59 protein-coding genes, 5 tRNA genes and 1 pseudogene (1 of these 65 running past the window's edge) are annotated in these 57,517 nt (G+C 52.8%); 31 read left to right on the forward strand and 34 right to left on the reverse strand.

Annotated features, from left to right (window positions below):
• Positions 1-70 precede the first annotated feature (70 nt).
• The gene (locus HV037_RS16500; RefSeq protein ID WP_103283652.1) at positions 71-793 is read left to right on the forward strand and encodes an ATP-binding cassette domain-containing protein; all 723 of its coding nucleotides are present in this window, start codon (positions 71-73) and stop codon (positions 791-793) included.
• On the opposite strand, the gene bioD is transcribed toward HV037_RS16500, so the two are convergent.
• The 4 genes from bioD to bioB are packed head-to-tail and all read right to left on the reverse strand — an operon-like array spanning position 759 to position 4,383.
• Positions 759-1,457, reverse strand: a complete 699-nt coding sequence (bioD, locus tag HV037_RS16505) for a dethiobiotin synthase (RefSeq protein ID WP_016156050.1) — start codon at positions 1,455-1,457, stop codon at positions 759-761. The genes HV037_RS16500 and bioD overlap by 35 nt on opposite strands.
• Positions 1,450-2,205 (reverse strand): malonyl-ACP O-methyltransferase BioC, encoded by a 756-nt coding sequence (gene bioC, locus HV037_RS16510; protein ID WP_016156049.1) that lies wholly within the window; start codon positions 2,203-2,205, stop codon positions 1,450-1,452. The genes bioD and bioC overlap by 8 nt, the downstream gene beginning before the upstream one ends.
• The gene (bioF, locus tag HV037_RS16515) at positions 2,189-3,346 is read right to left on the reverse strand and encodes an 8-amino-7-oxononanoate synthase (RefSeq protein ID WP_016156048.1); all 1,158 of its coding nucleotides are present in this window, start codon (positions 3,344-3,346) and stop codon (positions 2,189-2,191) included. Before bioF ends, bioC begins: the two co-directional genes overlap by 17 nt.
• Positions 3,343-4,383 (reverse strand): biotin synthase BioB, encoded by a 1,041-nt coding sequence (bioB, locus tag HV037_RS16520; protein ID WP_029139462.1) that lies wholly within the window; start codon positions 4,381-4,383, stop codon positions 3,343-3,345. The genes bioF and bioB overlap by 4 nt, the downstream gene beginning before the upstream one ends.
• A 76-nt stretch (positions 4,384-4,459) precedes the next feature.
• On the opposite strand from bioB, the gene bioA reads away from it, so the two are divergent.
• The 6 genes and pseudogenes from bioA (at position 4,460) to HV037_RS16545 (ending at position 7,670) form a co-directional block, all read left to right on the forward strand.
• Positions 4,460-5,749: an adenosylmethionine--8-amino-7-oxononanoate transaminase gene (bioA, locus tag HV037_RS16525; RefSeq protein ID WP_088583128.1), complete on the forward strand. Its 1,290-nt coding sequence runs from the start codon at positions 4,460-4,462 to the stop codon at positions 5,747-5,749.
• Between the two features lie 48 nt (positions 5,750-5,797).
• The gene (locus HV037_RS16530; protein ID WP_155553748.1) at positions 5,798-5,953 is read left to right on the forward strand and encodes a hypothetical protein; all 156 of its coding nucleotides are present in this window, start codon (positions 5,798-5,800) and stop codon (positions 5,951-5,953) included.
• A gap of 154 nt (positions 5,954-6,107) precedes the next feature.
• Positions 6,108-6,542 carry a hypothetical protein gene (locus tag HV037_RS16535; RefSeq protein WP_016156045.1) on the forward strand — a complete coding sequence of 145 codons (435 nt, stop codon included), beginning with the start codon at positions 6,108-6,110 and terminating at the stop codon, positions 6,540-6,542.
• A gap of 171 nt (positions 6,543-6,713) precedes the next feature.
• The gene (locus HV037_RS16540) at positions 6,714-6,974 is read left to right on the forward strand and encodes a hypothetical protein (protein WP_016156044.1); all 261 of its coding nucleotides are present in this window, start codon (positions 6,714-6,716) and stop codon (positions 6,972-6,974) included.
• Positions 6,946-7,094: pseudogene (locus tag HV037_RS24660) on the forward strand (phage tail protein); the annotation flags it as partial. The gene HV037_RS16540 and the pseudogene HV037_RS24660, both read left to right, overlap by 29 nt.
• Positions 7,095-7,193: 99 nt before the next feature.
• Positions 7,194-7,670: a kinase inhibitor gene (locus HV037_RS16545; protein ID WP_016156043.1), complete on the forward strand. Its 477-nt coding sequence runs from the start codon at positions 7,194-7,196 to the stop codon at positions 7,668-7,670.
• A gap of 56 nt (positions 7,671-7,726) precedes the next feature.
• Here the strand turns inward: HV037_RS16545 and hutH are convergent, their stop codons facing one another.
• The 5 genes from hutH to hutI all read right to left on the reverse strand — a co-directional run bounded on the left by hutH (position 7,727) and on the right by hutI (position 14,028).
• Complete coding sequence (gene hutH, locus HV037_RS16550) at positions 7,727-9,247, reverse strand: histidine ammonia-lyase (RefSeq protein ID WP_016156042.1); 1,521 nt, start codon at positions 9,245-9,247, stop codon at positions 7,727-7,729.
• 1 nt (position 9,248) lies between these two features.
• Positions 9,249-10,934 (reverse strand): urocanate hydratase, encoded by a 1,686-nt coding sequence (gene hutU, locus HV037_RS16555; protein WP_016156041.1) that lies wholly within the window; start codon positions 10,932-10,934, stop codon positions 9,249-9,251.
• Between the two features lie 125 nt (positions 10,935-11,059).
• Positions 11,060-11,779: a histidine utilization repressor gene (locus tag HV037_RS16560; RefSeq protein ID WP_016152334.1), complete on the reverse strand. Its 720-nt coding sequence runs from the start codon at positions 11,777-11,779 to the stop codon at positions 11,060-11,062.
• Between the two features lie 87 nt (positions 11,780-11,866).
• Positions 11,867-12,808: a formimidoylglutamase gene (gene hutG, locus HV037_RS16565; protein WP_103283651.1), complete on the reverse strand. Its 942-nt coding sequence runs from the start codon at positions 12,806-12,808 to the stop codon at positions 11,867-11,869.
• Positions 12,805-14,028, reverse strand: coding sequence for an imidazolonepropionase (gene hutI / locus HV037_RS16570; protein ID WP_103283650.1), 1,224 nt, complete (start codon positions 14,026-14,028; stop codon positions 12,805-12,807). Before hutI ends, hutG begins: the two co-directional genes overlap by 4 nt.
• Positions 14,029-14,251: 223 nt before the next feature.
• Here hutI and HV037_RS16575 point away from each other — a divergent pair, with 223 nt between their 5' ends.
• The 3 genes from HV037_RS16575 to HV037_RS16585 all read left to right on the forward strand — a co-directional run bounded on the left by HV037_RS16575 (position 14,252) and on the right by HV037_RS16585 (position 19,082).
• Complete coding sequence (locus HV037_RS16575) at positions 14,252-15,535, forward strand: putative acyl-CoA thioester hydrolase (protein ID WP_103284451.1); 1,284 nt, start codon at positions 14,252-14,254, stop codon at positions 15,533-15,535.
• Positions 15,536-16,097: 562 nt separating this feature from the next.
• Entirely contained in the window at positions 16,098-16,841 is a 744-nt protein-coding gene (locus tag HV037_RS16580; RefSeq protein WP_103283649.1) for a type IV pilus major pilin, read from the forward strand.
• A 75-nt stretch (positions 16,842-16,916) separates the two neighbouring features.
• Entirely contained in the window at positions 16,917-19,082 is a 2,166-nt protein-coding gene (locus HV037_RS16585) for a prepilin-type N-terminal cleavage/methylation domain-containing protein (protein WP_103283648.1), read from the forward strand.
• On the opposite strand, the gene HV037_RS16590 is transcribed toward HV037_RS16585, so the two are convergent.
• A complete protein-coding gene (locus HV037_RS16590; protein ID WP_001254932.1) occupies positions 19,033-20,184 on the reverse strand; it encodes an IS30-like element IS30 family transposase in 1,152 nt (383 codons plus the stop codon). The two genes, HV037_RS16585 and HV037_RS16590, sit on opposite strands and share 50 nt — an antisense overlap.
• A gap of 122 nt (positions 20,185-20,306) precedes the next feature.
• Between HV037_RS16590 and HV037_RS16595 the strand changes: the two genes are divergently transcribed.
• From HV037_RS16595 to HV037_RS16645, 11 genes are all read left to right on the forward strand, one after another.
• Positions 20,307-20,762, forward strand: coding sequence for a TcpQ domain-containing protein (locus HV037_RS16595; protein WP_101699843.1), 456 nt, complete (start codon positions 20,307-20,309; stop codon positions 20,760-20,762).
• Positions 20,763-20,782: 20 nt separating this feature from the next.
• Positions 20,783-22,225: a type II and III secretion system protein gene (locus HV037_RS16600; protein ID WP_103283647.1), complete on the forward strand. Its 1,443-nt coding sequence runs from the start codon at positions 20,783-20,785 to the stop codon at positions 22,223-22,225.
• 7 nt (positions 22,226-22,232) lie between these two features.
• Positions 22,233-22,778: a hypothetical protein gene (locus tag HV037_RS16605; RefSeq protein WP_103283646.1), complete on the forward strand. Its 546-nt coding sequence runs from the start codon at positions 22,233-22,235 to the stop codon at positions 22,776-22,778.
• Between the two features lie 4 nt (positions 22,779-22,782).
• On the forward strand, positions 22,783-23,637 hold the full coding sequence (locus HV037_RS16610; RefSeq protein WP_103283645.1) for a hypothetical protein: 855 nt from the start codon (positions 22,783-22,785) through the stop codon (positions 23,635-23,637).
• Positions 23,619-24,155 carry a hypothetical protein gene (locus HV037_RS16615; RefSeq protein ID WP_103283644.1) on the forward strand — a complete coding sequence of 179 codons (537 nt, stop codon included), beginning with the start codon at positions 23,619-23,621 and terminating at the stop codon, positions 24,153-24,155. Before HV037_RS16610 ends, HV037_RS16615 begins: the two co-directional genes overlap by 19 nt.
• A gap of 143 nt (positions 24,156-24,298) precedes the next feature.
• Positions 24,299-25,681: an ATPase, T2SS/T4P/T4SS family gene (locus HV037_RS16620; protein WP_131341739.1), complete on the forward strand. Its 1,383-nt coding sequence runs from the start codon at positions 24,299-24,301 to the stop codon at positions 25,679-25,681.
• Positions 25,665-26,642, forward strand: coding sequence for a type II secretion system F family protein (locus HV037_RS16625; RefSeq protein ID WP_181500116.1), 978 nt, complete (start codon positions 25,665-25,667; stop codon positions 26,640-26,642). The genes HV037_RS16620 and HV037_RS16625 overlap by 17 nt, the downstream gene beginning before the upstream one ends.
• A 45-nt stretch (positions 26,643-26,687) precedes the next feature.
• Positions 26,688-27,668: an IS5-like element ISKpn26 family transposase gene (locus tag HV037_RS16630; protein ID WP_000019445.1), complete on the forward strand. Its 981-nt coding sequence runs from the start codon at positions 26,688-26,690 to the stop codon at positions 27,666-27,668.
• A gap of 246 nt (positions 27,669-27,914) precedes the next feature.
• Positions 27,915-28,712: an A24 family peptidase gene (locus HV037_RS24780; protein ID WP_103283642.1), complete on the forward strand. Its 798-nt coding sequence runs from the start codon at positions 27,915-27,917 to the stop codon at positions 28,710-28,712.
• A 12-nt stretch (positions 28,713-28,724) separates the two neighbouring features.
• Positions 28,725-29,501 carry a M23 family metallopeptidase gene (locus HV037_RS16640; protein WP_233896706.1) on the forward strand — a complete coding sequence of 259 codons (777 nt, stop codon included), beginning with the start codon at positions 28,725-28,727 and terminating at the stop codon, positions 29,499-29,501.
• Between the two features lie 14 nt (positions 29,502-29,515).
• Complete coding sequence (locus HV037_RS16645; protein ID WP_103283640.1) at positions 29,516-30,625, forward strand: hypothetical protein; 1,110 nt, start codon at positions 29,516-29,518, stop codon at positions 30,623-30,625.
• Positions 30,626-30,706: 81 nt separating this feature from the next.
• Here HV037_RS16645 and pgl read toward each other — a convergent pair whose 3' ends face one another.
• The gene (gene pgl / locus HV037_RS16650) at positions 30,707-31,702 is read right to left on the reverse strand and encodes a 6-phosphogluconolactonase (RefSeq protein WP_103283639.1); all 996 of its coding nucleotides are present in this window, start codon (positions 31,700-31,702) and stop codon (positions 30,707-30,709) included.
• A 165-nt stretch (positions 31,703-31,867) separates the two neighbouring features.
• Here pgl and HV037_RS16655 point away from each other — a divergent pair, with 165 nt between their 5' ends.
• Entirely contained in the window at positions 31,868-32,686 is an 819-nt protein-coding gene (locus HV037_RS16655; protein ID WP_016152329.1) for a pyridoxal phosphatase, read from the forward strand.
• Here the strand turns inward: HV037_RS16655 and modC are convergent, their stop codons facing one another.
• From modC to HV037_RS16675, 4 genes are all read right to left on the reverse strand, one after another.
• Complete coding sequence (gene modC, locus HV037_RS16660) at positions 32,687-33,745, reverse strand: molybdenum ABC transporter ATP-binding protein ModC (RefSeq protein ID WP_016152328.1); 1,059 nt, start codon at positions 33,743-33,745, stop codon at positions 32,687-32,689.
• 2 nt (positions 33,746-33,747) lie between these two features.
• A complete protein-coding gene (modB, locus tag HV037_RS16665) occupies positions 33,748-34,437 on the reverse strand; it encodes a molybdate ABC transporter permease subunit (protein WP_016152327.1) in 690 nt (229 codons plus the stop codon).
• Positions 34,437-35,210, reverse strand: coding sequence for a molybdate ABC transporter substrate-binding protein (gene modA / locus HV037_RS16670; RefSeq protein ID WP_016152326.1), 774 nt, complete (start codon positions 35,208-35,210; stop codon positions 34,437-34,439). Before modA ends, modB begins: the two co-directional genes overlap by 1 nt.
• Positions 35,211-35,411: 201 nt before the next feature.
• Positions 35,412-35,561 (reverse strand): AcrZ family multidrug efflux pump-associated protein, encoded by a 150-nt coding sequence (locus HV037_RS16675; RefSeq protein ID WP_003023026.1) that lies wholly within the window; start codon positions 35,559-35,561, stop codon positions 35,412-35,414.
• A gap of 130 nt (positions 35,562-35,691) precedes the next feature.
• Between HV037_RS16675 and modE the strand changes: the two genes are divergently transcribed.
• The 7 genes from modE (at position 35,692) to gpmA (ending at position 43,481) form a co-directional block, all read left to right on the forward strand.
• Complete coding sequence (modE, locus tag HV037_RS16680; protein WP_016152325.1) at positions 35,692-36,480, forward strand: molybdenum-dependent transcriptional regulator; 789 nt, start codon at positions 35,692-35,694, stop codon at positions 36,478-36,480.
• A gap of 67 nt (positions 36,481-36,547) precedes the next feature.
• Positions 36,548-38,020 (forward strand): molybdate ABC transporter ATP-binding protein ModF, encoded by a 1,473-nt coding sequence (gene modF, locus HV037_RS16685; protein WP_016156022.1) that lies wholly within the window; start codon positions 36,548-36,550, stop codon positions 38,018-38,020.
• 217 nt (positions 38,021-38,237) lie between these two features.
• Positions 38,238-39,254, forward strand: a complete 1,017-nt coding sequence (gene galE, locus HV037_RS16690; protein WP_016152323.1) for a UDP-glucose 4-epimerase GalE — start codon at positions 38,238-38,240, stop codon at positions 39,252-39,254.
• A 9-nt stretch (positions 39,255-39,263) separates the two neighbouring features.
• Entirely contained in the window at positions 39,264-40,310 is a 1,047-nt protein-coding gene (gene galT / locus HV037_RS16695; protein WP_016156021.1) for a galactose-1-phosphate uridylyltransferase, read from the forward strand.
• 3 nt (positions 40,311-40,313) lie between these two features.
• Complete coding sequence (galK, locus tag HV037_RS16700) at positions 40,314-41,462, forward strand: galactokinase (protein WP_047359465.1); 1,149 nt, start codon at positions 40,314-40,316, stop codon at positions 41,460-41,462.
• Positions 41,456-42,496: a galactose-1-epimerase gene (gene galM, locus HV037_RS16705; protein ID WP_019076309.1), complete on the forward strand. Its 1,041-nt coding sequence runs from the start codon at positions 41,456-41,458 to the stop codon at positions 42,494-42,496. The genes galK and galM overlap by 7 nt, the downstream gene beginning before the upstream one ends.
• A 232-nt stretch (positions 42,497-42,728) precedes the next feature.
• The gene (gene gpmA, locus HV037_RS16710) at positions 42,729-43,481 is read left to right on the forward strand and encodes a 2,3-diphosphoglycerate-dependent phosphoglycerate mutase (protein ID WP_003022999.1); all 753 of its coding nucleotides are present in this window, start codon (positions 42,729-42,731) and stop codon (positions 43,479-43,481) included.
• A gap of 154 nt (positions 43,482-43,635) precedes the next feature.
• On the opposite strand, the gene aroG is transcribed toward gpmA, so the two are convergent.
• Positions 43,636-44,688 (reverse strand): 3-deoxy-7-phosphoheptulonate synthase AroG, encoded by a 1,053-nt coding sequence (gene aroG, locus HV037_RS16715; protein WP_016152319.1) that lies wholly within the window; start codon positions 44,686-44,688, stop codon positions 43,636-43,638.
• A gap of 317 nt (positions 44,689-45,005) precedes the next feature.
• Between aroG and HV037_RS16720 the strand changes: the two genes are divergently transcribed.
• Positions 45,006-45,380, forward strand: coding sequence for a YbgS-like family protein (locus HV037_RS16720; protein WP_046275981.1), 375 nt, complete (start codon positions 45,006-45,008; stop codon positions 45,378-45,380).
• Positions 45,381-45,493: 113 nt separating this feature from the next.
• A complete protein-coding gene (gene zitB / locus HV037_RS16725; RefSeq protein ID WP_019076308.1) occupies positions 45,494-46,435 on the forward strand; it encodes a CDF family zinc transporter ZitB in 942 nt (313 codons plus the stop codon).
• On the opposite strand, the gene pnuC is transcribed toward zitB, so the two are convergent.
• From pnuC to cydA, 18 genes are all read right to left on the reverse strand, one after another.
• Positions 46,432-47,151, reverse strand: a complete 720-nt coding sequence (gene pnuC, locus HV037_RS16730) for a nicotinamide riboside transporter PnuC (protein ID WP_016152316.1) — start codon at positions 47,149-47,151, stop codon at positions 46,432-46,434. The two genes, zitB and pnuC, sit on opposite strands and share 4 nt — an antisense overlap.
• 27 nt (positions 47,152-47,178) lie before the next feature.
• The gene (gene nadA / locus HV037_RS16735) at positions 47,179-48,222 is read right to left on the reverse strand and encodes a quinolinate synthase NadA (protein ID WP_103283638.1); all 1,044 of its coding nucleotides are present in this window, start codon (positions 48,220-48,222) and stop codon (positions 47,179-47,181) included.
• Between the two features lie 269 nt (positions 48,223-48,491).
• Positions 48,492-48,567, reverse strand: a tRNA-Lys gene (locus HV037_RS16740).
• A gap of 32 nt (positions 48,568-48,599) precedes the next feature.
• Positions 48,600-48,675, reverse strand: a tRNA-Lys gene (locus HV037_RS16745).
• Positions 48,676-48,824: 149 nt separating this feature from the next.
• Positions 48,825-48,900: transfer RNA gene (locus tag HV037_RS16750), tRNA-Lys, on the reverse strand.
• Between the two features lie 3 nt (positions 48,901-48,903).
• A tRNA-Val gene (locus HV037_RS16755) sits at positions 48,904-48,979 on the reverse strand.
• Positions 48,980-49,005: 26 nt separating this feature from the next.
• A tRNA-Lys gene (locus tag HV037_RS16760) sits at positions 49,006-49,081 on the reverse strand.
• Between the two features lie 165 nt (positions 49,082-49,246).
• Positions 49,247-50,035, reverse strand: a complete 789-nt coding sequence (cpoB, locus tag HV037_RS16765; RefSeq protein ID WP_080859019.1) for a cell division protein CpoB — start codon at positions 50,033-50,035, stop codon at positions 49,247-49,249.
• A gap of 9 nt (positions 50,036-50,044) precedes the next feature.
• A complete protein-coding gene (gene pal, locus HV037_RS16770) occupies positions 50,045-50,563 on the reverse strand; it encodes a peptidoglycan-associated lipoprotein Pal (protein ID WP_003022983.1) in 519 nt (172 codons plus the stop codon).
• 34 nt (positions 50,564-50,597) lie between these two features.
• Positions 50,598-51,890, reverse strand: coding sequence for a Tol-Pal system beta propeller repeat protein TolB (tolB, locus tag HV037_RS16775; RefSeq protein WP_003835409.1), 1,293 nt, complete (start codon positions 51,888-51,890; stop codon positions 50,598-50,600).
• 127 nt (positions 51,891-52,017) lie between these two features.
• A complete protein-coding gene (gene tolA / locus HV037_RS16780; RefSeq protein WP_016152313.1) occupies positions 52,018-53,274 on the reverse strand; it encodes a cell envelope integrity protein TolA in 1,257 nt (418 codons plus the stop codon).
• Positions 53,275-53,338: 64 nt separating this feature from the next.
• A complete protein-coding gene (tolR, locus tag HV037_RS16785) occupies positions 53,339-53,767 on the reverse strand; it encodes a colicin uptake protein TolR (RefSeq protein ID WP_003022978.1) in 429 nt (142 codons plus the stop codon).
• 3 nt (positions 53,768-53,770) lie between these two features.
• Positions 53,771-54,463, reverse strand: a complete 693-nt coding sequence (gene tolQ / locus HV037_RS16790) for a Tol-Pal system protein TolQ (protein ID WP_016152312.1) — start codon at positions 54,461-54,463, stop codon at positions 53,771-53,773.
• Positions 54,460-54,864 (reverse strand): tol-pal system-associated acyl-CoA thioesterase, encoded by a 405-nt coding sequence (gene ybgC / locus HV037_RS16795; RefSeq protein ID WP_003831439.1) that lies wholly within the window; start codon positions 54,862-54,864, stop codon positions 54,460-54,462. Before ybgC ends, tolQ begins: the two co-directional genes overlap by 4 nt.
• A 330-nt stretch (positions 54,865-55,194) precedes the next feature.
• Positions 55,195-55,488, reverse strand: coding sequence for a cyd operon protein YbgE (gene ybgE / locus HV037_RS16800; protein ID WP_016152311.1), 294 nt, complete (start codon positions 55,486-55,488; stop codon positions 55,195-55,197).
• On the reverse strand, positions 55,488-55,601 hold the full coding sequence (gene cydX, locus HV037_RS16805) for a cytochrome bd-I oxidase subunit CydX (protein ID WP_003022970.1): 114 nt from the start codon (positions 55,599-55,601) through the stop codon (positions 55,488-55,490). Before cydX ends, ybgE begins: the two co-directional genes overlap by 1 nt.
• A gap of 14 nt (positions 55,602-55,615) precedes the next feature.
• On the reverse strand, positions 55,616-56,755 hold the full coding sequence (gene cydB / locus HV037_RS16810) for a cytochrome d ubiquinol oxidase subunit II (protein ID WP_016152310.1): 1,140 nt from the start codon (positions 56,753-56,755) through the stop codon (positions 55,616-55,618).
• A 15-nt stretch (positions 56,756-56,770) separates the two neighbouring features.
• A protein-coding gene (gene cydA / locus HV037_RS16815) for a cytochrome ubiquinol oxidase subunit I (protein WP_016152309.1) crosses the window boundary here: on the reverse strand, positions 56,771-57,517 show its end. 822 nt of this gene lie beyond the right edge of the window; the window shows 747 of its 1,569 coding nt (coding positions 823-1,569); the start codon falls outside the window, past its right edge — the gene reads right to left on this strand; it ends in the stop codon at positions 56,771-56,773.

The following is a 57,517-nucleotide window of genomic DNA, read 5'->3' on the forward strand; positions in this document are numbered from 1 at the left end:
TGGCAAGAGAATTGCAATTTTCTTCCGACGACCTGTACGTGGGGCGGATAACATCATGCTGGAGGAATCTATGTTGAGTCTTCGCGCAGTGAATCATTATTACGGTAATCAACACTCCCTATGGGATGTGGATCTCGACCTGCTGCCCGGTAAATGTACCGGTGTGCTGGGGCTTCCAGGAATGGGAAAGACTACGCTGACCAATTGCATTATCGGCAATTTACCGATCGAAAGCGGCACCATGTTCTGGCATCAGGCTGGCGCGCCGCCGCGCGACCTGAGTCCCATTCCGGCGGCAAATCGCATCGCGCTGGGCATTAACTACGTTTCACAAGAGAGACGGATTTTTTCGCAATTGACGGTAGAGGAAAATCTGCATATTGCGCGCCAGGCGGTTGAGGAAAGCGAAACGATGAACAGCAGTGATATTTACCGCCTGTTTCCACAGTTGTTCGTACTGCGTCAGGCCAAAGGGGCGGCATTATCGGAAGATGATCAGCACCAGCTTGCGCTCGCCAGCGCGCTGGTCACACGCCCACGCCTGCTGATCCTCGATGAGCCCACGCGGGGAAGTGGCCAGGCATATATCCACAAGCTGGGGAACCTGGTGGTAAGGTTAAGCCAGGAGCTCGGCATCGCCATAATGCTCGCGGAGCAGAGCCTGCCGTTTATTCGTCGGGTCGCTGACTGCTACTGCCTGTTACACCGCGGGCGCAACGTGGCTCAGGGGCAAATAACACAGCTCAGCAACCCGCTAATCACCGACTGGGTGACGCTACAGACAAAACGCTAAGATCGATATAACGTCCTGTCGATGCCCGCTCCGGCTCTTCTGCCAGCCAGGGAATTTCTCCCAGCAGCGGAGCCGCAAGCACACGCCTGAGCGTTGCCATATATTCAGCATGACGCTTGCCAGGTGGCGTCACATCATTGGCGACCCATCCGGCAAGCGTCAGTCCGGCCTGCTGCACCGCCTGTGCGGTCAGCATAGCGTGGTTGATGCAGCCGAGCTTAACGCCAACCACCAGAATAACCGGCAACTGCTCTGTTTTTACCCAGTCAGCAAAACTCAGCGTTGGCGAAAGCGGCGTAAACCACCCGCCGGCACCTTCCACCAGCACCCAGTCAGCCTGTTGTTCCAGCGCGCGTAAACCCGCAGACATTACAGAGGCCTGAATGGGGCGACCTTCGTCCGCGCTGATGATATGCGGTGAGGTAGGTTCCGCGAAGGTATAGGGGTTGATAGCCGCATAGTCCACCGTCACAACGCTGTTGCGCTGTAATGCCAGGGCATCGCTGTTACGCAGACCTTCAACCGTCATTTCACTGCCCGACGCCACTGGCTTATAGCCGACGGTTCGCAATCCCCTCTGCCCCGCCGCCTGCAGCAACGCGCAGCTGGCGATAGTTTTCCCCACTTCAGTATCCGTCCCGGTGACAAAAAAAGTGTTAGTCACGTTGAATCACTCCCAAAAATAGATGATAGGTCAGCGGATATTTCCCCTGCTGGCAGGGCCAGGCTAGCTGTAGCTGGCGCAACTGTGAGCGGGTGAGGACGCGCGGCTCGCGGCCATCATGCAAATGCGTCGCGCCAATGCCCTTCAGCGAGCGCATGGCGCTCAGCGCATCGTCAAACCACAGCGTGACGGCATGAGACTGGTATTCAACGTCCCACCCATGCAGGGCGTTTTCCAGTTGCTCCACGGGCAAAAAACGATTGGCGTGCTCCCGCTCATCAACCGCTCGCCACGCCTGACGAAGTTCCGGCATTGACCCCTGCGCCAGGGTACTAAACGCCACCGTCCCGCCAGGACGCACCACCCGGTAAAGCTCGCGTAACGCGCCGCGCAGATCGCTGCACCACTGTACGGCCAGATTGCTCCAGGCCAGGTCGAAAGTAGCAGCAGCCTGCGGAATGGCTTCAATATCCGCCAGCAAATAGCGGTGGGCGACATCGTGACGCTGCGCTTCAGTCAGCATTTGCGCCGACAGATCCAGCGCGCAGACCTCGCTCCCCTGCTCCCGCCAGTAACGGCTCATACGCCCGGGTCCGCAGCCCGCATCTAAAACCTGAGAGAATGCCCGACCATCGAGTCGCGCCAGTAACGCATCGGCGCTCTGACGCTGGAGTTCCGCGTGTTGCTCATAGTGAGTAGCTGCGCGACCAAACGCGGCAGCAATCGCCTGCTTATTGACCTGCGCCATGCAGCACCTCCAGTAAGCGATCGATATCCTGGACTTCATGCGCCTGGGTCAGCGTGAGCCGCAGCCTGGCCGTACCAACCGGCACCGTCGGTGGGCGAATAGCCGTCACCCAGCATCCCTGTTGACGCAATGCCTCCGCCAGCTGCAAGGCTTTATGATTGTCGCCCACGATCAGCGGCTGAATGGCGCTGTCTGACTGCGCCAGCGTTAAGTCCGGCATATTCACCCCTGCGCGAAAACGCTGGATCAGCATCGCCAGTTTTTCTCTGCGCTCATCGCCTTCGCGGCTGCGGATCACCTCCAGCGCGGCGCGCAAGGCCTGGGCCTGGGCCGGAGGCATACTGGTGCTGTAGATCAGATGACGGGCAAACTGCAGCAGATAATCGGCCACGCTGTCTGAGCACAAGATTGCCGCGCCGCTGACGCCAAACCCTTTGCCAAACGTCACCACTAACAGCTCGGGTTTCACCTGCTGTCGGGAGCACGAACCGCGCCCTTCCTCTCCGCTGACGCCAATCCCGTGCGCATCATCCACCAGCAACCACGCGCCATGCCGCTCTGCTACCGCGTGAATTTCCGCCAGCGGTGCGCTATCGCCATCCATGCTGAACACACCTTCAGTGACCACGAGTTGTTGCCCCGGACAGGGGGTGGTCAGCAGACGTTCCAGATGTTGCGGATCGTTATGGGTAAAGCGACGTAGCACGGCAGGGCTAAGGCTGGCAGCCTCCAGCAGTGAGGCATGGCTGAGCCGGTCAGCAACAATCCGGTCCTCTTTGCCCATCAGCGCGGCAATGACCGCCTGATTAGCGGCAAAACCGGAGATAAACAACAGCGCCCGTGAATAGCCGAGCCATTGCGCCAGCTCATCTTCCAGCGCCTGATGAGCAACGGAATAACCGCTGACATGACCCGAGCCGCCGCTGCCGACGCCAAAACGCTCAGCGCCTTGCTGCCACGCGCAGATAATATGCGGATGGTGGCTTAAGCCAAGGTAGTCGTTGCTGGAAAAGTTCAGATACTGGCGACCGTCGGCCTGCAGCCAGCGACCGGCGCCCTGCGTCACCGCATAGCGCCGACGCAACGCATCAGCACGACGACGCGCCGTTAACGCATCGTCTATTTTTTGCTGCCAGGTCATACGGTTGCCGCGTTGTAGTATTCGTCGGTATCTGGGGTACGCAGCGCCTGTTCCAGGCGTTGCTGCTGTTCGTTATCGCCCGCCAGCACCGCCGTTTGCTGCGGATTGAGACCCAGCTTGCGAAACAACAGCAAATCCTTATCTTCGTTCGGATTCGGCGTGGTCAGCAGTTTGCAGCCGTAGAAAATCGAGTTAGCCCCGGCCATAAAGCACATCGCCTGGGTTTGTTCGTTCATTTGCTCGCGTCCGGCTGAAAGACGGACATATGAAGTCGGCATCATGATCCGCGCCACGGCGATAGTACGAATAAAATCAAAGGCATCCACATCGTCGTTATCGGCAAGCGGCGTGCCTTTCACTTTCACCAGCATGTTGATCGGCACGCTTTCTGGCGGCGTTGGCAGATTCGCTAATTGCAGCAACAGACCCGCGCGGTCGGTCACCGTTTCCCCCAGTCCCACAATCCCGCCGGAGCAAACTTTAATGCCCGCCTCACGCACTTTATCCAGCGTATCCAGACGCTCCTGGTACGACCGGGTTGTGATGATATTGCCGTAGAATTCCGGCGAGGTGTCGAGGTTATGGTTGTAGTAGTCCAGACCCGCATTGGCCAGCCGCTGGGCCTGATTTTCGTTCAGCGTACCCAGCGTCATACACGCTTCTAGCCCCAGTTCTTTTACGCCCTGAACCATCTGTTCCAGGTAAGGCATGTCGCGTTCGTGTGGATTCTTCCACGCCGCGCCCATGCAAAACCGCGTTGAACCGGCCTGTTTCGCTTTACGCGCAGAGTCCAGTACCTGTTCAACCTCCATCAAACGTTCCGTTTCCAGACCGGTTTTATAGCGGGAGCTTTGTGGGCAGTATTTGCAGTCTTCCGGGCAGGCACCGGTCTTAATCGACAGCAGCGTACTGACCTGAACCTGCCGCGGATCGAAGTGCTGACGGTGAACCTGCTGCGCTTCAAACAGCAGATCCAACAGCGGTTTTTCAAATAATTCGGTGACTTGCGACATTGTCCAGCGAGAAGAATGAGCCATATTGGTATACGTTTCGTTATGAGTTTGGTGTAGACTCGTAAACCTAAATCTTTTTAATTTGGTTTACAAGTCGATTATGACAACGGACGATCTTGCGTTTGACCAACGCCATATCTGGCACCCTTACACCTCCATGACCTCCCCGTTACCGGTTTATCCGGTGGCGCGTGCCGAAGGTTGCGAACTGATTTTAGCCAGCGGTGAGAGGCTGATAGACGGCATGTCGTCCTGGTGGGCGGCGATCCACGGTTACAATCACCCACAGCTGAACGCCGCGATGAAAACGCAGATTGATGCCATGTCACATGTGATGTTTGGCGGCATTACCCATGCCCCGGCCATTGCGCTGTGCCGCCAGTTGGTGGCGATGACGCCAGAGGCGCTGGAGTGCGTTTTTCTCGCGGATTCAGGTTCGGTCGCCGTAGAAGTAGCAATGAAAATGGCGCTGCAATACTGGCAAGCCAAAGGCGAATCCCGTCAGCGTTTCCTGACATTTCGAAACGGTTATCACGGCGATACCTTCGGCGCGATGTCGGTCTGCGATCCCGACAACTCGATGCACAGTCTGTGGAAGGGTTATCTGCCGGAGAACCTGTTTGCGCCCGCCCCGCAAAGCCGCATGGACGGCGAGTGGGACGAACTGGATATGGTGCCTTTTGCCCGCCTGATGGCCGCGCATCGCCACGAGATTGCGGCGGTGATCCTTGAGCCGATTGTGCAGGGCGCTGGTGGCATGCGCATGTATCATCCCGAATGGTTAAAGCGCATCCGTAAGATGTGCGACCGTGAAGGTATCCTGCTGATTGCCGATGAAATCGCCACCGGATTTGGTCGTACAGGCAAGCTTTTTGCCTGTGAACACGCCAACATAACTCCGGACATTTTGTGCCTCGGCAAAGCGTTAACCGGCGGAACGATGACCCTTTCCGCCACCCTGACCACGCGTCAGGTCGCGGAAACCATCAGCAACGGTGAAGCCGGATGCTTCATGCACGGTCCAACCTTTATGGGTAATCCGCTGGCCTGCGCCGTCGCCTCCGCCAGCCTGTCGTTACTCGAAACCGGCGAGTGGCGCTCACAGGTAGCGACTATTGAAGCGCAACTGCGGACAGAACTCGCCCCGGCGGCAGACTCCAGTTGGGTAGCCGACGTGCGCGTACTCGGCGCCATCGGCGTGATCGAAACCACGCATCCGGTGAATATGGCGGCGTTACAGAAGTTCTTTGTTGAACAGGGCGTGTGGGTACGACCGTTTGGCAAACTGATCTATCTGATGCCGCCGTACATTATTCAGCCCGATCAGTTGCGTCGTCTGACCCAGGCCGTAAACGAGGCTGTGCGCAGTGCAACATTTTTTAGCGAGTAATCAGCGCCCGGTCCGGACGTGGAAAAGTGAAACAGCCCGGATTATTCGATGACTGATGAAGTAACAATATTTAGACATGAAGGCCGGATTATTCCGGCCTTTTTTTATTTGCATCAAAGAAATTGCAAATCGTTTTATGTCGATGCTGAGCAAAAATTGACGGGTGTTTTAGTAAGCGATAGCGTGAATTTGTCACGTAAGTGATTAAAGTGAAAGGATTTTATGAGATTTTCCTTAAATGGAGTTTTAAGAAAATGGCTATTCCAGCTTATTTATGGCTCAAAGATGACGGCGGCGCTGATATCAAAGGTTCCGTCGATGTTCATGGACGTGAAGACGGCCCGCTTGAGGTTGTACGATGAAACGGCTCGCATTATTGCTACTACTTCCGTTTATTGTGGCCACTTCAGCAGCTGGCGAAGTGAACTGGCCCGATGCGCTGAAAGGCGTGGCTGCGGGCGATCAAGCGTGGCTGAATAAAACGCCAGAACTCGCGGCTGCGGCAGATGTTAAGCAGGCCATTAAACTGGAAGATGCTTTATCTGCTGCCCTAACAGCAAATACAACCGGCGCTCTTGATGCGCTCAGCGTCATTGACGCGGGAAAATGGCCGCACATGATCGGGACTGATATTGTCTGCGGAGTGCCTGTTGAAGCTCCAGCAACCGTTGAGGATTTTTATCAGCGGACACGTCCTGCGTTGTTAAGCACTGATAAGGGCGCTCGCTGCTTGTGGTTCCTCGAAGCAACATATGAGGAATGGAAAGCAGACAACGCCCGTCAGGTTAAGTAAGATAATTAACCCGGTCAATATGGCCGGGTCCTTTCCTCCGCTTCCCTTTGATTTTTCGTGCCGCAGCCGCTCCCTGAATACTCAACACCACACAATAACCGCTCATGCAGTGGGTTTAACCGACAGCACCGGCACCCCGCACACGTTCCGGCACCCAGTAAGGATTATTTAATGACATTTCCCGTCCCGACCGTTGCGGAAAGTACCGACCGCCAGTTACGCGATATTCAGAACGCGCTACCCGATGAGAACGTCGACACCAGCAGCGACAGCGACTACGCCGTCCGGGCTAATGCTGTATCAGGCGTGGCGGACGGTCTCTACGCCTATCAGGGCTGGATTATTCGCCAGATTTTCCCTGACACCGCCGAGAAGGAGTATCTGGAGTTTACTCGATGCCGAACTGGCTGGACTGGTCACCAGTGCGAATAAAGTACCCGACTTCCCGGAGAGGATAAGGCAGCGCTGGCTGATTTAACTTCTGTTGGTCGTGACATTATCAGCAAGAACGCTATTGCCGACATTCTCACATACCTTGGTTTGCACGAGACCGGATTTGCCCCCCTTGATTGAACGCAAAACAGTCCAGAATATTTCGCCACGCTACATACGGTTCCTGGCTACACTTTTTGGCTAACGAGAGGAGTCAGCATGAAACTAATCAGTAACGATCTGCGCGATGGCGAAAAGCTTGCGCATCGCCACGTCTTTAACGGCATGGGATATGACGGGGATAATATTTCCCCGCATCTGGCGTGGGATGACGTGCCCGCAGGGACTAAAAGCTTTGTCGTGACCTGCTACGATCCTGATGCGCCAACCGGCTCCGGCTGGTGGCACTGGGTGGTGGTAAATCTGCCAGCAGATACCCGCGTACTCACGCAAGGCTTCGGCTCCGGGCTGGTTGCGCTGCCGGATGGGGTGATTCAGACCCGTACGGATTTTGGGAAAGCAGGTTATGGCGGTGCTGCGCCGCCGAAGGGGGAAACCCATCGCTATATCTTTACGGTTCACGCGCTGGATGTGGAGCGTATTGATGTTGATGAGGACGCCAGCGGCGCGATGGTTGGCTTTAACGTTCACTTCCACTCGCTCGCCAGCGCCTCGATTACGGCAATGTTCAGTTAAGCTGTGTTGTGCCGGATGTCGGTTTCGCCGCATCCGGCCTACTAAACAAGGCTTCTCTACAGAAATTCAGGCAACAATTTCAACAACGTCCCCTGGGCTAACAGTTCGGTTGCACATTCAATATCCGGAGCAAAAAAGCGATCCTGCGTATAGTGGGCAACCTGCTCGCGCAGAGCCTGGCGCGCCTGCTCCAGCAGCGGGCTTGAGGTTAACCCTTCACGCAGGTCAATCCCCTGACACGCCGCCAGCCACTCCACGGCAATCACGCCGCGCGTATTCGCCGCCATCTCCCACAACCTGCGGCCCGCTGCCGGCGCCATAGACACATGATCTTCCTGGTTGGCGGAGGTCGGCAAGCTGTCCACGCTGTGCGGATGCGCCAGCGCTTTGTTCTCGCTCGCCAGCGCGGCCGCGGTTACCTGAGCAATCATAAAGCCGGAGTTCACCCCGCCGTTTTTCACCAGGAACGGCGGCAACTGCGACATATGTTTGTCCATCATCAGCGCAATGCGTCGCTCTGATAACGCCCCGATTTCCGCAATCGCCAGCGCCAGATTATCTGCCGCCATCGCCACCGGTTCAGCATGGAAGTTGCCGCCGGAAATGACATCGCCCTCTTCGGCAAACACCAGCGGGTTGTCGGAAACCGCGTTGGCTTCTACCAGCAAGACCTCCATTACCTGACGCATTTGCGTCAGGCACGCCCCCATCACCTGCGGCTGACAGCGCAAAGAATACGGATCCTGCACTTTTTCACAGTTATGATGCGACTGGGAAAGCGCGCTGGTGTCGGTCAACACGTGGCGGTACAGCGTTGCGGCATCAATCTGCCCACGCTGTCCTCGTGCGGCATGAATACGGGCATCAAACGGACGACGAGAGCCTAAAACGGCTTCGGTGGTCAGCGCCCCACACACCGTCGCAGACGCGAACAGCTCCTGGGCTTCAATTAACCCGCGCAGCGCAAAGGCTGTGGAAGCCTGGGTACCGTTGAGCAGCGCCAGCCCTTCTTTCGCCTCCAGCGTAATCGGCTCCAGCCCGGCCTTTTTCAGCGCTTCGGTCGCCGGAAGCCATTCCCCCTGCCAGCGCGCTTTACCTTCGCCCAGCAGCGTCAGAGACATATGCGCCAGCGGTGCCAGGTCGCCCGATGCGCCCACTGACCCTTTCGCCGGGATCAGCGGATACACCTCGGCATTCACCAGCGCAATCAGCGCTTCAATCACGCTGAGACGAATACCCGAAAAACCCCGCGCCAGGCTGTTGATTTTCAGCACCATAATCAGGCGAACCATCGCGTCATCGAGCGCCTCACCAACGCCTGCCGCATGGGAAAGCACCAGCGAACGCTGTAAATTCTGCAAATCTTCCGTGGCGATACGGGTCTGAGCCAGCAGGCCAAAGCCGGTATTAATGCCATACGCCGTACGGCCTTCAGCGACAATATTATTGACGCAGGCGACGCTTGCGTTGATAGCATCAATCGCCCCGGCATCCAGGCTCAGTTTGACCGGCTGCTGCCAGATGTCGCGTAGTTGCGCAAAGCTCAGATGACCCGGCGTTAATGTCATGGTGTTCATATCAGCGTTTCTCCTGCGTCGCCGCGACCATCGGCAAATTCAGCCCTTCTTCGACGGCGCATTCCACCGCAATGTCATACCCGGCGTCGGCGTGGCGCATCACCCCGGTAGCCGGATCGTTATGTAATACCCGGGCGATACGCGCTGCGGCTTCATCAGTGCCATCGCAAACAATCACCATCCCGGCATGCTGGGAGAAGCCCATTCCTACCCCGCCACCGTGATGCAGTGACACCCAGGTTGCACCGCTGGCGGTGTTAAGCAGCGCGTTCAGCAGCGGCCAGTCGGATACTGCATCAGAACCGTCGCGCATGGCTTCGGTTTCGCGGTTCGGGCTGGCGACGGAGCCGGAATCCAGATGGTCACGGCCAATAACAATCGGCGCAGACACTTCGCCGCTGCGCACCATTTCATTAAACGCCAGCCCCAGTTTTTGACGCCATTCCAGACCGACCCAGCAGATACGCGCCGGTAATCCCTGGAAGTTAATCCGCTCACGCGCCATATCCAGCCAGTGGTGCAGATGTTTATCGTCAGCCACGATCTCTTTCACTTTGGCATCCGTTTTATAAATATCCTGCGGATCGCCGGAAAGCGCCACCCAACGGAATGGGCCAATGCCGCGGCAGAACAGGGGGCGAATATAAGCAGGGACGAAACCGGGAAAATCAAAGGCGTTTTCCACGCCCATCTCTTTGGCCATCTGGCGAATGTTGTTGCCGTAATCAAACGTCGGCACGCCCATTTTGCTGAACGCCAGCATTGCCTCGACGTGCGTTGCCATTGAGCGTTTCGCCGCCTGTACCGTGCCCTGCGGATCGGACACCGCTTTCTCCTGATACGCTTCCCAGCTCCAGCCGGACGGCAGATAACCATGCAGCGGATCGTGGGCGCTGGTCTGGTCAGTGACCATATCCGGGCGCACACCGCGCCTCACCAGTTCCGGCACAACGTCGGCGGCGTTAGCGCATAGCGCAATGGAGACCGCTTTACCCTCACGGGTGTACTTTTCGATACGCGCCAGCGCGTCGTCAAGCGATGTCGCCTGCTCATCCACGTAGCGGGTACGCAGACGGAAATCGATCCGGCTTTGCTGGCATTCAATATTCAGCGAGCAAGCACCTGCCAGCGTTGCGGCTAACGGTTGCGCCCCACCCATGCCGCCCAGCCCGGCGGTCAGCACCCAGCGTCCGCTCAGGTTACCCTGATAATGCTGACGCCCGGCCTCAACGAAGGTTTCATAAGTCCCCTGCACGATGCCCTGGCTGCCGATGTAGATCCAGCTCCCGGCGGTCATCTGGCCATACATCGCCAGCCCTTTGGCGTCCAGCTCGTTGAAGTGTTCCCAGGTAGCCCAATGTGGCACCAGGTTGGAGTTGGCAATCAGTACGCGCGGCGCATTGTCATGGGTTTTGAAAACGCCAACCGGTTTACCGGACTGGACCAGCAGGGTCTCATCGGTCTCCAGTTTGGTCAGCGCGTTGACGATGGCGTCATAACATTCCCAGTCCCGCGCGGCGCGACCAATCCCGCCGTATACCACCAGCTCATGCGGATTTTCCGCCACATCGGGATCCAGGTTGTTCATTAACATGCGCAGCGGCGCTTCGGTCAGCCAGCTTTTGGCCGTTAAAGTGGTGCCGCGTGGGGCACGAATATCCTGCTGACGGTACTTGCTATGAGACATGGTAGAGCACTCCTCGCGAACGATCGGACAGATAAGTAACATATACTTGTCTATACAAGCTGTCGCAAGCGTACTTTTAACAAAAAAGATACAATTTTATTATACTGCGGCAGCAATCACGCTTTTCAGGACATAAACCGCCCTTGCAGGCGATAGCGGGAACCCGGGAAGAGCAAACGGGCATGAGAGACAATGGATGACGCAGACCAGGTTTTACGGCGGATCAGCAGACAGGGATCGTGTTCTTTGATATTCAGCAGCGCGCACTCTTCGGCACTGGCGCGGACCGCTTCAACAATATGCTCGCCTTCCGTTAAAGGGGCTATCAGCGACAGATAAGCGTGCGGCGTAGTCTGGCTGTAATCCTGCGCCAGATACGCTGGCACAATTTCGGCATTCACGCAGCGATCTTCAATCTGCACCGGCAGTTCGTTCTCGTAGTGCACCATGACAGAGTGAAAAATGGAGGTGCCTTCTTTGACGTTTAACACCAAAGCCTGCTGCGCGCTTGCCTGGGTTCGTTCCAGCGTGATCACCTCGCAGCGGTGCTGATGCTGACGGGCGTTGATTTCATCCGCGATGCTGCGAATTTCAAACAGCGCAGACTGGCCCTTCGGCTCGGCGACAAACGTCCCTACGCCCTGCAAACGAACCAGTAACCCTTCATCCGTTAACTCACGCAGCGCCCGGTTGATGGTCATGCGGCTGAAACCATACTGCGCCACCAGCTCCGCCTCAGAGGGAATGCGATCGTGAGGTTGCCAGATACCGCTGGCAATCTTTTCGCTGATCTCCTGTTTGACCTTTTCGTAAAAAGGTGCCGGAGCAGAACGGGATGGGAGCATGCGTAAGCCTTCCTTAAGCTGAGAATGTGAGTGGGTACAGTTTACAGACATTACCCGAACCTGATAAGCGCAACGCCATCAGGTATATCAGTGCCACCAGTGCGCGATTTGCCAACCTAATCGCGCCGCAACGCGCGCCGCTCTGCCATCATCGTCAAAGCGTGGATTAAATTCAACCATATCCACCGCCTGCAGTTTACCGCTACGACACAGGGGTTCAATCAGATTCAGCAGCGTCGCCAACGGTACGCCCAGCGCAGCGGGTGCCGACACGCCGGGCATTTCCCACACCGGCAGCACGTCGAGATCGATAGTCAGATAGATAACATCCAGGTTGGCGACAAACTGCGCTAACTGCGCCTGCGCCGTTGCACAGTACAGCTCTTCCACCACGGTCACACCGAGCCGTTGCGCCTCATCCCATAGCGCCTGGGTGTTTGCCGCCCGACTGACGCCGATACAGGCATAGTGAAATTCACGCTGCTGTTCATCGCAAAGCTGCGCCAGTTGGCGAAACGGTGTACCGGAAGTAGCCTGATCGGCATGGCGCAAATCGAGATGCGCATCGAAGTTGACGATCCCCACTTTCGCCTGTGGGAACGCATCCAGCACGCCTGCGCCGTGCGCAAATGCAGTTTCGTGTCCTCCCCCCAGAACGAAGGTACGCATATTCTCCTGCTGACAGCGCTGCACCGCATTGCGTAGCGCCTGCTGCGCGCCCTCAAGATCGGGGGCCTGGGCCACAATATTTCCCAGATCCACCAGCCGATGATGCCCATCGTGGCTGGCTAAATTCGCCAGCGCCTTGCGCAGCACATCAGGCGCTCCGGCGGCTCCCGTCCGGCCCTGATTACGTTTCACGCCTTCGTCGCAGGCAAATCCAAGCAGCGCTATCTTCTCGCGATACATTTCTGGGCTAAATGTCGGGCTCAGCGTGATAGTCTGAAACAGGCGCAGCGCATTCGGCGATTCGGCGCGGTCATCACGTCCCTGCCACAGCGCAGGTGAAACAGGTTGCCAGTGAGTCATACTATTTGTCCTTTGAATACGCGTTGGTAGATCGGGTTACGCCCCGGTTCATACAGGATCTCGACCGGGAGAGTTGCATCCCACACCACAAAATCGGCCACAAACCCGGCCTTCAATTGACCATGAGTGGCATGGCGTCCCAGCGCCCGGGCCGCATGACGGGTGACGCCCGCCCATGCTTCTTCCGGCGTTAAGCCAAACTGAACGCAGGCCATATTCATCGCCCAGTGCAGGCTGATAAACGGGCTGGTACCCGGGTTAAAATCTGTCGCCACCGCCATCGGTACCTGATACTGACGCAGCAACGCCACCGGCGGACGCTGTTGCTCTTTAAGGAAATAGAATGCGCCGGGCAGCAGCACGCCGACCGTACCGCTTTGGCTCATCGCCGCCACGCCCGCTTCATCGAGATATTCAATATGATCGGCGGATAACCCGTGGTAGCGGCTTACCAGCTGTGCGCCACCCAGCAATGACAGCTGTTCAACATGGCCTTTAATCGGGATGCCCAACGCCTGCGCGGCCTGAAACACTCGCTCGCTCTGCGCCAACGAAAAACCCACGCTTTCACAAAACAGATCGACGGTCTCGAACAGCCCTTGTTCCCACAGCTGCGGCAAAATGGTCTCGCACACCAGCGTAATATAGCCGTCAGGATCATCCCGATATTCTGCTGGAGTCGCATGGGCAGCCAACAGCGTGGGGCTTATTTCAATGATATTCTCCGCCGCCAGCGCCGCTGCCACGCGCAATATTTTCTCTTCTGTCTGCAAATCCAGGCCGTAACCGGATTTTATTTCCAGCAACGTAACGCCTTCTTTGATCAGCTGTTCCATACGCTGATGCGCTAGATGTAAGAGTTGTTCATCACTGGCGCTGCGGGTCGCTGATACCGTGGCATTGATACCCCCACCCTGGGCGCTTATCTGCTGGTAGGAGACACCGTTTAGCCGCTGCTCCCATTCACCTGCGCGGTTTCCACCAAAGACCAGATGCGTATGACAGTCAATCAGGCCAGGTGTAATTAGCCTGCCCTGCATATCAAAGGTATTGTCATGTGTGAGATAGAGCGATGACTCCGGGACGATATCGCGAATCTTCCCCTCGCGGACGATCAGCGCATGCCCCTCCACTAGCCCATACGGGGTGTTACGTTCGGGATCCATGGTCGCCAGACGAACATTGCGCCAGATAACATCATCAGGGAAGAATTGCTGCATTCGACTCACCACTTGTCATAGGTTGTATAGACATTTATTTTTGATTATACGGATGTTGTCAACCTGAAGGACCGTAATTGTTATGTATTTGTGATATAAGGACTCTCCGCGCCGGGCATTACGGCGATAAAAACAACTTTTTACCTTTTAACCTTCCCGTTTCGCTCAACTTAGTATAAAAAAGCAGGCTTCAATGGATAACTTTCAAAGCCCGGAGCAACCTGTGAACATATCATCAGTTTCCCGTCTGGCGCTGGCAATGGCTTTTGGCGTGACGCTGACCGCCTGTAGCTCTACGCCGCCCGATCAAATTCCTTCCGATCAGACCGCGCCAGGTACCTCTTCGCGCCCGATCTTGTCGGCCAATGAAGCGAAAAACTTCGTTGCTGCGCACTATTTTTCCGCGCTGACGCCAAACACCGCGCCGTGGAGCCCTTCTGCTATTTCTCTGCCTGCACAGCCTGACTTCGTGGTTGGCCCGGCTGGGACTCAGGGCGTCACCCATACCAGCATTCAGGCTGCGGTTGATGCGGCAATCATCAAGCGTACTAACAAACGTCAGTACATCGCGATTATGCCGGGCGAGTATCAGGGCACGGTATATATCCCGGCAGCAACGGGAAGTCTGACGCTGTACGGCATGGGCGAAAAACCGCTGGATGTAAAAATTGGCCAGGCTATTGATGGTGACATGAGCACCGCAGACTGGCGTCGTACGGTGAACCCGGGCGGTAAATATATGCCGGGTAAACCGGCGTGGTATATGTTTGATAATTGCCAGAACAAGCGCGGCACAAATATTGGCGTGATGTGTTCTGCCGTCGTCTGGTCGCAAAATAATGGTCTGCAATTGCAGAACCTGACCATCGAAAACAATCTGGGTGACAGCGTTGATGCGGGTAATCACCCGGCCGTTGCGCTACGTACCGATGGCGATAAAGTTCAGATCAATAAGGTCAACATCCTCGGTCGCCAGAATACGTTTTTCGTGACTAACAGCGGCGTACAAAACCGTCTGGAAAACGATCGTCAACCGCGTACTTTGGTAACCAACAGCTACATTGAAGGCGATGTGGATATTGTTTCCGGTCGCGGCGCCGTGGTGTTCGATAACACCGATTTCCGCGTTGTGAACTCCCGTACGCAGCAGGAAGCCTATGTGTTTGCACCAGCGACGCTGTCAAACATCTACTACGGCTTCCTCGCCACAAATAGCCGCTTCACGGCGAGTGGTGATGGCGTGGCACAGTTGGGCCGCTCGCTGGATGTCGATTCAAACACTAACGGTCAGGTCGTTATCCGCGACAGCGTGATCAACGAAGGCTTTAACATGGCAAAACCATGGGCTGACAGCGTTATCTCGAAGCGTCCTTTTGCCGGTAATACCGGTGCAGAAGATGACAAAGGTGAAATCCAGCGCAACCTGAACGACACCAACTTCAACCGAATGTGGGAATACAACAACCGCGGTATCGGTAGCAAAGTGATTGCCGAACCGAAGCAGTAATCACAGCCATCAAACCGCTGGCGGGAACACTCCCGCCAGCCCCCTTCACCGCTTTCAACGTCTTTTCTTCACACAGGTCATATTTTCACCAACGCAGGTTTGAAATCGATCGCGTGAATCAATCTATTTATAGCCAAAATAATTCGAGTTGTATGAAGGCAAGCCCAGGCGCATACATAAGTAAGTTACAGAAACGATTAACTTGATAAATATCATTCTGCCGCTAAACTCAATTTTTAACCCAAAATAGATAAAAGCCAATCCATATTAATTTTAATATATTAACCCCATCAATATATATCACTCTCCGGAAAAGGAAAATTACCGTAACGTAATCTAAAAATAACTCAAAAAAAAAACCTTATGATATTTGTTATATATAAAATACATAAATGGGAAAATGATTCAAAAAACAACTCATCTGACCAGTCACCTTTTTTCCTAATTATCCCGTCACAACCTTTAGCTTCTGGTGCTTTACGAAAAATGCCGCATATAATATTTTGGCACAGTGAGTGCAGGGTTAATTTTTACAGCAACTAATATCTAAGGATTTATGGATATGAAAAGCATGATTCATTCATGGAAAAAAAAGGCGGCTCAGTATCGTGAGCTGAAAAAACAGAAAGGCGTGACGCTACTTGAAATTATTATCGTTCTGGGCATTATCGGTATTATTGCTGCGGGCGTGGTAATTTTGGCACAGCGTGCGTTTGCTTCTCAGGACATGACCGATGTTGTTGATAATAGCAACACTATCCGCGTAGCAATGACTGAAGTATATCGTGATGCGAACGGTTATCCAGGTTCTACAAGCCTGGCAGGCATCACTAAAGCTCAACTGGATGCAGATAAAGCAGCGACCAGTCCTTCATACCCTGGACCAGTTCTGACCATGTTGAAGATGGGTAAACTGACCAGCAGTGAGGCTTTTAATAACTTCTCCAATGAACCATTTGAAATTGGTCCTGCAGGCATTGGTGCAACAGCGGATAAACCAAAAGGTTTCTATATTGCTGTTAATGGCTTAAGTCAGGAAGAATGTCGTAATCTTATTTCTCAGACGGGTAGCGAGTGGGATTATGTAGAGACTCAGGTCGTTGCTGCTGGAGCGAATACCAGTTATCTTGTTGCTCCTGCGATTTCACCAGCGGTTGCTGTACCAACACTGGTGATGGGCGTAGATCCTTCTGGATCAATCGTTAAGACGCTGAAAAAAGATACTTTGACTCCGGATATCATCACTGGGTCGACTGTCTGTACTGACCAGGGTTCTGCTAACGCGGTAATTCTCGGCAGCCGTTAATTTATAACGTTATTTTCTGATAATCTGATAAATTGCCCCCATAATGGGGGCAATATTTATCCCACGGACGGAAAAATGTCGTACAAATACCTCAAAAAAAACGTTCGCCCGCAGGCAGGTGTTACCCTTCTTGAAATGATTATTGTGCTTGCCATTATCGGCATGTGTCTGATGACTTATGCAAATTATAAACGAAAAGAAGCCCAGCAAAGTCACCAGCTTATTGTCGCTGATATGATCGTCCGTGATATTTCTGGCGTAATGCGCTTTATTGCGCAAAATAAACTGAATGTTCTGGGGGGCGGTGAAGAAGCCAACCCACTATTCGGGACGAAAAATACTAACGTCACCGTCGCGAATTATGATAATCGCGTATCTAATAAAACCTTACAGGATCAACCTTATCCTAATACGGATACAGACAAATTTTATTCCGGCTGGTCTGTTGGTGTGTCAACACAAGCCCAGGTATCGCCCACTCGAGGTTCTCGCTATCTGTTTCTGGGTAGTGAATGTAAAAATGGCAATAACCCGAAAGGGAAACTGCCCTTCGCCCTTGCGGAGTCTATGCTGCCGTGTGAACTGCGCCCTGGCGCCGAATCGCTGGAGCTGATGCTGGAACGCGTGGACTTCGTCAACAACATTCGGCAAGCCGGCACCAGCGGGCCAGGTATTGAACGTGTCGACTTCTACATCACCTACCAGACAGATGCCGAGAACGAAGGCCTCCATTTTGCCGGATTTATTAAGCCGCTGGAAAAAGCGCTGAAAGGCGTCGATCTCAGCTATCTGCAGGCGGTGGTGTTTGAAATCGAGGGTAACGGTAATTTTAAACTGGTAACCTCGGCCTCAGGCCAGCCGCTGCAGATGGGGGACGTTCCCAATCATATGGACAGGCTCAATGCGAATAAACGTTACGGCATTCGCTTAAGCTTAGACAAAAGCAGTGAAGATATTGCAGCCGATGGTTCCGTTCCAACGGCCAAACTATGCTGGAACGATGCCAAAGACGAAGCCGGACCGTGTATTACGGCGATTGATGAAGACCGCCTGCTGATTACCAGCAGCGATGCAACGGGCAAAGATAAAAACGAACCGGCGATGTGCTGGAGCAGAGAGCAAAACAAGAGCACGCTGTGCCTGGCGGCAATGAATAGCAACGGAGTCAATCCTGGCACGGATAACCCGGACGATCGCATTCTGCATCTGCGTACCAGCGCGGATAAAACAGACGGTAGCGAGGCGGAAGCTGCTTCGCCGAGTTCACTCAAAGGCACCACCGGCACGCTGTACGCCAATATCGTGATGGAAAATACCTCGCGCAAGCATCCGGAAAAATGGCATGTGGCTTACGATCAAGTAGAGGCAAACGCGCTTAAGGATGGTCAGCAGAATAATGATGATACCACACGTGTATTTTCTGATGCCTTCAGTGGTCAGTATGAGCTGGTGACGCCCACCACCACTTTTTATCAGTCATTTAAAAACGATTACCCGCAGGGTAAAGGTCCGACAGGGGCTGATGCTATTTATACAGCCGCAAATGATAGTACAAATTACGATGGTCTCTTAAGTGAGCCTGGCGTGATTCGTTTACCGTTGCAAACGTGTCCTAAAGTAACCGGTATCGATAAAGACGGTAACACCACGCTGCGAAGCCTCTATCCCCGCCTGTCGGTCGCCATATCATCGGTCGCGGCAGATGAGAATGCTGAAACAGACACTGGTTATACTGACTACACCCAGCAGGGGGCAACGCGTTTGAATACCGTTAAAACCCGCAACAAAGTGGGGGCGGTAGCGGGTGTTGCGATCCAGGCCAATATAGTGGTTAACAAAGATACAGCAGCCTCTGCCAACGATCCGGTGAAAAGGGACAAAAACGGAACCTTTGAGGACTGGATCGCGGAAGACTGGTTCAAAGGTGCAGGTACCAGGGACGACCCCGCCCCCTTCTGGTTAATCAGTGCCACCTCAGCAATGATTAATCCCGATGGTGATGGTATCAATAAAATGAATCCGCAGTCTCTTTCAGTGGTGATTAACCAGTGGTGCAGCACGATCCCGCAAGGGGGAATGATTTCATCCGAAGGTTACGCCTGGAAGACGGCGATGCCGAATAAGTATGTGCTCCATTCTCTTGTTGCGGAAGATAACGATCTTAAGTTTTATAAAGAAGACGGTTGTAGATTCAATCTGTCAATGCAACACCCCTTTCAATTATCTCTTTCGGTGTTTTGAACTTCAGTGTCTTTCTCGGTCTGTTGTTTAGCTGAGCAGCAACCAGATCTAGTTCATGTTGAGTATATTGGGCAAGACATGTCTTTTTAGGAAAGTACTGCCGAATTAGCCCATTTGTGTTCTCATTTGTTCCCCGCTGCCAAGGACTCTGAGGATCGCAGAAGTAAACTTTAACGCCGGTGCTGACAGTAAATTCTAGATGTCTGGCCAGTTCCATTCCTCTGTCCCATGTCAGTGATTTTCTGAGTTCTGACGGTAAACTCAGGAATTTGTCGGTAAGAGCCTGATTTACTGAGACAGAATCTTTGCCCCTGAGTCTAAGGATGATCGTATAACGTGATTTTCGGTCTACAAGTGTGGCTATATGAGAGTTTTTTGTACCTGAGACTAAATCGCCCTCCCAATGCCCCAGAGAGCGTCTGTTATCGATATTTCGGGAACGTTCGTGAATTGGTGTTCCGTTCACTATGTTAATCGTACCTCTTTCGCCTTTGCGGGTATGACGCCTGCCATGGCGAAGGCTATGCGACCGTCGCAGATGCTGTATATTCAGGTGGTGTAGCGCTTCACGGCTACGAAAGTACAGCGTTTTATAAATTGTCTCAGGTGATATTCGCAGCGTTTTTTGACGTGGTTTTGTTCGCCTTAACCATCCTGATATTTGCTCTGGAGACCATTTCATCTCCAGCTTTTCCAGAACAAGCTTTCGCAATGGTAAATTTTGATCCAGTAAGCACGGTTTTGGCCTTTTCGCCATTCTGTTGGCTCGGTTATTAGCATCAACAGCTTTGTAATAGCGTCTGCCCCGATTACGCTGAACTTCACGTGAGATCGTCGAAGGACTGCGATTCAGCGCAGTAGCTATCGCACGAATGCTCATTTTGGCTGACAAACCAGCTCGTATCTCCTCGCGCTCAGACAGTGTCAGGTGAGCTACAGCCCGCTTACGCTCATGGGGTTTTATGCCGCCAGTATCCCTTAACATAGTGAAGATCGTTCCGGGTTTTGAACCCAGGATATTCGCTATTTCACTGAAGCCTGTTCCGTTCTTCCATAGTTCAAAAACAGAGGCTTTTTCCTCTGCTGTAAATGTTCGTCTCATTCAAAAAACCTCCGCAACCCCATGTTTTCACATAACTGTTGCGTTGACCAATTGAATCTACAACAATGAACTTGATATTCCGGACCATGAAAGAATCACCTATTAATCATTGGAAGAGTAAGATGAAAAAAACATGGATAATTGGGGCTGCCGTGTCCGCATTATTAGGCAGCCAGGGAAGTTTTGCCGCCAGCGCACCAGCCGGGCAAAAAATTGACGCAGGGATGTTAACCACCACGCCAGTGAAAGAAAGTACAACCACGCCGCGAAATCCCTTTTCCGGGGATGATACGGTGAAAAGCGTCGCACCTGTCAGTGCGCCAGTAGTGGAAATAAAAATTGATTTACTGGAAGAGGAGTTATTAAGCCAGCAGCTCACAAAATGGGCGCAGCAAAATGGCTATAAGCTGCTCTGGAACAGCTCAACTGATTTTGTTATTTACAAGGCAATTCATTTGCAGGGTAAATCAATACAGGATGTGCTGGTTAAACTTGGACAAGTATTTACGTCAGAAAACTACGGGCTGGTGATTAAAGACTACCAGGCGAATAACGTACTGATCATTGATGAGCAGTAATTAAGCAAGGGAATAATGCTATGAAAATTAAAGTTTCGCTTCTGGCGTTGACGCTGGCTCTTCAGGGTTGTACGTCTATTGATACCAAGTACGATAAAAGTATTGTCCAGCAGGAAACCGGCAACCCGACCACTCCGGATGAGATGAAAACGACCGGTTATATGAAATATAATGAGCCTTATCTGGGCAAAAAGGTTGAATATAACTCCCGTAAACAGGCGCTGCTGCGTAAGCAGGTGAGTATTCAGTCTTACGAGCCTACCGATCTGGCGACAATCCTTGAGGCGGTAACCGCGCAAACCGGTATTAGCTACCGTATTAATACTTCCGTTCCCGGTGGAAAATCGGATGCGGGGGAACCGGAGTTCCGCAGCGTTAAGTTCAACGGAACGTTTGAGGAATTTACCCGCTATATTTCCGCGCTGTATGACGTGAATCCACTGCTGGATAACAACGGCGTGCTGGTCGTCTCTTATTTCCAGAACTATGTGCTGAAGCTGGATTTTTACGGCGAAGACAACAAGTTTGAGACCAGTCTCGACCTGTCCGGTAATGAAGCCACTACCGGCGGCGGTCTGAAAGGCAAAGCCGAAACCAAATTTGAATCCAGCTTCTGGGACGACGTTGAGGATATGGCGGAAAAATTCGTCTCCAGCGGCGTTTACAGCATTTTTAAAGACGCCTCGATTCTGACGATCACCGCGCGTCCTTCGGAGTATCACGCGCTGAATGAGTCGCTGAAGAAATTCCAGGCGGATAATACCCGTCAGTTTGTCGTGACTTACAAAATATTTACCCTTGATAAGCGCAAAACGAAAGAGCTGGGCGGTGGGGTCAATATGACCTTCAACGACGGGACCTCCTCTTTTGGTATCGACAGCTCAGAAATGCTGATGAAGCTCTCCGGCGGCTTAACCGCAGGCTGGACCAATCAGCATATGAATATCAGCTCTCAACTGGATGCCCTGTACGAACTCACCGGCAGTAAGGTGATCCAGAGCGGTTCGTTTATTACCCGTAATAACATCCCTATTCCACTCAACATGACCACGTCGCAATATTATGTCTCCAGCCGTACCAGGGAAGAAGACTCCAATTCAGGAGACGTCAGCACGGAGGTGGAAACCACGGAACTGGTCACCGGCACCAGCTTTATTCTTACCCCGCGTATCTTAACCGACGGGCGAATTGAAGTGGCCAGCGGCTTTACCAAGCGCTACCTCAACTCAATCGATACCTTTGATGAAGTTCAGTTGCCGTCGGTAAGCACGACGGAAATGTTTAACATTTCCACAATTACGCCGGGTAGCCTGCTGCTGGTCAGCAAGTACGAAGCGAAAGAGGATTCTGACGGTCAGGGATGGTCGGTGCTGGCAGGCTCGGTTACCAACAGCGATCATGTCGAAACCGTGGTTATGGTAGTCGGTATTGATAATTACCGTGCCCCAACCCAGACCCGCTGAGGGCATCATGCTTAAGCACTTATCAGAAAATCGGGTATTAATTGATCTGGTCTGGAGCTACGAGCCCGCCTCTCACGAACCTTATTATCTTGACTGGCTGGCGCATTTACGGCGAACCCATCGCCAGTTAACGGTCCTGTCGGATGAAGGGGAAATGGTTACGGGTTTCTGTACTAAACACTCCACCTTATATGAGCCTTTCGCCCTGTGGATGAAAGCTCTGTACGGTGACGGTATTTATTATTACGAGCAGGTGGAAAGCTGCTATTTCCTGATTATCTCGCACGGTGTTCCCGTTTCGGGCAGCGATCGTCTGGTCTCCAGACGCTTCTGGATGAAGCTGAAAGAGCAGTTGAAAGAATCGCCACAGTATGCGGAGCTACCGTTAATTCAGTTAACGGAACAGCACATTGAGGCGGTGATTGAAGGCTGTACTGGACATCAGCAGCGGCAGAAAAAGCGGCGACAGATGATGATCGGCGCTCTGATAGCAGGCGGCATCGTATTTTTACTGGTGTTTATGACACTACTGAAATTATTTATAAAAGGATGAGAACGTGGCGGTCTCTGAAAATCTCTATTTCTGGAAGCGTCGTAATATAGGGGGCGCACCTACCGGACGAGGCGGTAAAATTATCGTCTGGGTCGTTACGCTACTTATTTTATTGGCTGGCGGCGGCGGGTCGGGCTATTACTATTTTATCTGGAAACCGGAGCAGGAACGTTTGGCTAAAATTAAAGCTGAACAGGCTGCCCGCCAGCAAAAAATCAAAGCTATTGAAGATTTTTATCGCAACTCGCTCACGGGCGGCAGTATTTCTGATGCCAGCCTGCTGCTGGAGCAGCTCTTGCTGGCGAATAAAAAACTGTCGCAGGTGGGCTTTGCACCAAAAAGTATTGAATGTACCAGTACGGGCTGTTCACTCAGCTATGCGCTGAATCCAGGGCGGATATTTAGCGTGGCCGATATTAATCTCTGGGGCAAAACCTGGTCGCCCAGTTTTTCAAAAAACACGCTGGACTATACGGGCGTTGAGTCCGGGATGAATAAACATCCGTGGTTCAGCGCCTGGCAGAGCAAAAATACGGTCAATCTGCCGGTCTGTACCGATGTATTAAGTTATATCAGCTCCTGGAACTCATTAGGCGGACGAAATACTGAACTGGTATTAACGGGGATGCCCTCCTCTGCCGTCGAGAAAAATGAAAGCGAGCTGAAAAGTGCGGTAACGTCATTCGGCATGCTGTTCGTCGGTTGGACGATCACCTCACCGACCAAAATGGATTTCTCAGGCGTGTCGTTGGTGTTGAATAAACAACCCTTTGCCGACGCGTTTATTATCAAATCAATCGTATTCAATGAAAAATCAACGCTTGTTACCGGAGGACTGGCATGCAAAAAGGGAAATTAATTATTGCGGGAATAGTGTTGACGCTTTCACCTGCTCTTTACGCCGCAGATACGGCAGAAATCATCCCTGCGCAGGAGGTTGTACAAGCGAAAGGCACGCCACCGTTAAGCGACGTATCGCCGATGCAGGATCACGTTGTTGAGATGATAGAAAAAGATTTCAACTTCGAGAGCCAGTACCGTGAGCTGGTGAATCAGCTTGCGCTGGAAAAAGTCCGCAGCGAGCTGCGTAAGCTGCGCGGTGAGAAAAAGGAGGGTAGCGCGGCGGTTATGCCGGTGAGCACCGCCAGCACAATGGATTATATTAGCGCTTCCCCAGGAGCAACGTCAGAATCTGCGCCTGGGCTGCGGCCGCTGCTGATTTCCGAAATCGCGGGTCAAAAACGCGTGGCGATTGCCGGCGCCGACGGCGGCGTGAAGATGGTGCCGCTGAATCAGCGTTTTAGCTACGGCGGTTATGACTATATTGCGCGTCATAACCAGGCAAATGACGTGACGGTCGAGGTTGTGGGTAAGTGATCGATTATATCCAGTTTAACGAGGAGAACATTCATTCTCAGGAGTGGCAATTCCAGGAGTATGACGGCGATATTCTGGTTGCTGAACATGCGGATGAAGCCTGGTTACTGGTATCCACGCCTTTGATTGATAATCTGGCGCCAATGCAGGCGGTGTGCCACCGCCTGCAGGTTTCCCATAATATTCAGGTTAAGGGAATAGCGCAGGTTACTGAGAAAAATTATTACCTGATCGTAGAACAGCTGCTGTCGGCAGGAAGTAAGCTGCTTGAGCAGGAAAGCAGTAACACACAGCTTGCGCTGGAAGAGATGCTGAAAAAGGCCGTGGCGTTGAAGGCCAGCGACTTGCACATCACCCGTAATGATATGGTGGCGAATATTGAGCTGCGCATTAACGGCGTGCTTTGTCCGTTTATACAGATGAAGGCGTCACGCTGCGATGAGCTGGTGTTCGTGCTCTACAACGTTGAGGCAAGCACCCGCGACACCACCTGGAACCGCAATATTGCGCAAAACGCCAATATCCTCTATTCGCTGGCGGGGAAAAGCTACCGCTTCCGCTATGCGCACTATCCAATATTTGGCGAGACCAGCGATTGCTATCACGCGGTATTGCGAATTATTCCATCGGGTCTGGACAGAGCCAGCGTCGCGAGCCTGGATAAGCTTGGCGTTTCCGATGAGGAAATTAGCGACCTCAAAAGGATCCTGAGTAACCCCTACGGGGCTTATATTATTGCCGGAACAACCGGTTCGGGAAAATCCACCACCCTGAAAAATCTGATGGAGTGGATGCAGATCAACCGCTACGACAATCGTGGCTGTTTTCTGACCGTAGAAGATCCGGTCGAATATCAGATCTATGGCGCGACGCAAAGTTCGGTATTAAGCGGCGAATCCGGAGGATTCCATTCAGCGATCAAATCCTCGCTGCGTCGCGACCCGGACGTACTGATGGTAGGGGAAATTCGCGACAATATCTCTTCTAACGCGCTGGCCGGGGCGGTGGAAAGTGGTCACTACTGCTTTACCACCGTGCACGCAGGCAACATCGTTTCGTTATTGCAACGCTTATCCGCGCTCGGGATTACCAGCGATAAACTTTCAACGCCGGGTTTTATTGCGGGCTTACAGTGCCAGAAGCTAATACCTGTACTGTGCCCGCAGTGTAAAACGTCGTTACGGACCACCGCCATTAAGGGACGTGAGTTCCAGCTTTATGAAAAAAACGCTGAAGGCTGTCCGGCCTGCAAACACACCGGTATTGGCGGACGCCAGTTGGTAATGGAGTATTTGCTGCCGGTGTATGACGAGCTGGAGGCCATTGCTGAACAGAAATGGCTTAAAGTTTATACCGTCTGGCGCGCGAAGCGATTAAAACAGACCGGCCTGAGCGAAGGATTCGAAATTAAAGAAAAAACGATGGCGGCGGTACTTCAGGGACGCGTGTGCGCGACCTGGTTTCAAATGGAGTTTGGGCAAGTCGTTCAGGAAGAGCTGGAGGTAATAGTTGAAAAAATTCGGTAAGAAACAGCGTATTTATCTTTATCAGTTTTGCGCAGACATGATTAACGCTGAACTTCCGTTATATGACGCGTTGCAAAAATTACGCGCGGAAGGAGAAAAACTGCTCGGCAAAGGATTTGCTAAACGTCTGGAAGATCTGACAAGCAAAATGGCGAAAACCACCTCCATTGCGATGGTTTTCGAGGGGCTGGTCCCTGAATCTGAACTGAGCGTGATTAACGCGGCGGAGCGCAGCGGCAGCCTTGCCGACGGTTTTATCACCCTGGTAAACGTGATTAATTATAACGACGAGCTGCGCAAGAAAATTGTCGGTGCCATCACCTTCCCGCTCATTATGCTGGTCCTGTCGCTGGTGGTAATTGCGGGTTATGCCTATAAGGTGTTCCCGGCTTTTGAAAGCGTGGTACCCGTTGAGAAATGGCCTGGCGTCACCCGCGCGCTCTATATTTTTGGGATGGCGCTGTGTAAAGGGCTGTGGATATATATCCTCATTGGTTTTATTGCGCTGGTTACCGTGATCAAAATAGCAATGGGCAAAATGACCGGGAATATTCGTAATCAGTTTCTTGACCGAATTATGCCGTTCTCAACGTATAAGCAGTTGACTGCCTCTATTTTTCTCAACAACCTGGCGCTGATGTTAAAAAACGGCATTCCGCTCAACGATGCGCTCAGCATTATTAGCCTGAACTCCAGCCGCTGGCTGCGCTGGCACCTGGCCGGGATGCAGAAGAAAATGGCGGCGGGCGTCAGCTATGGTGAAGCGCTCAACTCGGGTTTACTGAACACGGAAACGCTGCTCAATATCAGCCTTTACGCCGCGCTACCTTCGTTTAATGAGGTGCTGCTGGCGGTATCGAATAAATCACGTGAACACATTCGGGAATATATCACTAAACTTTCCGGGTTATTAAGAGCGCTCTCCACGCTGATATTAGGGAAGGTGCGAACAAGTTCCTGATATGAGATCATCATATTCATCCGGAGCGCATCCCAGAGGGACATCATGAGCCATCAACTCACCTTCGCCGATAGTGAATTCAGCACTAAGCGCCGTCAGACCCGAAAAGAGATTTTCCTCTCCCGCATGGAGCAGATTCTGCCATGGCAGAATATGACCGCTGTCATCGAGCCGTTTTATCCCAAGGCGGGCAATGGCCGACGGCCCTATCCGCTGGAGACCATGCTGCGTATTCACTGCATGCAGCATTGGTACAACCTGAGCGACGGTGCCATGGAAGATGCCCTGTACGAAATCGCCTCCATGCGCCTGTTTGCCCGATTATCCCTGGATAGCGCCCTGCCGGATCGCACCACCATCATGAATTTCCGCCACCTGCTCGAGCAGCATCAACTGGCCCGTCAATTGTTCAAGACCATCAATCGCTGGCTGGCCGAAGCAGGCGTCATGATGACCCAAGGCACTTTGGTGGATGCCACCATCATTGAGGCACCCAGCTCTACCAAGAACAAAGAGCAGCAACGCGATCCGGAGATGCATCAGACCAAGAAAGGCAATCAGTGGCACTTTGGCATGAAGGCCCACATTGGTGTCGATGCCAAGAGTGGCCTGACCCACAGCCTGGTCACCACCGCGGCCAACGAGCATGACCTCAATCAGCTGGGTAATCTGCTTCATGGAGAGGAGCAATTTGTCTCAGCCGATGCCGGCTACCAAGGAGCGCCACAGCGCGAGGAGCTGGCCGAGGTGGATGTGGACTGGCTGATCGCCGAGCGTCCCGGCAAGGTAAAAACCTTGAAGCAGCATCCGCGCAAGAACAAAACGGCCATCAACATCGAATACATGAAAGCCAGCATCCGTGCCAGGGTGGAGCACCCGTTTCGCATCATCAAGCGGCAGTTCGGCTTCGTGAAAGCCAGATACAAGGGGCTGCTGAAAAACGATAACCAACTGGCGATGTTATTCACCCTGGCCAACCTGTTTCGGGTGGACCAAATGATACGTCAGTGGGAGAGATCTCAGTAAAAACCGGAAATAACGCCAGAAATGGTGGAAAAAATAGCCTAAATAGGCTGATTCGATGTGTTTGCGGGAAAAAAATCGGCCCAGATCCGCGAAATTTTAATCAGCGAGTCAGCTTGGGAAGAAATGACCTGCTTATTCGCACCTTCCTTAGGCGGTTGCGTTATTTGGGTTTTTGCCGCGTTGTTTGCGCTCAGCGACAAGCTGGCGGCGATGGGCGCCAGCGGTTCTTTTTAGGAAAATTAAATCATGGAACTGTTAATGCCATGGATGGTGGCTATTTTTATCCCACTTGGATTGCTGTTTGGCAGCTTAGCCAACGTGATTATTTATCGTCTGCCGCTGATGCTTGGCGTGATAGATGAGGATGATTCAGAAGGGGCGGCTGTTAATTTGTGGTGGCCGCCGTCGCACTGCCCTGCCTGTAAATCGGATATTAAGCCCTGGGATAATATTCCGGTTCTCAGTTGGCTGTTACTGAAGGGCAAATGCCGCCAGTGCGGCATTGCGATCCCGGTTATTTATCCGGTTTCTGAACTGGCGATGGGGCTGGTATGGGGGGCGCTGGCCTGGTTTTATCTGCCGCAATGGTCTCCTCAGCTCGCGCTGGCATATGCGCTGTTGTTTATGGTGCTCTACAGCGCGGCGGTTATCGATTTTAAACATCTGATTCTGCCGGACGCGCTGGTCTTCACCGTGCTCTGGGGCGGGCTACTGCTTGCTGCATCGGGGTACTCCATGGTGCGGGTGAAGGACGCGGTTTATGGCGTCGCCGCCGCCTGGCTTCTGTTGTGGGGCGTGATGAAGCTGTGGGAGACATTTTGCAAACGCGACGGTCTGGGCTACGGCGACGTCAAGCTCTACGCTGCCTGCGGGGCATGGCTTGGCTGGCAGCGCCTGCCGGAATTACTCTGCTTTTCGGCGCTGGCCGGGCTGCTGTTTTACGCCTGCGTGCGGTTCTTTTATACGCAAGAGGATGACAAACATCGCTTTTATATTCCGTTCGGTCCGGCTATCGCGCTGGTCGCGTTTTTACTGCTGCTCTGACGGGGGTCGATCGTGTCGTGTCTGATATGGAGCATATGGCTGACAATGTCGCCGCTGGCGACGACCAGCTGCGAGCAGGCCTGGCAGCAGGCTTTCGTTCCGTCATTACAGGCGGCGCAAATGTGGTCAGAAGAGAACCTGAGGATGCCGTCCAGCGCTGCGGCGGTGGATGATGATAACGCCCCAGTACGCTTTATCTGGCCCGTGGCGAAGCGCCAGATCAGCTCAGGATTTGGACAACGCCTGCACCCTGTGCTGGGGCGCATGATGCAGCATAAAGGCATGGATATTCCTGTGCCATTCGGCAGCAGCGTGCATGCAATTGCCGACGGCGAAGTGGTGGAGAGCGGCTACGGTCGCGGCACCGGGTACTTTATCACTCTCCGTCATGCGGACGGCTGGTTGAGCCGCTATTTTCATCTCGCCTCTGCGCGGGTGCGTAAGGGCGAAAAGCTGACGGCGGGCGAAGAGATCGCCGCATCCGGCAGCAGCGGTTTTAGCACAGGTCCGCATCTGCATCTGGAAATTGCCTGGCGGGGCGTGGCGCTCGACCCGCAGCCCTTGCTGAACAACACCCCGATGCTGGCGCGCGCCGGGCGGGCGTCCACGGAAGAAAAATCCGACGCTCAGCCTCGGGTGGTGCTGGTTTCTCAGGGACCGGGCGGAACCCGGATTACCGTCCGGTTTAACAACAAAACGCGCACCGTGGCACCAGGCAGTATGGTGTTTGGCGACTATCAGGTCGTGCTGTTGCGCAGTGGCAAATATCAGATTATTTCCGTCGCATAAAGAGGGAGTGACAAATGAAAAGGACTGTTTTATCGGCAGGGCTGATCTCGGCAATGCTGCTTTTTAGCACAAGTGCAATATCTTCGAATAATGCTCCCAATTCAGGAGACGACCTCAGTGCAAATTTTGGTTTTCTGAAACGCACGTCGGCCTCGCTGGGGCCGCATTATTTTACCGTTCGGGTAACGGCAGAGACGTTTAGTCGGCAATTTAGTACTGATGCTATACAATCGTTTGGCGTGAACGTGTACTGGAAAACGAAAGGGTACGATCAGGATAAAGGTCGTAATAATCTTAGTGTTACTGCACCAAATTTACCGCGTTGTCCATTTAAAGAGGAAAGGCAATGTGATAACGGTAGAGACAAACTTAGAGGTAATTCGGAGGCTTCGTCAGAACACCTTGAAGGTTTGCTTTATAGTTATCTCGAGATTGACAATGGTATTTATATTCAGGGCAAGGTCCCCGATAAACTTCAAAGAGCGACACGGTTCTTTAGACATCGCTATGGCGGTTACGAGTATCCACCGGCGAATAAGCAGGATGAGGTGGACGATCCTAATGTCCGGCTCTCAGCGATCTTTTTTTCCCAAAGCGAAGCCCCCTGTGAGAAAGCAGGCAGTCGATTCTGCGGTGGCCAGGATGGACATCAAGTCCCTAAAGACATACTTATATCAAGTAACGATCTGGAATATCTCGTTATTGAAGTCATTGGTTTCCAGCATACAAATAAGACAATGTTTAAAAAGGACGCCTTTTATACCTTCCCTATTGCGGCTGTGAAATATGTTCCCACGGGGCAGGGCAAGAAAATGAAGATATTAAGAACGGATAGGCATGCCAAACCAGGAATGGGGATGGAAATGTTTGCGGCTACTTTCCCTTCGACGCCCCCCAATAACGATACGGATGGATATTGGGATGTCGGTAATACGTCTATTCATGGTAATGCAGATGAAATCGATTTCACAAATATTGACGTTCTCAAGGTGAAGCTTTTCTATAATTCTCAATACCCAGACTGGGACACACCTGAGGACACGGGGATTTATTTTCAATTAGAAAAGACGGATTTAATATGTTTCCCTTGGGCCGATGCTAAGTGTATTTATCCGTTGAAATAACTTATTTTCCCCGCGAGGTTCACACGGATGTAAACCTCGCTTTTATCTTTGAACAGGCTTTTCCTGCTCTGACTGATGGCGTTAGTAGGCGTTCACCACGACCCACATCGGTCCCTGACCCACCGCATAACGCCCCTTCTCTGCCAGCAGCCCCAGCTCGCCAGCAATCTCATACACCGCGATATGGTGCGATTTTTGCCCGGCAGCAATCAGGTATTTACCGCTGTGATCGATATTAAACCCTCGCGGCTGAGTTTCAGTAGGCTGGAAACCCTCTTTGGTCAGCACGCTGCCATCTTCAGACACGCTAAAGATCGTAATCAGGCTGGCGGTACGGTCACAGGCGTACAGATGACGACCATCCGGTGTAATGTGAATATCCGCTGCCCAACGGGTATCAGTGAAATCAGCCGGCATCATATCCAGCGTCTGCACACACTCAATCTTGCCGTACGGATCTTTCAGCGCCCAGACGTCAACGGAGCTGTTCAGCTCATTCACACAGTAGGCAAATTGCTTATTCGGATGGAACGTCATATGACGCGGGCCAGCACCTTCAACGGTGGTCACTTCTGCCGGTTCCTGCGCCTCCAGATGTCCATCATCGCTTACCTCAAACAGACAGATACGATCCTGTTTCAACGCCGGAACCCACAGGATACGGTTATCCGGTGAGATGTTAGCCGAGTGGCAGCCGTCCAGACCTTCAACCACGTCAACCTGTTCCACCGGCAGGCCATCTTCCAGACGCGTGACACTCACGCTCCCGGCGTTATAAGAGCCGACAAACACGAAACGTCCCTGATGATCGGTAGAAATATGCGTCGGGCTACCCGGCAGCGCAGACTCCGCCGCGAAGGTCAGCGCACCGTCATCAGGCGCAATGTGGTAAGCCAACACGCGAAACTCCGGGCGCACGCCAACATAGAGGTAGCGCTTATCCGGGCTGACGACCATCGGCTGTACCTGACCCGGCACATCAACCACCTGCGTCAGCGTCAAAGAACCATCATGATTCAGGCTCCAGACGTGGATTTGCTGACTTTCAGGGCTGGCGGTATAAACGGTTTGCTTCATGAATACTCCTTTGCTTTTTGGCAGGTGGCTGCAATTGCCTGACACACGCCTAAGGTAGACGCTTTTAACGGTGAATGCTTAATTAAGGCGCAGAATTTTGTCCGGCTCCCGTCTCGGTGTACCATTCCAGCAGATAAAATTCTCAACCTTAATCTGGAAATAACTATGACCGCACGCGTGATTGCCCTGGATTTAGACGGTACCCTGTTGACCCCGAAAAAAACCTTGCTGCCTTCCTCTCTTGAAGCGCTCGCGCGCGCCAGAGAAGCAGGATACCAACTTATCATTGTCACAGGTCGCCATCACGTTGCTATTCATCCTTTTTATCAGGCACTGGCGCTGGATACACCTGCAATTTGCTGCAACGGCACCTACTTGTATGATTATCAGGCAAAAACGGTACTGGAATCCGATCCCCTTCCGGTAAACCAGGCATTACAGCTGATCGAAATGCTGGATGAACATCAGATCCACGGGCTGATGTATGTGGATGAGGCCATGCTGTATGAGCGCCCAACCGGGCATGTGGTGCGTACCGCTAACTGGGCGCAAACCCTGCCGCCGGAACAGCGCCCTACCTTCACCCAGGTGCCTTCGCTGGCGCAGGCTGCACATGACGTTAACGCCGTCTGGAAATTTGCCCTCACCGACGAAGATATTCCGAAACTGCAGCAGTTTGGTAAGCATGTTGAACAACAGTTGGGGCTGGAGTGTGAATGGTCCTGGCACGATCAGGTCGACATTGCCCGTAAAGGCAACAGCAAAGGACGACGCCTTACCCAGTGGATTGAAGCACAGGGCGGGTCAATGGAAAACGTCATTGCCTTTGGTGATAACTTTAACGATATCAGCATGCTGGAAGCCGCAGGTACCGGCGTGGCGATGGGTAATGCGGACGACGCGGTCAAAGCCCGCGCCAACATCGTAATTGGTGACAACACCACCGACAGCATCGCGAAATTTATTTACTCCCACCTGCTGTAATCACGCGGTAATCGACACGCTCTTAATTTGCGCGTACAGCCACAGGCCAGGTTTGATACCCAGTTCATCCCTGGCCCACGGGCTGATCCTCGCCCACAGCGTTTTACCGCCCACTTCAAGCTGAACCTCCACCTGACCATTATCGTCATAGCACTGCGCGACTTTCGCCCGCAGCACGTTACGAATACTGGTCTGCTGCGGTGGTTGGAGCACCAGCGAAACATCAGATGCCTGAATACGAATACGCAGCGCAGTTTGCAGCGGTTGATCCAGCTTATTGACCCATAGATGCTGATCGCCAAGCGCCAGTGCAGTCATTGCGTAATGTGGATGATGTTCCAGCACGCTGACTTTCAGAATGCTGCTTTGCTGTTCCTTTGGTAGCCACGGGTGCATCACGCTGCTGCCCCAGACATCTTCCAGCGAACCGAACGCTTTGACCTGCCCGTTTTCCAGCACCATCACTTTGTCTGCCAGGTGCAAGATTTCATCGAGCGAGTGGCTGACGTACAGCATCGGAATATTAATTTCACGCGCCAGGCGTTGCAGGTAAGGCAACAGTTCGCGCTTACGCGGGATATCCAGCGAAGCTAGCGGCTCATCAAGCAACAACAGTTCCGGCGCGGTAAGCAGCGCCCGACCGATGGCTACGCGCTGTTTTTCACCGCCAGAAAGACCACCGGGCAGACGGTCAAGCAGCGATTCAATGCCCAACAGGGCCACCAGCTTATCAAACTGTCCGGCCATACTTTTCGCCATACCGTAACGCAGGTTGCCGCGCACTTTATAATGCGGAAACAGGCGCGCATCCTGGAAAACATAGCCCACCCGGCGTTTTTCGGGCGTTAAACAGATACCGTTCTCGACGTCGTTCAAAACCCGTCCGTTAAGCACGATGCGCCCGGACTGCGGCTGCGTCAGGCCGCTGATGGCGTTAATCAGCGAGGTTTTACCCGCGCCGGAAACGCCAAAAATAGCGGTGATCCCACTGGCTGGCAGCGTTTCGTTGAGCGTCAGACAATGCGTCCCCAGCGTCTGGGAGAAATTAAGTTCCAGCATGATTACCGCCCCGTCCGTTCACGGCTAATACGCGCCAGCCATTCAGAAATCAGCAGTGAAATCAGCGCTAACACAATAGAAATGATACATAACCTTGCCGCCGCGCTTTCGCCGCCGGGGGTCTGGATCAGGGTATACATCGCCGACGGGATAGTGCGGGTTTCGCCAGGAATATTGGAGACAAAAGTAATCGTTGCGCCAAATTCCCCGAGGGAACGCGCGAACGCCAGCACCGTACCGACAATAATGCCAGGTAGCATCAGCGGTAAAGTAATCGTGACAAATACGCGCCAGCGTCCAGCGCCCAGCGTGCGGGCCGCCTGCTCCAGCTTGACATCGACACCTTCCAGCGCCAGACGAATAGCCCGCACCATAAGCGGGAAAGACATCACCGCCGCAGCCAGTACCGCACCGCGCCAGCTAAAGGCAAAGGTAATGCCAAACCAGTCGTACAGCCATTCGCCAATGAATCCGCGGCGTCCCATGGCGACCAACAGCAGATAGCCCACCACGACCGGCGGCAGTACCAGCGGCAAATGCAGAACGCTGTCGAGCAGCGCTTTGCCCGGGAACTTGCATCGCACCAGCAGCCAGGCAAAGAAGATCCCAAACGGCAGACTAAACAACACAGCCAGGGAAGAAACTTTCAGGCTCAGTATAACGGCCTGCCATTCAGGATCGGTCAGTATCATTACTTGGTCGTAAATCCATAACGTTTAAAGATTTCAGCAGCCTGCGGTCCTTTCAGGTAATCATAGAACGCGCTGACCGTTGCGTTTTTGTGCCCATCAACAATTGCGATAGGGTATTCCACTTTTTTGTGTGAATCTTCCGGGAAAGTCGCAACAACTTTTACGCCCTTGCTGGCGACAGCATCGGAACCATAAACGATCCCCAGCGGCGCTTCGTTACGCTCTACCAGCGCCAGCGCACCGCGCACATCTTCGGCAGGTGCCAGTTTCGGGGCCAGGGTATCCCATGCCCCCAGTTTTTGCAGCGCTTCTTTAGCATAAATGCCCGCCGGAACATGTTCCGGATCGCCAACGGCCAGACGCCCACCATTTAACAAACGGGTCCAGTTGGTTTTGCTGTCGATGGTGAAGTCTTTCTGCGCACTGTCTTTCGGTGCGACAACCACCAGGCTGTTACCCAACAGTGTTTCACGCGTGGCAGTATCAATCGACTTTTTGTCTACTGCGTAATCCATCCATTTCTGATCGGCAGAGATAAACAGATCGGCCGGTGCGCCTGCTTCAATCTGGCGCGCCAGCGTGGAAGAAGACGCAAAAGAGGAGACAACATCAACGTTCTTCTCTTTTTTGTATTGCGTCGCAATATCCTGCATCGCGTTAGTCAGTGAAGCCGCTGCGAAAACAGTAATTTTTCCTTCATCCGCCAGCGCATGCCCGGCAACAGTAAGAGAAAGTGTTGCCCCGGCAAACAAGCGTAACCATGTACGTGCCATCTGTAACTCCTTTGAGTTTCGTTATGTAGTCGCAAATATAACGAGTAAACCAGGATTTTCCCAGTGGTTATTGATACCAATTTGAGGTTACACGAAGAAAATATCGGCAGGGAAAGCAGGATCTTGAGAAACGGTAGACAGAGAAAACGGGTTGGAAGGTGTAAAAAATATAAACGCCCGACTGAGCGGGCGTTTGGGGAATCAATGATTCTGTCTGGACTGGTCTTTTTGACCGATACCGGAGAAAATGTTGAACACTTCACCCAGTCCGTAAATCAGACCCAGAATGATGGCCATTACCACAGGTACCATGATTACGGCGAATACCAGACTTTTCAATAACTCTAACATGGTCAACTCCAGATGTAGTCCTTAGCTGTATTCTAACCACATAACGCAGAAAAGCACTCCCCTTTTGTGCGGTCGGCTTTGCTCAGGCACGGTTTTCCGTCACAATACCCTTTTTTGCCAGGAGCTTGTGATGCAGGCCGAAATCCTTCTTACGCTGAAACTTCAGCAAAAACTGTTTGCCGATCCCCGTCGCATTTCTCTGCTTAAGCATATTGCGCTTTCCGGCTCCATCAGTCAGGGCGCGAAGGATGCAGGTATTAGCTACAAAAGCGCCTGGGATGCGATTAACGAAATGAACCAACTCAGCGAGCAGACGCTGGTTGAGCGCGCCACCGGCGGCAAAGGCGGCGGCGGCGCGGTATTAACACGCTACGGCCAACGCTTAATTCAGTTGTATGATTTGCTGGCGCAGATCCAACAAAAAGCCTTTGATGTTTTGAGCGATGACGATGCGCTACCGCTCAATAGCTTGCTGGCGGCTATCTCTCGATTTTCACTGCAAACCAGCGCCCGTAACCAATGGTTTGGCACAATCACCGCCCGCGACCACGATCAGGTCCAGCAGCATGTCGACGTCCTGCTGGCCGATGGCGAAACGCGCCTGAAAGTGGCGATCACTGCGCAAAGCGGCGAGCGTCTGGGTCTTGAGGAAGGCAAAGAAGTACTGATTCTGCTGAAAGCGCCGTGGGTGGGAATCACTCAGGACGACGCCATCGCTCAGGCCGCCGATAACCAGTTGCAAGGCACGATTAGCCATATTGAACGCGGTGCGGAACAGTGTGAAGTGCTGATGACGTTGCCAGACGGCCAGACGCTGTGCGCCACCGTTCCGGCCCAAGACGCCGCAACGTTGCAAGAAGGCGCTAACGTCACCGCCTGGTTTAATGCAGACAGAGTGATTATCGCCACGCTGTGCTGAGTAGATTGACATCAGCCTGAAGAACACGTATCCCTGTTATTAATCGCTGCAAATAATGGGATACAAAATGTCATCATTGCAAATTTCGCAAGGCACGTTTCGTCTTAGCGACACAAAAACGCTCCAGTTAGATGCGTTGACGTTAAACGCGGGTGATAGCTGGGCATTTGTTGGCGCTAACGGGAGCGGGAAATCCGCGCTGGCCCGCGCACTGGCGGGTGAGCTGCCGCTTCTGAAAGGCGAGCGCCACTGTCAGTTCACGCGTATTACCCGACTCTCCTTTGAGCAGCTACAAAAGCTAGTCAGCGACGAGTGGCAGCGAAACAACACCGATCTTCTTAGTCCCGGTGAAGACGACACCGGGCGCACCACCGCCGAAATCATCCAGGATGAGGTCAACGATACCGCCCGCTGCGCTGCGTTGGCGCAGCAGTTTGGCATTTCTTCCCTGCTCAACAGGCGTTTCAAATACCTTTCCACCGGTGAAACACGCAAAACCCTGCTCTGTCAGGCGTTAATGTCCGCGCCGGATTTACTGATCCTTGATGAGCCCTTTGACGGGCTGGACGTAGCGTCACGCCGTCAGTTAGCAGAACTGCTCGCTGAGTTGCATCAGGCCGGCTTTACGCTGGTGCTGGTACTTAACCGCTTTGATGAGATTCCCGAATTCGTGCAGTTTGCTGGCGTACTTGCCGATTGCACACTGACAGAAACCGGCGCAAAAACCGACCTTCTGCAACAGGCATTAATCGCTCAGCTTGCCCATAGCGAGCGGCTGGAAGGAATTCAGTTACCTGAACCGGACGAGCCTTCGGTGCGCCGTACGTTGTCAGATAACGAGCCGCGAATTGTGCTTAACGATGGCACGGTCTCGTATAACGATCGCCCTATCCTTCACCATTTGAGCTGGCAGGTAAATCCGGGGGAACACTGGCAAATCGTCGGCCCCAACGGTGCGGGAAAATCAACTCTGCTCAGTTTAATCACCGGCGATCACCCTCAGGGCTACAGCAACGACCTGACCCTGTTTGGCCGTCGCCGTGGCAGCGGTGAAACTATCTGGGATATCAAAAAACACATCGGCTACGTCAGCAGCAGTCTGCATCTGGATTACCGGGTGAGTACCACAGTTCGCAACGTTATTCTCTCTGGTTATTTTGATTCAATCGGCATCTATCAGGCCGTTTCCGACAGGCAGCACAAGCTGGTGCAACAGTGGCTGGATATTCTTGGCTTCGATAAACGTACCGCGGATGCGCCATTTCATAGTCTTTCCTGGGGACAGCAGCGGCTGGCACTGATTGTTCGCGCGCTGGTTAAACACCCGACGTTGTTGATCCTTGACGAGCCTTTGCAAGGGTTAGATCCGCTCAATCGCCAACTGATTCGCCGTTTTGTGGATGTGCTAATCGGTGAAGGTGAAACTCAACTGCTGTTCGTCTCTCACCACGCCGAAGATGCCCCAGCCTGCATAACCCATCGACTGGAGTTTGTGCCCGAGAACGACATCTACGCCTATCGACTAACGTCTCTGCGTTAGTTTTCATTGCAGGGCGTTTATCACGCCCTTTTTTTCTGCTTTTTTTCAGACAAACGCTGAAATAGCAACCTAACATAATGATTTAAAATAAAATAACCATTAAAAATGCGTGAAACTTATGGAGTGTAAACGATTCCACTAATTTATTCCATGTCACACTTTTCGCATCTTTGTTATGCTATGGTTATTGCATACCATAGGCTTAACGGAGCGAATTATGAGAGTATTGGTTACAGGTGGTAGCGGTTACATTGGAAGCCACACATGCGTGCAGTTGTTGAAAAACGGTCACGAGGTGGTGATCCTGGACAATCTCTGCAACAGCAAACGCAGCGTTTTGCCCGTCATTGAGCGTTTAGGTGGCAAGCAGCCGACCTTCGTGGAAGGGGATATCCGTAACGAAGCGCTGATAACCGAGATTCTGCACGATCATGCCATTGACACGGTCATCCATTTTGCGGGTTTAAAAGCCGTTGGAGAATCGGTTGCCAAGCCGTTGGAGTACTATGACAACAACGTCAATGGCACCCTGCGTCTGGTGAATGCAATGCGCGCAGCCAACGTGAAAAACTTCATTTTTAGTTCCTCCGCGACCGTCTATGGCGATCAGCCACAAATTCCTTACGTTGAAAGCTTCCCTACCGGCACGCCGCAAAGTCCGTACGGCAAAAGCAAGCTGATGGTAGAACAAATCCTGACCGACCTGCAAAAAGCACACCCCGACTGGAGTATCGCCTTACTGCGCTACTTTAACCCGGTTGGTGCTCATCCGTCGGGCGATATGGGGGAAGATCCGCAAGGTATTCCCAACAACCTGATGCCTTACATCGCACAAGTTGCCGTGGGCCGCCGCGAGTCCCTTGCCATATTTGGCAACGACTACCCAACTGAAGATGGCACCGGCGTTCGCGACTACATCCACGTGATGGATCTCGCCGACGGCCACGTCGTCGCGATGGAAAAACTGGCGGGCAAACAGGGTGTGCATATTTACAACCTCGGAGCAGGCATCGGCAGCAGCGTACTGGACGTGGTCAACGCCTTCAGCAAAGCCTGCGGTAAACCCATTAATTACCATTTCGCCCCGCGCCGTGATGGCGATCTTCCGGCTTACTGGGCAGATGCCAGCAAAGCCGATCGCGAGCTTAACTGGCGCGTGACCCGCACACTGGATGAAATGGCACAAGACACCTGGCACTGGCAGTCACGCCACCCGCAAGGATATTCGGATTAAGGACCAATCATGACGCAATTCAATCCTGTCGATCATCCACATCGCCGTTTTAACCCGCTCACCGGGCAGTGGATCCTCGTATCACCGCATCGCGCCAAACGCCCGTGGCAAGGGGCGCAGGAAACCCCGTCTAAGCAGGTACTGCCTGCACATGACCCGGACTGTTTCCTGTGTGCTGGCAATACGCGCGTTACCGGTGATGTAAATCCGGATTACACCGGGACCTATGTTTTTACCAATGATTTTGCGGCGCTGATGTCCGATACCCCGGACGCGCCGGACAGTCACGATCCGTTGATGCGTTGCCAGAGCGCGCGCGGTACCAGCCGCGTAATTTGCTTCTCCCCCGATCACAGCAAAACGCTGCCAGAACTCAGTGTCCCTGCGCTGACAGAAATCGTAAAAACGTGGCAGGAGCAGACCGAAGACTTAGGGAAAACCTATCCCTGGGTGCAGGTATTTGAGAATAAAGGCGCGGCGATGGGGTGCTCGAACCCGCACCCGCACGGTCAAATTTGGGCCAACAGCTTTTTGCCCAACGAAGCTGAACGTGAAAATCGCCTACAGAAAGCATACTTCGCCGAACAGGGCGCGCCGATGCTCGTTGATTACGTCCAGCGTGAACTGGCAGACGGCAGCCGTACGGTCGTTGAAACTGAACACTGGCTGGCGGTTGTCCCTTACTGGGCCGCGTGGCCGTTCGAAACGCTGCTGCTGCCGAAAGCGCATGTGCTGCGTATTACCGATTTGACCAACGAGCAGCGTGCTGACCTGGCGCTGGCGTTGAAAAAACTGACCAGTCGTTACGACAACCTGTTCCAGTGCTCATTCCCCTACTCCATGGGCTGGCACGGCGCGCCGTTTAACGGTGAAGAAAACGAACACTGGCAGTTGCACGCGCACTTTTACCCGCCGCTGCTGCGTTCCGCGACCGTGCGTAAATTTATGGTCGGTTATGAAATGCTGGCAGAAACCCAGCGAGATCTGACCGCAGAACAAGCGGCTGAGCGACTGCGTGCGGTCAGCGACATTCATTTTCGCGAATCCGGAGTGTAAATAATGAGTCTGAAAGAAAAAACACAATCTCTGTTTACAGAAACGTTTGGCTACCCTGCCACCCATACTATTCAGGCACCGGGTCGTGTAAACCTGATCGGCGAACATACCGATTATAACGACGGCTTCGTTTTGCCCTGCGCCATCGACTATCAAACCGTCATCAGTTGCGCGGCGCGCGACGATCGAAAAGTACGCGTCATCGCCGCTGATTACGACAATCAGGTTGATGAGTTCTCTCTCGATGCGCCGATTATCGCCCACGATAGCCAGCAGTGGTCAAACTACGTGCGTGGCGTGGTAAAACATCTGCAAAAGCGCAATAACGCCTTTGGCGGCGCGGATCTGGTGATCAGCGGTAACGTCCCGCAGGGTGCGGGCTTAAGCTCTTCTGCCTCACTGGAAGTCGCTGTTGGTACGGTATTCCAGCAGCTCTATCATCTGCCGCTCGACGGCGCGCAGATTGCCCTGAATGGCCAGGAAGCTGAAAACCAGTTTGTCGGTTGTAACTGCGGCATCATGGATCAGCTGATCTCCGCTCTTGGCAAGAAAGATCATGCGCTGCTGATCGACTGCCGTACGCTGGGCACCAAAGCCGTTTCTATGCCTGAGGGCGTAGCGGTGGTGATCATCAACAGCAACTTTAAACGCACGCTGGTCGGCAGCGAATACAACACCCGTCGCGAACAGTGTGAAACTGGCGCGCGTTTCTTCCAGCAGCCAGCGCTGCGTGATGTCAGCCTCGAAGCGTTTAACGCTGTCGCCCACGAGCTGGATCCGATTGTTGCCAAACGCGTGCGCCACGTCATCACGGAAAATGCGCGTACCGTTGAAGCCGCACAGGCACTGGAAAAAGGCGACCTGCTGCGCATGGGCCAGCTGATGGCGGAATCTCACGCCTCAATGCGCGATGACTTTGAAATCACGGTGCCGCAAATTGATACGCTGGTAGAGATTGTCAAAGCGACCATCGGTGATAAAGGCGGTGTGCGGATGACCGGCGGCGGCTTCGGCGGCTGCATCGTGGCGCTGATCCCGCAAGATTTGGTTCCTGCCGTTCAGCAGGCTGTCGCCGCACAGTACGAGGCAAAAACCGGTATTAAAGAAACATTCTACGTCTGCAAACCTTCACAAGGAGCCGGACAATGTTAAACGAAATCCCCGTGCAGGCTCCGGACGGTCAACCGTTTCGCCTGCTCACCCTGCGCAATGACGCAGGGATGGTAGTCACGCTCATGGACTGGGGCGCGACCCTGCTCTCTGCGCGTATTCCGCTTAGCGATGGTAGCGTGCGCGAAGCATTACTCGGCTGCGCCAGTCCGGAACAATACCCGGAACAGGCTGCATTTCTGGGGGCTTCGATTGGCCGCTACGCGAACCGTATCGCCAACAGCCGATATACCTTTGCTGGCGAAACCGTTGAATTACTGCCAAGTCAGGGCAATAACCAACTGCACGGCGGACCGGACGGTTTCGACAAACGTCGCTGGCAGATAGTCAATCAGAATGACCGTCAGGTGCTGTTCGCCTTAACGTCTGACGATGGCGATCAGGGCTTCCCAGGCCATCTTTGCGCCACCGCGCAGTATCGCCTGACTGATGATAATCGTATTTCGATAACTTATCGTGCCACGGTCGATAAACCCTGCCCGGTGAATCTGACAAATCACGTCTATTTTAACCTCGACGGCGATAAAACGGATGTGCGCCAGCATAAGCTGCAAATTCTGGCGGACGAGTACTTACCGGTTGACGAAATGGGTATCCCGCATGATGGACTGAAATCCGTCGCCGGTAGCACGTTCGATTTCCGCACCCCTAAAATCATCAGTAGTGAATTTCTGGCCGATGACGATCAGCGTAAGGTGAAAGGTTACGATCACGCCTTCCTGCTTCAGGCACAGGGCAATGCGCGTACGCCGGTCGCTCAGTTGTGGTCGCAGGATGAAAAACTGCAGATGGTGGTCTACACCTCGGCCCCGGCATTGCAGTTTTACTCCGGTAATTTCCTCGGTGGTACGCCTTCCCGCGGGCCAGAGGCCTACGAAGACTGGCAAGGCCTGGCACTGGAAAGTGAATTTCTGCCGGACAGCCCGAACCACCCTGAGTGGCCACAGGCGGATTGCTTCCTGCGTCCGGGTGAAGAGTATGCCAGCGTGACGGAATATCAGTTTATTCCAGCTTGATCGTTTCCCCTCCCAGGCCCGATGACGTAACTTTTCGGGCCTGGTGCTTGTTAATCACAGTAGAACCGCTCAAATCCCCACCACTCAAAGACAAAATCGCAACCTTGAGTTCACAAGAACCTTACACTGTAGCGCTATTTTCGCTATGGTTATGCGTAAGCATTGCCGCTTACACATTACGGCAATATAATGAGAATTATTATCATTCGATATGATTTATAGGAGTGAATGTATGGCTGTAACTAAGCTGGTTCTGGTACGTCACGGTGAAAGTCAGTGGAACAACGAAAACCGTTTTACCGGTTGGTATGATGTTGATCTGTCCGAGAAAGGCGTGGGCGAAGCAAAAGCGGCAGGAAAACTGCTGAAAGAGGAAGGCTACAGCTTTGATTTTGCTTATACCTCCGTGCTGAAACGTGCCATCCACACCCTGTGGAACGTACTGGACGAACTGGATCAGGCCTGGCTGCCGGTTGAGAAATCCTGGAAACTGAACGAACGCCATTACGGTGCGCTGCAGGGTTTGAACAAAGCAGAAACCGCGGAAAAATACGGTGATGAGCAGGTTAAGCAGTGGCGTCGCGGCTTTGCGGTTACCCCGCCGGAACTGACCAAAGACGACGAGCGTTACCCGGGTCACGATCCGCGTTATGCGAAGCTGACCGACAAAGAGTTACCGGTTACCGAAAGCCTGGCGCTGACTATCGATCGCGTTATCCCTTACTGGAATGAAACCATTCTGCCGCGCATGAAAAGCGGTGAGCGCGTAATTATCGCCGCTCACGGTAACTCTCTGCGTGCGCTGGTTAAATACCTGGATAACATGGGCGAAGATGAGATCCTTGAGCTGAACATCCCGACCGGCGTACCGCTGGTGTATGAGTTCGACGAAAACTTCAAGCCGATCAAACACTACTATCTGGGTAACGCTGACGAGATCGCAGCAAAAGCGGCGGCCGTTGCGAACCAAGGTAAAGCGAAGTAATTTTCGCGGTAAGTTAAAGAAAAAGCGTGGATTCCTCCACGCTTTTTTATTTCGGCCCTACCAGAAAATGTAGGCCGGATAAGGCATCGCCCCATCCGATAGTCTGCACCGGAATGCCTGATGGCGCTACGCTTCTCAGGCCTACGGGACTTGGTTAACCGCGACGCGCTTTTACCGCATCCGCCAGTTGACGCAACACCGCATCGGTATCTTCCCAACCAATGCAGGCGTCGGTGATGCTCTTACCGTAGGTCAGCGGCTCACCGCTATCCGGATTCTGATTACCTTCCACCAAATGGCTTTCGATCATCACGCCAATAATTGCTTTTTCGCCACCGGCGACTTGTCCGCAAACATCCTTAGCAACATCCATCTGCTTTTTGAACTGCTTGCTGGAGTTGGCATGGCTGAAGTCGATCATCACTTGCGCAGAGAGTCCTGCTTTGACCAGGCCTTCTTTCACGTCCGCAACGTGCTGAGCACTGTAGTTCGGCTCTTTGCCACCGCGCAGAATGATATGGCAATCGCCATTACCACTGGTATTCACGATCGCTGAATGACCCCATTTGGTGACAGACAGGAAGCAGTGCGGTGCCCCAGCAGCGTTGATTGCATCAATCGCCACTTTGATGGTGCCATCGGTACCGTTTTTAAAACCAACCGGGCAGGACAGACCCGATGCCAGCTCGCGGTGCACCTGAGATTCTGTTGTACGTGCCCCAATCGCGCCCCAGCTCATCAGATCGGCGAGATATTGCGGGGTAATCATATCGAGGAATTCACCCGCAGTCGGCAATCCGCTGTCGTTGATATCCAGCAGCAGTTTACGCGCAATGCGCAGCCCATCATTGATCTGGAAGCTGTTGTCCATGTGCGGGTCGTTGATAAGCCCTTTCCAGCCAACGGTGGTACGCGGTTTTTCAAAATAGACGCGCATGACGATTTCAAGCTCACCTTTTAACGCTTCGCGCAGCGCCAGCAGACGAGTGGCATACTCTTTGGCAGCTGCCGGATCATGAATAGAGCACGGCCCAATCACCACCAGAAGGCGATCGTCGCTCCCTTTCAGAATTTTATGAATCGCCTTACGGGCATGAGCCACCGTATTGGCGGCATTTTCAGTAGCGGGGAATTTTTCCAGCAGTGCGACTGGTGGTAATAACTCGTTGATCTCTTTAATGCGTAAATCGTCGTTCTGATAATTCATGATTATTCCAGCGTTGCCATACTTATATAAATGAATGCAATCCCTCCAATCTATATCTTCAATCATAAAGTGTAAACGGGGTTTTACACTTTGGACGGATTAATCCTGGAATTGGCCAAAAAAACGCAATAAAGTAGCGAAAAACGAGATCCAAACTACAATTTCTAACTGTAACAGCTTTAATTTTCATAGATTTCAAGATTCTATGCTGGTTTTAATTTCCATAGCAAAACGATTAACCACATATTAATGATGTAACTGGCACATGCACTGTTGGAAGACGTTATCCGACATATCGACCTTAACAGGAGCATATTATGCATATGACAAAGCTGGCTTCACTCTTCCTTACCGCTACACTCAGCCTCGCCAGCGGCGCGGCACTGGCTGCTGAAAGCAACACGCAGTCCAATAACGGTCAGGCAAATTCCTCGGCTGATGCAGGACAAGTCGCCCCAGACGCCCGCGAAAACGTGGCGCCAAATAATGTCGACAACAGTAACGTGAATTCAGGTGGCACAATGCTGCACCCGGACGGTTCATCAATGAACCATGAAGGGATGACCAAAGATGAGATGCACAAAAACACGATGTGTAAGGACGGTCGCTGCCCTGATGTGAATAAGAAGGTTGAGACCGGAAACGGCATCAACAATGATGTTGACACAAAAACTGATGGCACCACGCAGTAACGCTGAAATTAAAGCTAATAACGGGAGAGCAATAGCTCTCCTTTTTAATTTTATCATCCCAAAAACGGTATGATGGCATACAGTAAAGATGAGAATAACAAAGGGATGGCATAATGGCGCACGCACATACTCATACTTCCTCTGAGCAACCCAAGGACAATAATGCCCGCCGACTGATGTTCGCATTCTGCATTACAGCCGGATTTATGTTGGTTGAAGTGGTGGGTGGAATACTTTCTGGTTCACTGGCCTTGCTGGCCGACGCCGGGCATATGCTCACGGATGCTGCGGCACTACTTTTCGCGCTGCTGGCCGTCCGGTTTTCCCGTCGCCCGCCCACAATACGACACACCTTCGGCTGGCTGAGGCTCACGACGCTCGCCGCATTTGTTAATGCCATCGCATTGGTCGTTATCACCATTTTAATCGTCTGGGAGGCGATTGAGCGCTTCCAGACACCTCGCCCCGTGGCTGGCGGCATGATGATGGTTATTGCTGTCGCGGGTCTACTGGCCAACGTGCTCGCTTTTTGGGTTTTACATCGCGGCAGTGAAGAGAAAAATCTGAACGTCCGCGCCGCGGCGCTGCATGTGATGGGCGATTTACTCGGCTCGGTCGGGGCAATCATCGCTGCGCTGATTATTATCTGGACGGGCTGGACACCCGCGGACCCAATTCTCTCGATTCTGGTTTCCGTGCTGGTGCTGCGTAGCGCCTGGCGATTGCTAAAAGATAGCGTTAATGAATTACTGGAAGGTGCCCCGCTGACGCTGGATATCGCCGCACTGCAGCGCCATCTCAGCCGGGATATTCCTGAAGTCCGCAACGTTCACCATGTCCATGTCTGGATGGTGGGCGAAAAACCGGTAATGACGCTGCATGTTCAGGTGATCCCGCCACACGATCACGATGCGTTGCTGGAGCGTATTCAGCATTTCCTTATCCATCACTACCAGATTGAACACGCCACAATCCAGATGGAGTATCAGCCGTGCAATGGGCCGGACTGTCACCTGTATCAGGGCGTGTCCGGCCATTCACATCATCACCATTAATGAGAAAGCGCGTGGGAACCCCGCTCACGCGCACTGTTAATCCACATCCTGCTACCGTTCAGGGCGATAACCGTCAGGATCATATATTCCAGCGACATGGCATATACGCCTTGCAGGGCAAAGATCACCACGCTAATGACGTTAATGATCACCCACAGCAGCCAGTTTTCAACGTATTTGCGCGTCATCAGGATCATCGCTGCAATCGACAGCACCATCATGCAGGAGTCCCAGAACGGGAATGCATCGGGTTGTAGTTCAGGCACAACAACCTGTAATCCCAATGCCTGCATAATATTCACTGCAATGCCTGTCAGGAACGCAAAGACCGGATCGATATAGATCGACATCAGGCCGATCGCCACCACGCAAGCCGCCAGCCAGCCGATCGCTTTTGGAAGCGGTAGCCAGCGAATTTTCAGTTCCGCTTCATGCTGGTTGGTTTGCCGGGACCAGGCATACCAGCCGTAGATATTTGCGGCAAAGAAGAAAACTTGCAGCAACAAGCTGGCATAGAGCTGGATCTGAAAGAAGATAATTGCAAACAGCGTGACGTTTATCAGACCGAAGAAGTAATTGCTGATTTTCTCAAGGCTCGCCAGGCCAATACACAGCAACCCGGCGATCGTTCCCACGGCTTCGATCCACGACAAATCGTAACCACCCGCGCCAATCGGAATATGTACCAGAATGTTCTGCGTGCTAAAAAAGTCCATCTTTTCCCCCAGAGCAAAAATAAATAATTACGCTCGAAGTGTAGCCGCAAATTCCAACATACGGTTTAACGGCAACAGCGCCCCTTCTCTCAGCGAGTCCTCAACATGTATCTCATGAGCCGCGCCGCCATGTTCCAGGCCCTCAGCAATCGCTTTCAGGCCATTCATCGCCATCCACGGACAATGCGCACAGCTGCGACAGGTTGCCCCCTCGCCAGCCGTCGGAGCTTCAAGCAGCTCTTTATCCGGAACGGCCTGCTGCATTTTGTAAAAAATGCCCCGGTCAGTCGCCACAATCAACTGCTTATGCGGCAACGATTTAGCCGCGTTGATGAGCTGGCTGGTTGAGCCAACCGCATCTGCCATATCAACGATAGACTGAGGGGACTCCGGGTGCACCAGCACCGCGGCATCAGGGTAAAGCCCTTTCATACGTGTTAAAGCCTGGGTTTTAAACTCGTCGTGGACGATACAGGCCCCCTGCCAACAGAGCACGTCTGCGCCGGTCTGTTTTTGCACGTAGTTGCCCAGATGTCTGTCCGGAGCCCAGATGATTTTTTCACCTAAACTATCAAGATGTTCAATAAGTTCAACCGCGATACTGGAAGTCACGACCCAATCCGCACGTGCTTTAACGGCAGCAGAGGTATTGGCGTAAACCACCACGGTACGATCCGGATGCGCGTCGCAAAATGCGCTGAACGCGTCAATCGGACAGCCCAGATCTAATGAACATTCCGCCTGTAAGGTCGGCATCAGGATGGTCTTTTCCGGGCTGAGAATTTTGGCAGTTTCTCCCATAAACCTCACGCCCGCAACCAGCAGCGTAGAGGCAGAATGCTTTGCACCGAACCGCGCCATCTCCAGAGAATCAGAAATACAGCCCCCGGTCTCTTCCGCTAACTGCTGAATTTCAGGATCGGTGTAATAATGCGCGACCATAACGGCACCACGCTCTTTCAGCAGGCGCTTGATTTTTTCACGATAAAATTGCTTTTCATCCACACTTAGCGGTACTGGCTTCGGCGGAAACGGATAAATTGCTGCTTCTGGATCAAACATCACGCTCATCTTGCTTTCTCGTTTCACTGGCTTAACGAAATAACCGATTAAAAGCGTGACGCACGCCATATTCGGTTTGATTTGTTTTGTATGCTAAACAAGATAGCGGATTGGCGCAGAAAAGTCACAATAATTGCGTGTGATGAATGCCGGATGGCGTCTGACGTCTTATCCGGCCTACACGAGTAGTGTCGTCTGTAGGCTGATAAGCAAAGGACATCAGGCAATCTTATAAATCGCAGATAGCAAAAAGGCGCCTTTAGGGCGCCTTTTTACACTGGTGGGGCGTGCAGGATTCGAACCTGCGACCAATTGATTAAAAGTCAACTGCTCTACCAACTGAGCTAACGCCCCCGTATGGGGTTTACTGCTTCAATTATTCAGGATGGTGGGTCGTGCAGGATTCGAACCTGCGACCAATTGATTAAAAGTCAACTGCTCTACCAACTGAGCTAACGACCCGCTCGGATGTCACCTGAAAAATTTTTTACTCGACACCAATATAAGAATTGGTGGGGCGTGCAGGATGACTCGACTTCGTCTCGCCCTAACGGGCCGTTGCTAAAGCAACGTTATCCTTCACGTTTAACACCTGAGTACAATGTTAAAGTTGGTGGGGCGTGCAGGATTCGAACCTGCGACCAATTGATTAAAAGTCAACTGCTCTACCAACTGAGCTAACGCCCCGAGTGGTGGGTGATGACGGGATCGAACCGCCGACCCCCTCCTTGTAAGGGAGGTGCTCTCCCAGCTGAGCTAATCACCCGATACTACGCTGGATACTGCATTAAGTGGTGGGGCGTGCAGGATTCGAACCTGCGACCAATTGATTAAAAGTCAACTGCTCTACCAACTGAGCTAACGCCCCACTTTTTTCGCCGCTTTCGGGCTGTTTGATATCCCTTGGCAACGGCGGCATATATTACTGATTTCAGATTTTAGCGCAACAAAAATTTCGATGTAAATAACTCAACTGCTTAGGAATCACACGACACGACCAGAAATAACACGATTTCTGGTCGCATGGTGGTCATTACATCGCGCCAAGGCGTTTTTGCGCTTGTTTCGCGCCATCAGTGCCAGGATATTTAGTGATAACCTGCTGATAAACCGCTTTAGCTTTTGCTGTGTCACCTTTGTCCTGCATGATGACGCCGACTTTATACATCGCGTCTGCAGCCTTAGGTGATTTTGGGAAGTTTTTAACTACCGAAGCAAAATAGAACGCAGCATCATCTTTTTTACCCTTGTTATAATTCAACTGACCCAGCCAGTAATTCGCATTGGGCAGGTAAGTAGACTCCGGGTACTTTTTGATGAAGTTCTGGAATGCTTCAATCGCATCATCCTGGCGGGATTTATCCTGCACCAGAGCAATCGCTGCATTGTAATCGGTATTCGCATCGCCAGTTTGCACGGGAGCCCCTGACGTTGCTGCAGCTCCCGCATCAGGTGCAGGGGTTGCCGCCCCACTCTGATCGCCACCTGTAGACTGTGCCGCAGGCGCACTACCGCTGCCAAGATTATTCATCTGCAGCAATATCTGCTTCTGTCGCTCAACAACCTGATTCAGTTGATATTGATTTTCCTGAATTTGACCACGCAGGGAATCGATATCGGACTGATTATCGGAGAGTTGTTGCTGGAGTTGGGTTAAAAGCTGACTGTGAGCGTTAGAAATACGCTCGAGTTGAGTGACACGGTCTTCGACCGAGCCTGAGCCGACACTACTGATTGGCGCCTGTGCAAAAGCGGCCCAAGGGGCCGCTATGCCAACCAGTAACGACAGACTCAACAGGTGATGTCTGAAGTTACTGCTCATGCAATTCTCTTAGTAAACCAGTACGGCGCGACGGTTTTTGGCGTAAGCCGCTTCGTCATGACCCAGTACTGCAGGTTTTTCTTTACCGTAAGAAACGATGGAGATCTGGTCAGCAGAAACGCCTTTACCCTGCAGGTACATCTTAACGGCGTTCGCACGACGCTCACCCAGGGAGATGTTGTACTCAGGAGTACCACGTTCGTCCGCATGACCTTCTACGGTGACTTTGTAAGACGGGTTGCTACGCAGGAAGTTAGCGTGAGCATCCAGCATTGCAGCGAAGTCAGAACGGATATCGTACTTGTCCAGATCGAAGTAAACGATGTTGTTCTGCTGCAGCTGTTGCATCTGAAGACGCGCTTGCTCTTCAGAAGACATGTTGCCGCTGCCGTTTGCATCCATACCAGTGCCGGCACCCAGCATGCCTTCGCTGCCGTCATTGCTGGCGTTCTTGTTAGAAGAACACGCTGCAATAGCCATAACAGGCAGAGCAATCATCAGCCCTTTCAGCACTTTGTTCAGTTGCATTTCAATGATTCCTTTATTAATCAATTATTTATTATCACAGATACGGCGACCAGGCAGGGAATTTAACCTGACCATCAGTTGCCGGAAGACGCGCTTTGAAACGCCCATCTGTAGAAACCAAATTCAGCACGGATCCCATCCCCTGAGAAGAGCTGTAGATTACCATAGTGCCGTTAGGTGCCAGACTTGGCGTTTCATCCAGGAACGTTGACGACAGGACTTGTACGCCACCCGCTACCAGATCTTGTTTGGCAATGTGCTGCTGACCATTGGCTGAGCTTACCATTACCATAAACTTACCGTCGCTGCTCACATCCGCATCCTGGTTTTGCGAACCTTCCCAAGTAATACGCTGCGGAGCACCGCCGTTGACGTTAACTTTATATACCTGCGGACGACCGGCCTGGTCAGAGGTAAAGGCCAGGTTTTGGCTGTCCGGGAACCAGGTAGGTTCCGTGTTGTTGCTGCGACCATCCGTCACCTGACGGATCTGACCGGAACCAATGTCCATGACATACAAGTTCAGGCTACCGGTTTTAGACAGGGCAAACGCCAGTTTGCTGCCATCCGGAGAAAACGCAGGTGCACCGTTGTGACGTGGGAACGACGCTACCTGACGAACCGCGCCATTAGACAACGTCTGAATAACCAGCGCAGAACGACCGCTTTCGAAAGTGACGTATGCCAGTTTTGAACCGTCCGGAGACCATGCCGGAGACATCAGCGGCTGCGGAGAACGGTGTACCACGAACTGGTTGTAGCCATCGTAGTCGGATACACGTAATTCGTACGGGAACTGGCCGCCGTTCGTCTGAACAACATAAGCGATACGGGTACGGAATGCACCTTTAATACCGGTCAGTTTTTCAAACACTTCGTCACTTGCAGTATGGCCCGCGTAACGCAACCACTGCTTGTTCACTTTATAGGTGTTCTGTGCCAGTACGGTACCCGGTGCGCCGCCGGTATCTACCAGTTGATAAGCAACGCTGTAGGAACCATCCGGATTTGGCGTAACCTGACCTACTACCACGGCATCAATACCCAGCGCAGACCATGCGGCAGGTTGAACTTCCTGTGCGGTACCCGGCTGCTGCGGCAGGCGAGAACGGTCTAACGGATTAAATTTACCGCTGTTACGCAGGTCAGCGCCTACGATACCACCGATATCTTCAGGTGCAGCACCCGGCCCTGTCCACTGGAAGGGGACAACACCAATCGGGCGTGCCGAGTCCACCCCCTGGGTGATCTCGATACGTACTTCTGCGTGCAGCACCGCTGCCCACAGCATCAGAAAACCAAATGCTACTCGTAATGCCTGCTTCATCATATCTCCCTTATCTGGACGGAAAGCCCACGATAATTTAGCAGAATGTTAACAAACTCAAATACACAAAACTACCAGAACACTGTCTCAACCTTAGACCGTTTCCCCTGAATTCTCAGGGACGTTATTACAGTTTAAAGTCCAGCTTGGCATCTTTTACTTTTTCATAAACAGCCTGGCTAGGCGGTTTAGGAATTCTGGCTGTTTTCGCAGCCGTCAGCGCAGCCTGACACAATGCCGGATCTCCGCCCTCTTCGGTCACATCCAGTAACAGACCATCGGGTGCTAACTTGATATGTAATACGCAAGATTTACCCGCATACAAATCGGCACCATACAGACGGCTCTGGATCGCATTACGAATTTGAGATGCGTAAGCACTGATATCAGCGCCAGATGCACCGCCATTTGCACCACTTGTACCACTATCTTTCGCCGGTTGACCGTTTCCTTTCGCTCCACCACCTGATTTCGGTGCATTCTTACCGGAGCTTAAGTCGCCCAACAAGTCGTCAACGCCAGAGGCTGCAGCTGCTTTTTCGGCCGCAGCCTTTTTCGCAGCCGCCGCTTTATCTGCCGCAGCTTTCTTATCGGCAGCGGCTTTCTCGGCTGCAGCTTTTTTATCTGCTGCTGCTTTTTCCGCTGCGGCTTTCTTATCAGCCGCAGCCTTTTCAGCAGCGGCAGCTTTCGCGGCAGCGGCTTTTTCTGCTTTCTCCGCAGCAGCTTTCTCGGCTGCTGCTTGCTTGGCGGCTTCAGCCTGAGCTTTCTTCGCAGCGTCTGCGGCAGCCTTAGCAGCTTGTGCTTCGGCAATTTTCTTCGCATCAGCGGCGGCTTTAGCGGCTTCAGCCTCTGCTTTTTTCTGTGCGTCCGCAGCGGCTTTCTTCGCGGCATCTGCCGCTTGTTTCGCCTGAGCATCAGCTTTGGCCTTCGCGTCTGCAGCAGCCTTCGCCGCAGCTTCTTCAGCCTGTTTCTGTTGCTCTTGCGCTTTCGCGGCGGCGGCTTCGGCCTGTTTCTGCTGTTCCGCCTGTTCGCGCACTTTTTCTTGCGCGGCTAAACGTTCTTTTTCAAGTTGCTTCAGTCGCTCTTGCTCGGCCGCCTGCTTCTCGCGAAGTTCCTCAGCTTGCTGCTGCGCCTGTTTTTCACGCTGCTCTTCTGCACGTTTAGCACTTGCCTGCTGTTGCTGTTGCCTGTCGTACTGTTGCACAACGGCGCCAGGATCGACCATAACGGCGTCGATGGACGAACCGCCACCGCCGCCGGCTGAAGCATCAATGTGCTCATCGAACGAACTCCAGATCAGCGCTGCAAATAAAATGACATGCAGCACCGCTGAAATAATTATCGCCCTTTTGAGCTTGTCGTTTTGTTCGGTTGCCTTTGACACTCTCGGTTCCCAAAAAACTGTTCGCCTGTTACGCGCTATCTTTCAAGCCAGCAAAACGCAGTCATCAGATTGGCTGCGTCATCAAGCCAACCGATTTTACGCCTGCACTGTGTAACAAGTTCAGCGCTTTAATTATTTCATCATAAGGCACGTCTTTCGCACCACCGATTAAAAAGACCGTTTTCGGATTGGTCTGCAGGCGACTTTTCGCTTCCGCGATAACCTGCTCCGGCGGCAGTTGATCCATACGATCTTTCTCAACGACCACGCTGTATTGCCCTATCCCGGAAACTTCAATAATGACCGGCGGTTCGTCGTTACTGCTGACAGCTTGCGATTCGGTCGCATCCGGCAGGTCGACTTCCACACTCTGCGTAATAATCGGCGCGGTTGCCATAAAGATCAGCAACAGCACCAGTAGTACGTCGAGCAGCGGCACAATATTGATTTCGGACTTGAGTTCGCGACGACCTCGTCCACGCGTTCTGGCCATGGCTTACCCCTTGTTGCTCTCGCTAACGGTAAACGCCTGGCGGTGCAGAATCGCGGTGAACTCTTCCATAAAGTTGTCGTAATTCAGTTCCAGCTTGTTCACGCGCTGATTCAGTCGGTTGTAAGCCATAACCGCCGGGATTGCCGCAAACAGACCGATAGCCGTTGCAATCAACGCCTCCGCGATACCCGGTGCGACCATTTGCAGCGTTGCCTGTTTTACCGCGCCTAACGCGATAAATGCGTGCATGATCCCCCAAACGGTACCGAACAGACCGATATACGGGCTGATGGAGCCGACGGTGCCGAGGAATGGAATATGCGTTTCCAGCGTTTCCAGTTCACGGTTCATCGAGATACGCATCGCACGGGATGCCCCCTCAACGACCGCTTCCGGCGCATGACTATTCGCCCGATGCAGACGCGCAAACTCTTTGAATCCGCTGTAGAAAATTTGTTCCGAGCCCACCAGGTTATCACGACGCCCCTGGCTTTCCTGATACAGGCGCGACAATTCAATGCCGGACCAGAACTTGTCTTCAAATGCTTCGGCTTCACGTGAAGCCGCATTAAGAATACGGGTCCGCTGGATAATAATGGCCCAGGATGCGATTGAGAAACCAATCAAAATCAACATGATAAGTTTAACCAGAAGGCTTGCCTTCAGGAACAAATCAAGGATATTCATGTCAGTCACTGCTTAAACTCCGCGACAATAGACTTGGGAAGCGCACGAGGCTTCATTTTGAGTGGATCAACGCAAACAATCAGAACTTCGGCTTCATTCAGCACGGTGTTCTCTGCGTTGACAATGCGTTGCGTGAAAACCAATGAGGTGCCACGCATTGACGTAATTTCGGTTTGGACTTCGAGCATATCGTCGAGCCGGGCAGGCGCAAAATACTCCAGCGTCATCTTGCGCACCACAAAGGCTACACGTTCGGCCAACAGGACCTGCTGACTGAAGTGATGATGACGCAGCATTTCTGTGCGTGCTCTTTCGTAAAAAGCGACGTAGCTGGCGTGGTAAACCACTCCACCGGCATCGGTGTCTTCATAGTAGACACGAACCGGCCATCGAAACATATACTTGTTCATTCTTACTGCCTCTTTGTTGGCTTCGCCCACTCACACCGGTCGCTTAACTTTGTAAGCGCCTGGTGACTCGCGTTCTTGCCGCCGCGATGCTTCAAGAATGTCGTTGTATATCGCGCTGTATTCACTTTACATCCCGGTAATGCAATTAAGTTGCGTCCTGATGGTCCAGTGTCGCCACCGCACACAACTCCAGGGCACAACCTTAGGTTAATGCTTTCAAACTTCGCTACTATACGCGCGGGAATGGTGGTTTGGAATGGGGGAAAGTAAACGGAGAGTAAAAATTTATGGGCTTATGCAAGCCCATAAATATTTAAGGATGTTTCTTATTCAAAAGAAGAAGAAAATCAGACCAACAACCAGGACGATATCTGCGATTAGCGGGCAGAAAATGCCCTGCCAGTGTACGGCGCGAGGACGAAAACCAACGCCGTGAATGATGCCTGCGCAGACCGCCCACATCAGCAGGAGACCATGCCAGATTTCCAGCTCACTGGTTTTGGCCGCGAAACGTGACGGATCCCAGAATATGCAGCCAGCCAACACGATTGCCAGCACAAAGGAAAGCGCCCGCAAGGGGCGCTTGTCCATCGCGTTATACTGCATCGCGATAATGTTGGTCATCAGCTATCTTCTTGTCCGGCTTTGCCTGATTCAACGTGCTCAAGCGCCAGCGCTGTGATTATCCCAAATGCACAGGCAAGAAGCGTTCCCAAAATCCATGCGAAATACCACATTTTAAGCTCCTTACTTAGTACAGAGAGTGGGTGTTGCTTTCAATATCTTCTTTGGTGATGCGACCGAACATCTTCCAGTAACACCAGCCGGTGTACAGCAGAATGATCGGAACGAACACACAAGCTACATACGTCATCAGATTCAGCGTCAGCTGGCTGGACGTTGCATCCCACATGGTCAGACTTGCGTTCATCATGGTGCTGGATGGCATCACAAACGGGAACATTGCGATACCAGCCGTCAGGATGATGCAGGCTAACGTCAGTGAAGAGAAGACGAACGCCCATGCCCCTTTCTCCATACGAGAAGTCAGGATGGTCAACAGCGGCAGAACCACGCCCAGTGCAGGAACCAGCCACAGGATAGGTGCATTGTTAAAGTTCACCATCCATGCGCCAGCCACGCGAGCCACTTCTTTGGTCAGCGGGTTAGAGGCGGCATGATGATCCAGTGCTGAGGTCACAACATAACCGTCAATACCGTAAATCACCCACACACCAGCCAGCGCGAAGCAGACCATAGTGACCAGTGCCGCAACCTGCGACGTTGCACGCGCACGCAGATGCAGTTCACCTACCGTACGCATCTGCAGATAGGTCGCGCCCTGGGTGATGATCATCCCAACACTCACGACACCCGCCAGCAGACCAAACGGATTCAGCAACTGGAAAAAGTTACCGGTGTAGTACAAACGCATGTAGTCGTCTACGTGGAACGGAACCCCTTGCAGCAGGTTGCCGAACGCCACGCCAATAACCAACGGTGGAACGAAGCTACCAATGAAGATGCCCCAGTCCCACATGTTGCGCCAGCGCATGTCTTCAATCTTGGAGCGGTAATCAAAACCGACCGGACGGAAGAACAAAGACGCCAGTACCAGGATCATCGCCACATAGAAACCGGAGAACGCAGCGGCATACACCATCGGCCAGGCAGCGAACAGTGCGCCACCCGCGGTGATGAGCCAAACCTGGTTACCGTCCCAGTGCGGGGCGATGGAGTTAATCATAATTCGACGCTCGGTATCATTACGACCGAGGAAACGGGTGAGCATGCCCACCCCCATGTCGAAGCCATCAGTGACCGCGAAACCAATCAGCAGAATGCCAACCAGCAGCCACCAGATAAAACGCAATACTTCATAATCGATCATTTGACGACTCCTGTCTTAGCGTGCCGGCTGAGAAGTCACAGTGGACTGCTCGTAGTGATAACGACCGGTTTTCAGGCTACTCGGCCCAAGGCGTGCGAACTTGAACATCAGATACAGTTCAGCCACCAGGAACAGGGTATACAGGCCGCAAATCAACAGCATCGAGAAGATGAGGTCGCCAGCGGTCAGCGAAGAGTTCGCTACGGCTGTTGGTAACACTTCACCAATCGCCCACGGTTGGCGGCCGTACTCTGCAACAAACCAACCGGATTCAATGGCAATCCACGGCAGAGGAATCGCATACAGCGCGGTGCGCAGCAGCCATTTTTTCTCACCGATACGGTTACGAATCACGGTCCAGAAGGACACTGCGATGATTGCCAGCATCAGAATGCCGCACGCCACCATAATACGGAAAGCGAAGTACAGCGGCGCAACGCGAGGAATAGAATCTTTCGTTGCCTGCTGAATTTGCGCTTCGGTCGCGTCGGTGACGTTATCCGTATAGCGTTTCAGCAGCAGACCATAACCCAGGTCTTTCTTCATGCTGTTGAACTGGTCGCGAACGGCCTGATCGGTAGTACCCGCACGCAGTTCTTCCAGCAGTTGATACGCTTTCATCCCGTTACGGATGCGCTCTTCGTGCTGCACCATCAGGTCTTTCAGACCAATGACTGGTGTATCAACAGAGCGGGTGGCAATGATGCCCAGCGCATAAGGAATTTGAATCGCAAAATGGTTTTCCTGCGCATCCTGGTCCGG

The organism is Citrobacter sp. RHBSTW-00017, from assembly GCF_013797615.1.
GTDB lineage: Bacteria > Pseudomonadota > Gammaproteobacteria > Enterobacterales > Enterobacteriaceae > Citrobacter > Citrobacter braakii.

Coding starts and splice junctions, on each gene's coding strand:
- HV037_RS16500 (WP_103283652.1), top strand. CDS start 71: ATGTTGAGTCTTCGCGCAGTGAATCATTATTACGGTAATCAACACTCC.
- bioC (WP_016156049.1), bottom strand. CDS start 2,205: ATGGCGCAGGTCAATAAGCAGGCGATTGCTGCCGCGTTTGGTCGCGCA.
- bioF (WP_016156048.1), bottom strand. CDS start 3,346: ATGACCTGGCAGCAAAAAATAGACGATGCGTTAACGGCGCGTCGTCGT.
- bioB (WP_029139462.1), bottom strand. CDS start 4,383: ATGGCTCATTCTTCTCGCTGGACAATGTCGCAAGTCACCGAATTATTT.
- bioA (WP_088583128.1), top strand. CDS start 4,460: ATGACAACGGACGATCTTGCGTTTGACCAACGCCATATCTGGCACCCT.
- HV037_RS16530 (WP_155553748.1), top strand. CDS start 5,798: ATGACTGATGAAGTAACAATATTTAGACATGAAGGCCGGATTATTCCG.
- HV037_RS16535 (WP_016156045.1), top strand. CDS start 6,108: ATGAAACGGCTCGCATTATTGCTACTACTTCCGTTTATTGTGGCCACT.
- HV037_RS16540 (WP_016156044.1), top strand. CDS start 6,714: ATGACATTTCCCGTCCCGACCGTTGCGGAAAGTACCGACCGCCAGTTA.
- HV037_RS16545 (WP_016156043.1), top strand. CDS start 7,194: ATGAAACTAATCAGTAACGATCTGCGCGATGGCGAAAAGCTTGCGCAT.
- hutH (WP_016156042.1), bottom strand. CDS start 9,247: ATGAACACCATGACATTAACGCCGGGTCATCTGAGCTTTGCGCAACTA.
- hutU (WP_016156041.1), bottom strand. CDS start 10,934: ATGTCTCATAGCAAGTACCGTCAGCAGGATATTCGTGCCCCACGCGGC.
- HV037_RS16560 (WP_016152334.1), bottom strand. CDS start 11,779: ATGCTCCCATCCCGTTCTGCTCCGGCACCTTTTTACGAAAAGGTCAAA.
- hutG (WP_103283651.1), bottom strand. CDS start 12,808: ATGACTCACTGGCAACCTGTTTCACCTGCGCTGTGGCAGGGACGTGAT.
- hutI (WP_103283650.1), bottom strand. CDS start 14,028: ATGCAGCAATTCTTCCCTGATGATGTTATCTGGCGCAATGTTCGTCTG.
- HV037_RS16580 (WP_103283649.1), top strand. CDS start 16,098: ATGAAAAGCATGATTCATTCATGGAAAAAAAAGGCGGCTCAGTATCGT.
- HV037_RS16585 (WP_103283648.1), top strand. CDS start 16,917: ATGTCGTACAAATACCTCAAAAAAAACGTTCGCCCGCAGGCAGGTGTT.
- HV037_RS16590 (WP_001254932.1), bottom strand. CDS start 20,184: ATGAGACGAACATTTACAGCAGAGGAAAAAGCCTCTGTTTTTGAACTA.
- HV037_RS16595 (WP_101699843.1), top strand. CDS start 20,307: ATGAAAAAAACATGGATAATTGGGGCTGCCGTGTCCGCATTATTAGGC.
- HV037_RS16600 (WP_103283647.1), top strand. CDS start 20,783: ATGAAAATTAAAGTTTCGCTTCTGGCGTTGACGCTGGCTCTTCAGGGT.
- HV037_RS16605 (WP_103283646.1), top strand. CDS start 22,233: ATGCTTAAGCACTTATCAGAAAATCGGGTATTAATTGATCTGGTCTGG.
- HV037_RS16615 (WP_103283644.1), top strand. CDS start 23,619: ATGCAAAAAGGGAAATTAATTATTGCGGGAATAGTGTTGACGCTTTCA.
- HV037_RS16620 (WP_131341739.1), top strand. CDS start 24,299: ATGCAGGCGGTGTGCCACCGCCTGCAGGTTTCCCATAATATTCAGGTT.
- HV037_RS16630 (WP_000019445.1), top strand. CDS start 26,688: ATGAGCCATCAACTCACCTTCGCCGATAGTGAATTCAGCACTAAGCGC.
- HV037_RS24780 (WP_103283642.1), top strand. CDS start 27,915: ATGGAACTGTTAATGCCATGGATGGTGGCTATTTTTATCCCACTTGGA.
- HV037_RS16645 (WP_103283640.1), top strand. CDS start 29,516: ATGAAAAGGACTGTTTTATCGGCAGGGCTGATCTCGGCAATGCTGCTT.
- pgl (WP_103283639.1), bottom strand. CDS start 31,702: ATGAAGCAAACCGTTTATACCGCCAGCCCTGAAAGTCAGCAAATCCAC.
- HV037_RS16655 (WP_016152329.1), top strand. CDS start 31,868: ATGACCGCACGCGTGATTGCCCTGGATTTAGACGGTACCCTGTTGACC.
- modC (WP_016152328.1), bottom strand. CDS start 33,745: ATGCTGGAACTTAATTTCTCCCAGACGCTGGGGACGCATTGTCTGACG.
- modB (WP_016152327.1), bottom strand. CDS start 34,437: ATGATACTGACCGATCCTGAATGGCAGGCCGTTATACTGAGCCTGAAA.
- modA (WP_016152326.1), bottom strand. CDS start 35,210: ATGGCACGTACATGGTTACGCTTGTTTGCCGGGGCAACACTTTCTCTT.
- HV037_RS16675 (WP_003023026.1), bottom strand. CDS start 35,561: ATGTTAGAGTTATTGAAAAGTCTGGTATTCGCCGTAATCATGGTACCT.
- modE (WP_016152325.1), top strand. CDS start 35,692: ATGCAGGCCGAAATCCTTCTTACGCTGAAACTTCAGCAAAAACTGTTT.
- modF (WP_016156022.1), top strand. CDS start 36,548: ATGTCATCATTGCAAATTTCGCAAGGCACGTTTCGTCTTAGCGACACA.
- galE (WP_016152323.1), top strand. CDS start 38,238: ATGAGAGTATTGGTTACAGGTGGTAGCGGTTACATTGGAAGCCACACA.
- galT (WP_016156021.1), top strand. CDS start 39,264: ATGACGCAATTCAATCCTGTCGATCATCCACATCGCCGTTTTAACCCG.
- galK (WP_047359465.1), top strand. CDS start 40,314: ATGAGTCTGAAAGAAAAAACACAATCTCTGTTTACAGAAACGTTTGGC.
- galM (WP_019076309.1), top strand. CDS start 41,456: ATGTTAAACGAAATCCCCGTGCAGGCTCCGGACGGTCAACCGTTTCGC.
- gpmA (WP_003022999.1), top strand. CDS start 42,729: ATGGCTGTAACTAAGCTGGTTCTGGTACGTCACGGTGAAAGTCAGTGG.
- aroG (WP_016152319.1), bottom strand. CDS start 44,688: ATGAATTATCAGAACGACGATTTACGCATTAAAGAGATCAACGAGTTA.
- HV037_RS16720 (WP_046275981.1), top strand. CDS start 45,006: ATGCATATGACAAAGCTGGCTTCACTCTTCCTTACCGCTACACTCAGC.
- zitB (WP_019076308.1), top strand. CDS start 45,494: ATGGCGCACGCACATACTCATACTTCCTCTGAGCAACCCAAGGACAAT.
- pnuC (WP_016152316.1), bottom strand. CDS start 47,151: ATGGACTTTTTTAGCACGCAGAACATTCTGGTACATATTCCGATTGGC.
- nadA (WP_103283638.1), bottom strand. CDS start 48,222: ATGAGCGTGATGTTTGATCCAGAAGCAGCAATTTATCCGTTTCCGCCG.
- cpoB (WP_080859019.1), bottom strand. CDS start 50,035: ATGAGCAGTAACTTCAGACATCACCTGTTGAGTCTGTCGTTACTGGTT.
- pal (WP_003022983.1), bottom strand. CDS start 50,563: ATGCAACTGAACAAAGTGCTGAAAGGGCTGATGATTGCTCTGCCTGTT.
- tolB (WP_003835409.1), bottom strand. CDS start 51,890: ATGAAGCAGGCATTACGAGTAGCATTTGGTTTTCTGATGCTGTGGGCA.
- tolR (WP_003022978.1), bottom strand. CDS start 53,767: ATGGCCAGAACGCGTGGACGAGGTCGTCGCGAACTCAAGTCCGAAATC.
- ybgC (WP_003831439.1), bottom strand. CDS start 54,864: ATGAACAAGTATATGTTTCGATGGCCGGTTCGTGTCTACTATGAAGAC.
- ybgE (WP_016152311.1), bottom strand. CDS start 55,488: ATGACCAACATTATCGCGATGCAGTATAACGCGATGGACAAGCGCCCC.
- cydX (WP_003022970.1), bottom strand. CDS start 55,601: ATGTGGTATTTCGCATGGATTTTGGGAACGCTTCTTGCCTGTGCATTT.
- cydB (WP_016152310.1), bottom strand. CDS start 56,755: ATGATCGATTATGAAGTATTGCGTTTTATCTGGTGGCTGCTGGTTGGC.